At 69.9% G+C, this 56,742-nt stretch carries 54 protein-coding genes and 1 tRNA gene (1 of these 55 only partly in view); 15 read left to right on the top strand and 40 right to left on the bottom strand.

What is annotated here, in order from left to right; translation table 11 throughout:
* Positions 1-732, top strand: partial view of an RNA polymerase sigma factor SigJ gene (gene sigJ / locus AB0F17_RS61490; protein ID WP_358045272.1) — the 3' portion only. 162 nt of this gene lie to the left of the window's left edge; only the last 732 of its 894 coding nucleotides appear in the window; its start codon lies off the left edge, out of view; the stop codon is at positions 730-732.
* Positions 733-749: 17 nt separating this feature from the next.
* Here sigJ and AB0F17_RS61485 read toward each other — a convergent pair whose 3' ends face one another.
* Genes AB0F17_RS61485 through AB0F17_RS61475 form a run of 3 tightly spaced genes read right to left on the bottom strand, consistent with a single transcriptional unit; the run spans position 750 to position 1,972 of the window.
* Positions 750-1,280, bottom strand: a complete 531-nt coding sequence (locus tag AB0F17_RS61485; protein WP_358045269.1) for a Clp protease N-terminal domain-containing protein — start codon at positions 1,278-1,280, stop codon at positions 750-752.
* A gap of 4 nt (positions 1,281-1,284) precedes the next feature.
* On the bottom strand, positions 1,285-1,500 hold the full coding sequence (locus AB0F17_RS61480; protein WP_358045266.1) for a helix-turn-helix domain-containing protein: 216 nt from the start codon (positions 1,498-1,500) through the stop codon (positions 1,285-1,287).
* Positions 1,501-1,552: 52 nt separating this feature from the next.
* Positions 1,553-1,972, bottom strand: a complete 420-nt coding sequence (locus AB0F17_RS61475; RefSeq protein ID WP_358045263.1) for a MarR family transcriptional regulator — start codon at positions 1,970-1,972, stop codon at positions 1,553-1,555.
* A gap of 49 nt (positions 1,973-2,021) precedes the next feature.
* Here AB0F17_RS61475 and AB0F17_RS61470 point away from each other — a divergent pair, with 49 nt between their 5' ends.
* Positions 2,022-2,768, top strand: coding sequence for a dienelactone hydrolase family protein (locus AB0F17_RS61470; RefSeq protein WP_358045260.1), 747 nt, complete (start codon positions 2,022-2,024; stop codon positions 2,766-2,768).
* Here AB0F17_RS61470 and AB0F17_RS61465 read toward each other — a convergent pair.
* The 5 genes from AB0F17_RS61465 to AB0F17_RS61445 form a co-directional block, all read right to left on the bottom strand.
* Entirely contained in the window at positions 2,755-3,579 is an 825-nt protein-coding gene (locus tag AB0F17_RS61465; protein ID WP_358045258.1) for a metal-dependent hydrolase, read from the bottom strand. The genes AB0F17_RS61470 and AB0F17_RS61465 overlap by 14 nt on opposite strands.
* Positions 3,576-4,829: an MFS transporter gene (locus AB0F17_RS61460; protein WP_358045255.1), complete on the bottom strand. Its 1,254-nt coding sequence runs from the start codon at positions 4,827-4,829 to the stop codon at positions 3,576-3,578. Before AB0F17_RS61460 ends, AB0F17_RS61465 begins: the two co-directional genes overlap by 4 nt.
* Positions 4,830-5,032: 203 nt before the next feature.
* Positions 5,033-5,413 (bottom strand): hypothetical protein, encoded by a 381-nt coding sequence (locus AB0F17_RS61455; RefSeq protein WP_214642887.1) that lies wholly within the window; start codon positions 5,411-5,413, stop codon positions 5,033-5,035.
* Positions 5,410-5,772 carry a hypothetical protein gene (locus AB0F17_RS61450; RefSeq protein WP_358045252.1) on the bottom strand — a complete coding sequence of 121 codons (363 nt, stop codon included), beginning with the start codon at positions 5,770-5,772 and terminating at the stop codon, positions 5,410-5,412. The genes AB0F17_RS61455 and AB0F17_RS61450 overlap by 4 nt, the downstream gene beginning before the upstream one ends.
* Before the next feature lie 10 nt (positions 5,773-5,782).
* Complete coding sequence (locus tag AB0F17_RS61445) at positions 5,783-6,472, bottom strand: TetR/AcrR family transcriptional regulator C-terminal domain-containing protein (RefSeq protein WP_214642889.1); 690 nt, start codon at positions 6,470-6,472, stop codon at positions 5,783-5,785.
* Between the two features lie 54 nt (positions 6,473-6,526).
* Between AB0F17_RS61445 and AB0F17_RS61440 the strand changes: the two genes are divergently transcribed.
* On the top strand, positions 6,527-7,882 hold the full coding sequence (locus AB0F17_RS61440; protein ID WP_358045249.1) for a DHA2 family efflux MFS transporter permease subunit: 1,356 nt from the start codon (positions 6,527-6,529) through the stop codon (positions 7,880-7,882).
* Positions 7,852-8,346, top strand: coding sequence for a DUF523 domain-containing protein (locus tag AB0F17_RS61435; RefSeq protein WP_358045246.1), 495 nt, complete (start codon positions 7,852-7,854; stop codon positions 8,344-8,346). Before AB0F17_RS61440 ends, AB0F17_RS61435 begins: the two co-directional genes overlap by 31 nt.
* Here AB0F17_RS61435 and AB0F17_RS61430 read toward each other — a convergent pair.
* The gene (locus AB0F17_RS61430) at positions 8,322-8,702 is read right to left on the bottom strand and encodes a hypothetical protein (RefSeq protein WP_358045243.1); all 381 of its coding nucleotides are present in this window, start codon (positions 8,700-8,702) and stop codon (positions 8,322-8,324) included. The genes AB0F17_RS61435 and AB0F17_RS61430 overlap by 25 nt on opposite strands.
* Positions 8,703-8,783: 81 nt before the next feature.
* Entirely contained in the window at positions 8,784-9,272 is a 489-nt protein-coding gene (locus AB0F17_RS61425; RefSeq protein ID WP_358045240.1) for a hypothetical protein, read from the bottom strand.
* Positions 9,273-9,343: 71 nt separating this feature from the next.
* Here AB0F17_RS61425 and AB0F17_RS61420 point away from each other — a divergent pair, with 71 nt between their 5' ends.
* From AB0F17_RS61420 to AB0F17_RS61405, 4 genes are all read left to right on the top strand, one after another.
* The gene (locus AB0F17_RS61420) at positions 9,344-10,021 is read left to right on the top strand and encodes a response regulator transcription factor (protein WP_358045238.1); all 678 of its coding nucleotides are present in this window, start codon (positions 9,344-9,346) and stop codon (positions 10,019-10,021) included.
* Positions 10,018-11,319 (top strand): HAMP domain-containing sensor histidine kinase, encoded by a 1,302-nt coding sequence (locus tag AB0F17_RS61415; protein ID WP_358045235.1) that lies wholly within the window; start codon positions 10,018-10,020, stop codon positions 11,317-11,319. Before AB0F17_RS61420 ends, AB0F17_RS61415 begins: the two co-directional genes overlap by 4 nt.
* 41 nt (positions 11,320-11,360) lie before the next feature.
* Positions 11,361-12,380: a lytic polysaccharide monooxygenase gene (locus tag AB0F17_RS61410; RefSeq protein WP_358045232.1), complete on the top strand. Its 1,020-nt coding sequence runs from the start codon at positions 11,361-11,363 to the stop codon at positions 12,378-12,380.
* 179 nt (positions 12,381-12,559) lie between these two features.
* Positions 12,560-14,062, top strand: a complete 1,503-nt coding sequence (locus AB0F17_RS61405) for a M28 family metallopeptidase (protein WP_358045229.1) — start codon at positions 12,560-12,562, stop codon at positions 14,060-14,062.
* A gap of 45 nt (positions 14,063-14,107) precedes the next feature.
* Here AB0F17_RS61405 and AB0F17_RS61400 read toward each other — a convergent pair whose 3' ends face one another.
* Positions 14,108-14,770, bottom strand: a complete 663-nt coding sequence (locus AB0F17_RS61400; RefSeq protein WP_358045226.1) for a TetR/AcrR family transcriptional regulator C-terminal domain-containing protein — start codon at positions 14,768-14,770, stop codon at positions 14,108-14,110.
* 70 nt (positions 14,771-14,840) lie between these two features.
* Between AB0F17_RS61400 and AB0F17_RS61395 the strand changes: the two genes are divergently transcribed.
* From AB0F17_RS61395 to AB0F17_RS61375, 5 genes are all read left to right on the top strand, one after another.
* Positions 14,841-15,572, top strand: coding sequence for a DUF998 domain-containing protein (locus AB0F17_RS61395; RefSeq protein WP_358045224.1), 732 nt, complete (start codon positions 14,841-14,843; stop codon positions 15,570-15,572).
* Between the two features lie 109 nt (positions 15,573-15,681).
* Positions 15,682-16,461: a hypothetical protein gene (locus AB0F17_RS61390; RefSeq protein ID WP_358045221.1), complete on the top strand. Its 780-nt coding sequence runs from the start codon at positions 15,682-15,684 to the stop codon at positions 16,459-16,461.
* A 187-nt stretch (positions 16,462-16,648) separates the two neighbouring features.
* The gene (gene nhaA, locus AB0F17_RS61385; protein ID WP_358045218.1) at positions 16,649-18,445 is read left to right on the top strand and encodes a Na+/H+ antiporter NhaA; all 1,797 of its coding nucleotides are present in this window, start codon (positions 16,649-16,651) and stop codon (positions 18,443-18,445) included.
* 64 nt (positions 18,446-18,509) lie between these two features.
* Positions 18,510-19,001: a hypothetical protein gene (locus AB0F17_RS61380; RefSeq protein ID WP_358045215.1), complete on the top strand. Its 492-nt coding sequence runs from the start codon at positions 18,510-18,512 to the stop codon at positions 18,999-19,001.
* A gap of 2 nt (positions 19,002-19,003) precedes the next feature.
* Complete coding sequence (locus AB0F17_RS61375; RefSeq protein WP_358045213.1) at positions 19,004-19,777, top strand: hypothetical protein; 774 nt, start codon at positions 19,004-19,006, stop codon at positions 19,775-19,777.
* On the opposite strand, the gene AB0F17_RS61370 is transcribed toward AB0F17_RS61375, so the two are convergent.
* Positions 19,764-20,216, bottom strand: a complete 453-nt coding sequence (locus AB0F17_RS61370) for a hypothetical protein (RefSeq protein WP_358045210.1) — start codon at positions 20,214-20,216, stop codon at positions 19,764-19,766. The two genes, AB0F17_RS61375 and AB0F17_RS61370, sit on opposite strands and share 14 nt — an antisense overlap.
* A 45-nt stretch (positions 20,217-20,261) precedes the next feature.
* On the opposite strand from AB0F17_RS61370, the gene AB0F17_RS61365 reads away from it, so the two are divergent.
* Positions 20,262-21,233 carry a YafY family protein gene (locus AB0F17_RS61365; RefSeq protein ID WP_358045207.1) on the top strand — a complete coding sequence of 324 codons (972 nt, stop codon included), beginning with the start codon at positions 20,262-20,264 and terminating at the stop codon, positions 21,231-21,233.
* A gap of 54 nt (positions 21,234-21,287) precedes the next feature.
* Here the strand turns inward: AB0F17_RS61365 and AB0F17_RS61360 are convergent, their stop codons facing one another.
* The 8 genes from AB0F17_RS61360 to nadD all read right to left on the bottom strand — a co-directional run bounded on the left by AB0F17_RS61360 (position 21,288) and on the right by nadD (position 31,913).
* The gene (locus AB0F17_RS61360; RefSeq protein WP_358045204.1) at positions 21,288-22,223 is read right to left on the bottom strand and encodes a GNAT family N-acetyltransferase; all 936 of its coding nucleotides are present in this window, start codon (positions 22,221-22,223) and stop codon (positions 21,288-21,290) included.
* Positions 22,224-22,359: 136 nt separating this feature from the next.
* The gene (locus AB0F17_RS61355) at positions 22,360-25,182 is read right to left on the bottom strand and encodes a beta-galactosidase (RefSeq protein ID WP_358045201.1); all 2,823 of its coding nucleotides are present in this window, start codon (positions 25,180-25,182) and stop codon (positions 22,360-22,362) included.
* 71 nt (positions 25,183-25,253) lie between these two features.
* Positions 25,254-27,926 (bottom strand): DUF4082 domain-containing protein, encoded by a 2,673-nt coding sequence (locus tag AB0F17_RS61350; RefSeq protein ID WP_358045198.1) that lies wholly within the window; start codon positions 27,924-27,926, stop codon positions 25,254-25,256.
* Between the two features lie 963 nt (positions 27,927-28,889).
* Positions 28,890-28,962, bottom strand: a tRNA-Ala gene (locus AB0F17_RS61345).
* 65 nt (positions 28,963-29,027) lie between these two features.
* The gene (locus tag AB0F17_RS61340; RefSeq protein WP_358045196.1) at positions 29,028-30,011 is read right to left on the bottom strand and encodes a TetR/AcrR family transcriptional regulator C-terminal domain-containing protein; all 984 of its coding nucleotides are present in this window, start codon (positions 30,009-30,011) and stop codon (positions 29,028-29,030) included.
* 177 nt (positions 30,012-30,188) lie between these two features.
* Entirely contained in the window at positions 30,189-30,812 is a 624-nt protein-coding gene (locus AB0F17_RS61335) for a histidine phosphatase family protein (RefSeq protein ID WP_358045193.1), read from the bottom strand.
* Positions 30,809-31,204 carry a ribosome silencing factor gene (gene rsfS, locus AB0F17_RS61330; RefSeq protein ID WP_358045190.1) on the bottom strand — a complete coding sequence of 132 codons (396 nt, stop codon included), beginning with the start codon at positions 31,202-31,204 and terminating at the stop codon, positions 30,809-30,811. Before rsfS ends, AB0F17_RS61335 begins: the two co-directional genes overlap by 4 nt.
* Before the next feature lie 91 nt (positions 31,205-31,295).
* Complete coding sequence (nadD, locus tag AB0F17_RS61325) at positions 31,296-31,913, bottom strand: nicotinate-nucleotide adenylyltransferase (protein WP_358045187.1); 618 nt, start codon at positions 31,911-31,913, stop codon at positions 31,296-31,298.
* A 108-nt stretch (positions 31,914-32,021) separates the two neighbouring features.
* On the opposite strand from nadD, the gene AB0F17_RS61320 reads away from it, so the two are divergent.
* Complete coding sequence (locus tag AB0F17_RS61320; RefSeq protein WP_358045298.1) at positions 32,022-33,053, top strand: M48 family metallopeptidase; 1,032 nt, start codon at positions 32,022-32,024, stop codon at positions 33,051-33,053.
* A gap of 46 nt (positions 33,054-33,099) precedes the next feature.
* On the opposite strand, the gene AB0F17_RS61315 is transcribed toward AB0F17_RS61320, so the two are convergent.
* The 20 genes from AB0F17_RS61315 to AB0F17_RS61220 all read right to left on the bottom strand — a co-directional run bounded on the left by AB0F17_RS61315 (position 33,100) and on the right by AB0F17_RS61220 (position 56,509).
* The gene (locus tag AB0F17_RS61315) at positions 33,100-34,872 is read right to left on the bottom strand and encodes a protein kinase (protein WP_358045184.1); all 1,773 of its coding nucleotides are present in this window, start codon (positions 34,870-34,872) and stop codon (positions 33,100-33,102) included.
* An 82-nt stretch (positions 34,873-34,954) separates the two neighbouring features.
* Positions 34,955-35,131: a hypothetical protein gene (locus AB0F17_RS61310; protein ID WP_358045181.1), complete on the bottom strand. Its 177-nt coding sequence runs from the start codon at positions 35,129-35,131 to the stop codon at positions 34,955-34,957.
* Positions 35,132-35,197: 66 nt separating this feature from the next.
* Positions 35,198-36,478, bottom strand: coding sequence for a glutamate-5-semialdehyde dehydrogenase (locus tag AB0F17_RS61305; RefSeq protein WP_358045178.1), 1,281 nt, complete (start codon positions 36,476-36,478; stop codon positions 35,198-35,200).
* Positions 36,479-36,519: 41 nt separating this feature from the next.
* On the bottom strand, positions 36,520-37,638 hold the full coding sequence (gene proB, locus AB0F17_RS61300) for a glutamate 5-kinase (protein ID WP_358045175.1): 1,119 nt from the start codon (positions 37,636-37,638) through the stop codon (positions 36,520-36,522).
* An 87-nt stretch (positions 37,639-37,725) separates the two neighbouring features.
* Positions 37,726-39,078, bottom strand: a complete 1,353-nt coding sequence (gene obgE, locus AB0F17_RS61295) for a GTPase ObgE (RefSeq protein WP_358045172.1) — start codon at positions 39,076-39,078, stop codon at positions 37,726-37,728.
* 181 nt (positions 39,079-39,259) lie between these two features.
* Complete coding sequence (gene rpmA / locus AB0F17_RS61290; RefSeq protein WP_358045169.1) at positions 39,260-39,517, bottom strand: 50S ribosomal protein L27; 258 nt, start codon at positions 39,515-39,517, stop codon at positions 39,260-39,262.
* A 15-nt stretch (positions 39,518-39,532) separates the two neighbouring features.
* Positions 39,533-39,835 carry a 50S ribosomal protein L21 gene (rplU, locus tag AB0F17_RS61285; protein WP_103963887.1) on the bottom strand — a complete coding sequence of 101 codons (303 nt, stop codon included), beginning with the start codon at positions 39,833-39,835 and terminating at the stop codon, positions 39,533-39,535.
* Positions 39,836-40,036: 201 nt separating this feature from the next.
* Positions 40,037-42,853 carry an Rne/Rng family ribonuclease gene (locus tag AB0F17_RS61280; RefSeq protein WP_358045165.1) on the bottom strand — a complete coding sequence of 939 codons (2,817 nt, stop codon included), beginning with the start codon at positions 42,851-42,853 and terminating at the stop codon, positions 40,037-40,039.
* 143 nt (positions 42,854-42,996) lie between these two features.
* On the bottom strand, positions 42,997-43,764 hold the full coding sequence (locus AB0F17_RS61275; RefSeq protein ID WP_358045162.1) for a TIGR03936 family radical SAM-associated protein: 768 nt from the start codon (positions 43,762-43,764) through the stop codon (positions 42,997-42,999).
* A 149-nt stretch (positions 43,765-43,913) separates the two neighbouring features.
* On the bottom strand, positions 43,914-45,824 hold the full coding sequence (locus AB0F17_RS61270; RefSeq protein ID WP_358045159.1) for a TIGR03960 family B12-binding radical SAM protein: 1,911 nt from the start codon (positions 45,822-45,824) through the stop codon (positions 43,914-43,916).
* A 20-nt stretch (positions 45,825-45,844) separates the two neighbouring features.
* Positions 45,845-46,024: a hypothetical protein gene (locus AB0F17_RS61265; RefSeq protein WP_358045156.1), complete on the bottom strand. Its 180-nt coding sequence runs from the start codon at positions 46,022-46,024 to the stop codon at positions 45,845-45,847.
* A gap of 4 nt (positions 46,025-46,028) precedes the next feature.
* On the bottom strand, positions 46,029-47,195 hold the full coding sequence (gene rodA, locus AB0F17_RS61260) for a rod shape-determining protein RodA (protein WP_358045153.1): 1,167 nt from the start codon (positions 47,193-47,195) through the stop codon (positions 46,029-46,031).
* Positions 47,192-49,351, bottom strand: a complete 2,160-nt coding sequence (gene mrdA, locus AB0F17_RS61255; RefSeq protein WP_358045150.1) for a penicillin-binding protein 2 — start codon at positions 49,349-49,351, stop codon at positions 47,192-47,194. Before mrdA ends, rodA begins: the two co-directional genes overlap by 4 nt.
* Positions 49,348-49,815: a rod shape-determining protein MreD gene (gene mreD / locus AB0F17_RS61250; RefSeq protein ID WP_358045147.1), complete on the bottom strand. Its 468-nt coding sequence runs from the start codon at positions 49,813-49,815 to the stop codon at positions 49,348-49,350. The genes mrdA and mreD overlap by 4 nt, the downstream gene beginning before the upstream one ends.
* Entirely contained in the window at positions 49,812-50,690 is an 879-nt protein-coding gene (mreC, locus tag AB0F17_RS61245; RefSeq protein WP_358045144.1) for a rod shape-determining protein MreC, read from the bottom strand. Before mreC ends, mreD begins: the two co-directional genes overlap by 4 nt.
* Positions 50,690-51,721 (bottom strand): rod shape-determining protein, encoded by a 1,032-nt coding sequence (locus AB0F17_RS61240; RefSeq protein ID WP_358045141.1) that lies wholly within the window; start codon positions 51,719-51,721, stop codon positions 50,690-50,692. Before AB0F17_RS61240 ends, mreC begins: the two co-directional genes overlap by 1 nt.
* A 458-nt stretch (positions 51,722-52,179) precedes the next feature.
* Positions 52,180-52,590 carry a nucleoside-diphosphate kinase gene (gene ndk, locus AB0F17_RS61235; protein WP_214642928.1) on the bottom strand — a complete coding sequence of 137 codons (411 nt, stop codon included), beginning with the start codon at positions 52,588-52,590 and terminating at the stop codon, positions 52,180-52,182.
* 429 nt (positions 52,591-53,019) lie between these two features.
* The gene (locus tag AB0F17_RS61230) at positions 53,020-54,870 is read right to left on the bottom strand and encodes a hypothetical protein (RefSeq protein WP_358045138.1); all 1,851 of its coding nucleotides are present in this window, start codon (positions 54,868-54,870) and stop codon (positions 53,020-53,022) included.
* A gap of 11 nt (positions 54,871-54,881) precedes the next feature.
* A complete protein-coding gene (locus AB0F17_RS61225; protein WP_214642930.1) occupies positions 54,882-55,220 on the bottom strand; it encodes a DUF4233 domain-containing protein in 339 nt (112 codons plus the stop codon).
* Positions 55,220-56,509: a folylpolyglutamate synthase/dihydrofolate synthase family protein gene (locus AB0F17_RS61220; RefSeq protein ID WP_358045296.1), complete on the bottom strand. Its 1,290-nt coding sequence runs from the start codon at positions 56,507-56,509 to the stop codon at positions 55,220-55,222. Before AB0F17_RS61220 ends, AB0F17_RS61225 begins: the two co-directional genes overlap by 1 nt.
* Between the last annotated feature and the right edge of the window lie 233 nt (positions 56,510-56,742).

The raw sequence follows: 56,742 nt of genomic DNA, 5'->3' as shown, positions 1-56,742 counted from the left end.
ACGTCGCGGCTGGCCATCGACCGGCTGCGGTGGGTGAAGTCGCGGCGGGAGTCGTACGTCGGCCCGTGGCTGCCCGAGCCGATCAGCACCGCGCCCGACGTCGCCGAACACGCGGAGCTGGCCGACTCCGTCGAGCTGGCGCTGCTTGTGGTGCTCGAAACGCTCTCGCCGTTGGAGCGGGCGGTGTTCGTGTTGCGGGAGGCGTTCGACCTGCCGTTCTCCGAGATCGCCGAGGCCATCGGCCGGACCGAGCCCGCCACCCGGCAGCTGGCCAGGCGGGCCCGCGATCACGTACAGGAGAAGCGGCCCCGTTTCGACGTGGACCTCGGCGAGCGACGGCGCATCACCGAACGCTTCATCCGCGCCTCCACCAGCGGCGATCTGGACGGGCTGATCGGCCTGCTGTCCAGTGAAGTGACGCTGATCAGTGATGGCGGCGGCAAGGCCCGCTCCCCGCTGCGCGCCCTGACCGGTGCCGAGAACGTGACGCGCTTCCTGGCGTCCATCACCACCCCCGAGGGCATCGCCAAGTTCATGGCCTCGATCGGTGTGGGGGACTTCTCCACCATGTCGTACGGCCTGGCGAACGTGAACGGCGCCCCCGCGATGGTCGTCTCGGTCGCGGGCCGGGTCATCACCGTCATCTCCCTGCTCATCAAGGACGGCAAGATCGACACCATCTACCTCCTCGCCAACCCGGAGAAGATCGCCCACCTCGAGGTCCCCTCCTGACCAGCGGGTTGGTCGGTTCAAGCCGTCCGAGCCACCGGTATCCCCGCCTCCTCCACCAGCGCCCGCAGATCCACCCCACCGGCCCGCAGGATCCGCCCCGCCCCGTTCGAGTAGTCCGCCAGCAGCCCCCAAAGCAGCCGCTCCCCCGTAACCGCCCCTGGCCGCCACATCGCCACCTCCACCGCCTTCCGCGCGTGCATGGCCAGCGGAACCGCCCCCAACGGCCCGTACAGCATCACCCGCAGCGGGTTGAGGCGCGACCGCGTCAGCCGCCACCGCGAAGGGTCGGAAGTCCCCGCCCTGGTACGCCGGTGCACCGCGTCCAGGTCGATCCCCAAGGTGGCGAGCAGCTCACGGCGGTCACCGAGGTCGACATGCCGCCGAACGTCCTCAGCCGTCACGGTGAAACCGTCCAGCGAGAACGGCCGGATCTCGGCCAGGGCGAGCAGCAGGAGGTCAGGGGTGAGCGCCGGGCGTCCCGCGTCGAGGGCCAGCGTGCCGGACCTGATCAGCGCGCGGCGGGCGGGGCCGGTGAATCTCTCGAGCATGCGGCTACCTTCCGATCCTGCGGGCGTGCTTGCGGTGGGCGGACTGCCGCCTGACCCCTAGGGCCTCGGCGATCTGCTCCCAGGACCACCCCTGGTCCCGGGCGTTGGACACGTGCGTGGCCTCGAGCTCCTCCAGCAGGGCTCGCAGCGCGGCGACGGCCGCCAAGCCCACGCCGGGATCCCGATCAGTGGCCGCCTCGGCCAGCTCGTTGACCTTCATAGTGTCAGCATGCGCTGACAAGCAGCCGCTTGTCAACACATGCTGACAGAGATCAGAGGCGTTCCGCCAGGACGACCAGGATGGGCAGAGCGGCGGCCAAACGAGACCGCTCCTCCTCGGTGAGCGAGTCGACGACCACAGCCAGCCGTTCGGTGATGAGCTGTTCGCGGCTGTCCAGCGCACCCCGCCCCGCATCCGTGATGACGGTGATGACCCGCCGCCCATCGACCGGATCAGGCCCGCGCGACACCATGCCACGGCGATGCAACCCACCCAGCACCGTGCCGATCGCCTGAGCGGTCACCTTCTCCAGGTGCGCGAGCTGGGCCGAGGTGTGCGGCCCTTCCCGCTCCAGCCGCGACAGGACCGCGAGCTCAGTGAAGGAAACGTCGTCGTCTGAGGCATTTGTGTACAGCTGGCGGATACGCCGGGCCAACCGCCCGACCGCGAGCCGCAGATCTTTCGCGAGCACGAAGACAAGTCTAGCTTTATCAATCTGGCTTTGGTAATTTCACCGCACCATGTGCTACGACAATGACGCGAAACCACCTGCCCACGCCGCCCCCATCACCGGCACGACGTCCTCCGGCACCAAGCTGACCTCGGCCGACGGCACCGCGTTCGCCGCCTTCGAGGCTCGTCCCGACGACGTCCGCGGGCCGGGCGTGGTCATCCTGCCCGACGTACGCGGGCTGCACGACTTCTACCAGCAGCTCGCCGTACGGCTGGCCGAACAGGGTCATCCAGCCATCGCGATCGACTACTACGGCAGGACCGCCACCGACGACGAGCGGGGCGAGGGCTTCCCCATCATGGAGCACGTCTCCAAACTCAGCAGGGAGACGATCCAGGACGACATCATGGCCGCGGCCGACCGGCTGGGCAGGCCGGTGGTGGCGCTCGGGTTCTGCATGGGCGGGCGCAACGCGTTCTTCGCCTCGGCGCCGCGCTTCGGGTTCGCGGGCGTGATCGGCTTCTACGGCGCGCCGGGCATCGCGGGCCCGTACGGTCCAGGACCGACGCAGCACGCGGCCGAGCTGGGCGCGCCGATCCTGGGCCTGTTCGGGGGCGCCGATCACGGGATAACGGGTGAGCAGGTGAGCGAGTTCGGCGAGGCGCTGACGGCGGCGGGGGTGGAGCACGAGCTGATCACCTACCCGGGCGCTCCGCACGGCTTCTTCGACGCCACCGCCGCCGAGCACGAGGAGGCCTGCGCGGACGCGTGGCAGCGGGTGCTGGCCTTCCTTCAGAACGTCAAAGAGAAGTAGTGGTGTGCATGGTCAGCGCGGCATCCTCCAGGGACAGCGCGACCGTAACGGCCCCCAGCTCCGCCGTACGCCGGACGTGGGTGCCACCACACGGGATCGACGTCTCGCCTTCCGGCAGGGCGCAGTGCCACGTACGGCGGGCCGTCAGCCCGGGCCCCGGCACGTCGAGCCAGACCGCCGCGTCGGCCGCGACCCACTCCTTGAGCCGGTCGTTCACCTCCGCGGTGACCTGCGAGAGCTCCAGCCCGTCGGCGGCGAACCCCTTCTTGCGTAGGGACTTGCCGAGCCGGTAGACATCCTCGCTGCCGAAGGGGGAGATCCGCGACGAGGTGATCGCGCTCTGGTCGAAGTCCGGGTGGCCGAGCCCGTCCGGCGCCACCGGCTTGCGCCAGTGCCCGGCCAGGGCGGCGTTGAGCGCGAGCGCGGCCAGATGGCAGGCGGTGTGCCCGGCCGACAGCGCCGCCCGGTGGCCGGGGTCCACCTCCAGCGCCACCTCGGTCCCCACGGGCAGCGGGGTGCCGGTCACGTGGACGACCAGCCAGGCCCAGCCCTCGGTGCCCCGGCGTACCGGGATGTCGGGGCCGAGGAAGATCTCGCCGGTGCCCGACTGGGCCCCCGTGACGCAGTCGGCCACCGGCAGCCCGCCGATCGTGCCCCGGTCGGCCGGCTGGTCCGGCCAGGTGTGATCAAGCGGGTGAAAGGGGGTTTCGGCGACGACGAGGCCGTGCCGGCCCCCCGCCGGCACGACCCCGACGATCTCCGAACGGCCACTGACATGACCGTCGGGGAAGGTGACGACTGTCGAATTCATCCGCCTATTCTGGCAGGCACGGGCTGGTCGTCCCGCAGCGCGTCCAGCGGCGCGGACTCGTCCTCGAGGTACCGGTTCCGTCCCGCGTACAGGCCGGTGAAGAGCTGCACGACCAGCACCGCGAAGATCAGCGCGTACGGCAGCGTCCACCCACCGGTCATCTGGTGTAGCACCCCCACGAGCAGCGGCCCCGCACCCGCGATCAGGTAGCCGGCGCTCTGCCCGAACGCCGACAACGCGGCGGTGGACTCCGGCGTACGGGTGCGCAGGGCGAGCATCATCAGCGCCAGCGGGAACGACCCCATACCGATCGCCACGAACGTCACCCAGACCAGCGCCGTCGAGATCGGCGCGAGCCACAGCCCGGCGAAGCCGACGGCGTAGCAGGCGACGAGCCCGACGACGACGGGCCGCTGATCGGCGAAGCGCGAGGCGATGACGGGCACCAGGATCGAGACCGGGATGCTCAACGCGGTGAACACGCCGAGCACCAGCCCGGCCTGGCTGGTGGTGTAGCCGCCTTCGGTGAGGATGGTGGCGAGCCAGCCGAACATGATGTACGCGATCATGGACTGGCTGCCGAAGTAGAGCGCGACCATCCAGGCCAGCTTGCTCCGGGCAAGCCGGCGAATGCCCGCGTCCCCCCGGCCGGTGTGCCGCTCCGGCTCACTGCGCAGGAGCACAAGCCACGGAATGGCGGCCACGGCGGCCAGGGCCGCCCACACGCCGAGCGCGATGTGCCAGTCACCTGACGCGCGCTCGATCGGCACGGTGGCCGCGGCGGCGAGCATGGTGCCGACGGCGAGTGCGACGGTGTAGACGGTGGTCATGATCCCGGTTCTGGCCGGGAAGTGGCGCTTGATCAGCGTCGGGATGAGGACGTTGCCGACGGCCCCGCCCGACAGCGCGACCGCGCTGCTCAGCAGGAACACCGGCGCGGAGCCGACCAGCGACCGCACCAGCATGCCGGTGCCGAGCGTGACGAGCGCGAGCAGCAGCAGCCGGTGCTCGCCCACGCGCCGGGCCAGCGTGGGCGTGACCGCGCCGACCGTGGCGAAGGCCAGTACCGGCAGCGTGGTGAGCAGGCCGGTGCCGACGCTCGACATGCCGAGCGCGCCGGCGAGCTGATCGAGTAGGGGGCCCACGCTGGTCACGGCGGTGCGCAGGTTGAGCGCCGCGAGGACGATTCCCAGCACGAGGAGCCAGACGAGGGATCTGCCTTTGGTCTCTGGGGCGGCGAGCACGCTCATGCGGGGACGGTCCTCCACTCATCAAGTCATGGGATGAATCGTCATCTTAACAGGGCCGAAACACCCATTTATTCCTGACTATGACAAAACCCCCCAAGATACTCGGGGAGGCTTGTCATCAGACCGTCACAGGACGGGCGGCGTACCCTGCGGCGGCTCATTGCGCGGGGGCGGCGGTGGCCCCCGCCCAGACCCGTGGTCGGTTAACGCCTGCGCAACAGCCAGTAGAGGCCGACGAACGGCAGGACCAGCGGGATGAACAGGTAACCCTTCCCGTAGACCGACCAGACCGTCGCCTCGGGAAAGGCGGCCGGATCGAGGACGCTGGCCGTGCCGATGAGCAGCACGCCCGCCAGCTCGACCCCCAGCGCCGCCAGCGCGAGGGTGCGCGCCCCACGGATCAGCGCGACGGTGAGCAGGATGTAGACCAGCGCGGCGAACGCCGACAGCGTGTAGGCCAGCGGCGCCTCCCCGAACCGGGTGACGATCTGCACCGTGGCCCGCGAGCCCGCGGCGAGCGCGAAGAGCCCGTAGACGGCGACGAGCGCCCGCCCTGGCCCGCTGCCGAGGGACGGCGCGGTCACGGGAGGCCCTGCCAGATCTGCAGCAACCGGCCCGTCATCACCGCGATCGCGAACCCGGCCACGACCAGGATCGCCGGCCCCCACCGGCTCCGCTCGGCCAGCGCGAGGAAGACACCCGCGGGCGGGATGACCGCCTGGCCGCCGAGGTAGCCGTAGAGGGTGGCCTTCGCGGCCGGACCCTGACCGCCGACGACCGCGGCGATCACGATGCCCGCCTGGACCAGCACCGCCACCTCCAGCACGGCGAACCCGATGAGCAGGACCATGCCCATGGGCCGGTTGCGGATCGCGGTGACCAGGCTCGCCAGGGCGAGCAGCAGCGAGCCGACGATCACGATCGTGGCGACGGTGGTGTTCATCGGGAAAAGGCTATCGCCCGGGTAGGTCGCCCTCGATTCCGTCCAGCAGCCAGTTGAGCCCCCGCTCGTAGGTGTCGTCGGCGCCCGCAACGCCGCCCTCGATCAGCGGCGCGAGCCGGGGGAACGCGCCGCTCGCGACCAGCTCCCGCATGTACGGCTCGGCGATGGCGGCCCGTTCGGCGTCGTTGACGCCCATCGTGCGGGGTGCGGCGCGCTCCAGCGACTCGCGGATGATGTAGCCCAGCGAGTAGTCGTCGACCGTGGCCAGGATCCGCCACTTGGTCAGCTGGTCCACCTCCAGCCCGTCGAGCGCGGCCAGCGACTGCTCGACATGGCGCAGGCCGTTCGGCCCGACCGAGACGCGCTGGGCGACCAGGTCGACCCGCCACGGATGCCGGCGTACGACCTCCCGCTCGCGCCGGGCGATGGTCAGGATCGCCGCGCGCCAGTCTTCCGGCAGCGGCTCGTCGACCAGCACCTCGGCGGCGACCTCGTCGGCCATCAGGTCGAGCAGGTCTTCCTTGCGCTCGATGTAGGAGTAGAGCGTCATCGCGCGGGCGCCCAGCTCGGTGGCCACCCGCCGGATGGAGACCGCCCCCAGCCCTTCGGCGTCGGCGATCGCGATCGCGGCGGCCACGATCGCCTCCCGGGTCAGCGCGGGACGTCGCTGCGGCGCGGGCCGCGACCAGACGGAACTCACGGGCTCAGTCTAAGCGAGCCGATACACCGTACGAATTGTGTTACGTTGTACGGCATGCGATACAGCGTACGAGATCCTCTCAAGACGACCGGCCTGGTGGTCCTGCTGGGTGTGATCATGACGATCCTCGACACGACGATCATGAACGTGGCGGTCAACGCCCTGGCCCGCGACTTCCACACGACGCTGTCCACCATGCAGTGGGTGATCACCGGCTACCTGCTGGCCCTGTCCATGTCGATTCCGGTCACCGGCTGGGCGGTCGGCCGGTTCGGGACGAAGGCGGTCTGGCTGACCTCGCTGGTGCTGTTCGCCGGCGGCTCCGCCCTGAGCGCCGCGGCCTGGTCGGTGGGCGCCCTGATCGCCTTCCGCGCGGTGCAGGGGCTGGGCGGCGGCCTGCTCATGCCGGTCGGCCAGGCGATGATCGCCCAGGCCGCGGGCCAGGACCGGATGGGCCGGGGAATGGCCATGGTCTCGGTGCCCGCGATGCTGGCCCCGGTGCTCGGGCCCCTGCTCGGCGGCGTGATCGTGGAGAACCTCGACTGGCGCTGGCTGTTCCTGGTGAACCTGCCCGTCTGCGTCATCGCCCTGCTCGCCGCGATCAAGCTGCTGCCCGGCGGGCGGCCGAGCGGTGGCGGCCGCCTGGACGTGCTCGGTCTGGCGCTGCTCTCCCCCGGCCTGGCCGCGCTGGTCTTCGGCCTGTCGGAGGTGGGCAACGGCGCCTCGCTCGCCCATCCGGCGCTGTGGGGCGGGCTCGCGCTGGTGGCGGTGTTCGCGGTGCGGGCGGTGCGGACTCCGGGCGGACTGCTCGACCTGCGGCTGTTCAGGGACCGCACGTTCGCGGCCGCGGTGGCCGCGCTGATCTGCTACTCGGCCGCGCTGTTCGGCGTGACCGTGCTCGTCCCGCTCTACAGCCAGCTCGCCCAGGGCGGCGACGCGCTCGACGCGGGGCTGCTGCTGGCGCCGATGGGTGCCGGCGCCGCCCTGACCATGCCGATCGCCGGCAAGCTCACCGACCGGAGCGGGCCGCGCGGGGTCGGGGCGGCGGGTGTGGTGCTGGCGACGCTCGGCGTGCTGGGGTTCGTGCTGTTCGGCGGGCTCGTGCCGATGTTCGTGCTGGGTCTCGGGCACGGGCTGGTCGCGCCGTCCGTGGCGGCCGCCGCGTTCAAGACGGTCGAGCGGGCCGCCATGCCGGCCGCCTCGACGCTGAGCAACATCTCGGTACGGCTGGCGTCGTCGTTCGGCGTGGCGCTGCTGGCCGTACTGCTGCAGGTCTTCACCAGAGCGGGCGTCGCGGAGCCGTTCACCTACGCGTTCGGCTGCGCGATCGCGCTGGCCGCCGTCTCGCTGGTGCCGATCGCGCTCATAGGATCGGCAGTATGGAAAGAGTCCTCGTCAGCGCCTGCCTGATGGGCCGGCGGGTGCGCTATGACGGCGGCGCCAAGACCAGCGCCGACGTGCTGCTCGCCGCCTGGCGCGAGGAGGGCCGCCTGGTGCCGTTCTGCCCCGAGGTGGAGGGCGGGCTGCCGGTCCCCCGCCCGGCCGCCGAGATCGAGGGCGGGGTGAGCGGCGCGGCCGTGCTGTCGGGGGCGGCCCGCGTGCTCACCGCCGACGGGTCCGACGTCACGGCCGAGTTCCTGTCCGGCGCGCAGTCGGCACTCGCCGTCGCCCGGTCCTTCGGCGTACGGCTGGCGGTGCTGAAAGAGGGCAGCCCCTCGTGCGGCGCGCTGACCATCTATGACGGCACGTTCCAGGGCCGCCGCACACCCGGCCAGGGCGTCACCACGGCGCTGCTGGAGCTCAGCGGGATCCGCGTCTTCACCGAGGACCACATCGCCGAGGCCGACGCCTACCTGCGCAGCCTCGACGTGTAGAGCGCGCCGGCCAGGCCCGCGATGAGCAGCGTCGCCATCGTGCGGTGATACCAGGTGTTCAGCGTGGTCGTCTCGGCCGCGCCGAACGCCAGCGCGAGTACCCCCATCAGCACCCCGGCCAGCGCCCCCGCGTGCGTGTAGATCAGCCCGTCCCACGCCCACGGCCGGCCGGTCAGCGCGCCGCGGGCGCCGATGAGCAGGACCGCGCCGCAGAGCGTCTCCACTATCGCCGCCGGTACGATCACGGGCTCGTGCAGCGGGCCGAGCGTGAGCCCGGTGTGCAGCAGCGCCGCGTAGAAGAAGATCAGCGCATAGGCCACCGAGAGGGCTCCCAGCGCTTTCCGCAGTGCGTCCATGCCCTTACGCTGGCACCTCGCGCGGTGATCGGAATCGGCCCCAAGTCGATGGCTCGGCTACGCCGTCCGCAGTAGTGGGCATCAGTACTCCCAGGTGTCGGTGCGCTGCTCGCCGCTGATGCACCACACGCCCGAGCCGTGCTCGCCCTTGACCAGGTCCACCCTGATCCAGCCGGTGTTCCTGGCGACCTTGGCGGTGTAGCCGCCCCTGGGCGTGGCCGACACCAGGCGGCAGCCCTCAGGGCCCAGCGTGAACGCCACCTCCCCACCCTTCACCGACACCACTCGCAGGTTCTTCGGGGCCGTCGTGGGTGCGAGCGTCGGCGTCTTCCGCACCGCGGGCTTGGTGCGGGTGGGCGTGGCCGTGCGGGTGAGGGTGGCCTTGGGCGCGGGCTTGGGAGTGGGTTTTGGGGCGAGCGTGGGCTTTGGGGTGGGCGTGGGCGTTTTGCTGGGAGTACGGTCGCCGTCCGAGACCGCCTGCGCCACGAACGGCTCAACTTGGACATCGTCCACGAACTCGGTACGCAAGACGCCGCGCACCCCGAACCACGACACTGAGATCGCGATCACAGTGGCTCCACACCAGATCACGACGTATCTAAAGGCGCGACGCATGAACGAATTATGTATGGGTGGGGTGAATGGCGACGGTTCTTGTAGTTGAAGATGATGAATTCGTCCGATCGGCGATCATCCGCGAGCTGGCCGGACGGCAGCACGCGGTGCGCAGCGCGGGCTGCGCCCTGGACGCGCTGCGGGAGATCTCGCAGCACCCGCCGGACGCCGTCATCCTCGACCTCGGCCTGCCCGACCTCGACGGCTCGGAGGCGCTGAAGATGGTGCGCGGCATCTCCGACGTACCGGTCATCGTGGCCACGGCCCGCGACGACGAGACCGAGATCGTCCGGCTGCTGGAGGCGGGCGCCGACGACTACCTGGTCAAGCCGTTCTCCGGTGGGCTTCTGAGTGCTCGGCTGGACGCCGTGCTGCGGCGGGCGAGGTCCGCGCCGCCGCCGCAGGTGCTGCGTGTGGGCGGGCTGGTCGTCGACGCCAACCGGCGGGCGGCGGCGCTGGACGGCGGGCCGCTCACGCTGACCAGGCGCGAGTTCGACCTGCTCGCCTACCTCGCCACCCGGGCCGACCGGGTCGTCACCCGTAAGGAGCTGCTGACCGAGGTCTGGCACCAGGCGTACGGGGACGACCAGACCATCGACGTGCACCTGTCGTGGTTGCGCCGCAAGCTCGGCGAAAGCGCCTCGAAACCCCGCTATCTGCATACCGTCCGAGGTGTCGGCGTCATGCTGTCCGCACCCCGATGAGGCGGGCCCTGGCCGTGCTGATGGTCGCCGTCACCTCGATGGTGGCGCTGGCCTTCCTGGTGCCGCTCGCCCTGATCGTCAAGGAGACCGCGCGGAGCAGGGCGGTGGCCGGCGCGGAACGCCAAGCGTCGGCGCTGGTCCCCGTACTGGCCCTGACGACCAGGACGGAGGACCTCGCCCACGCGATGGCCCGCACCGACGCGGGCCGGCGCGACCTGCTCGCCATCCACGTCAAGGGCGGCCCGACCGCGGGCACGTCCCGCGCCCCGGCCGCCGACGTGGCGCGGGCGGCGGCGCAGACCAGGGCCGGCACCGTCGAACTGCCGGCGGGCCAGGTGCTGCTCCGGCCGGTCGCGCTGGACGGTGACCGGGGCGCGGTGATCGAGGTGTTCGTGCCGGCCGACGACCTGAACCGGGGGGTCGGCACATCCTGGGCGGTGCTGACCGGCGTGGCCGTGGTGCTCGTGCTCGGCTCGGTGCTGGTCGGCGACCGGCTGGGCGCCCGCGTGGTCCGCTCGGCCCGCCGGCTCGGCTCGGCGGCCACCGCGCTGGGCGCGGGCGACCTGAGGGAGCGCATCCATCCCGAGGGACCGCCGGAGCTGGTCGCGGCTGCCACGGCGTTCAACGCCATGGCCAACCAGGTCACGCACCTGCTCGCCGCCGAGCGCGAGCTGGCCGCGGACCTGTCCCACCGGTTGCGTACGCCGCTCACCGCGCTCCGGCTCAGCCTCGACCAGCTCGGCACGCAGGCCGAGCCGAGCAGGCAGGCGCTGGCCCGGCTGGAGGGCGAGGTGGACACGATCATCTCCGCGGCCAGGCGGCCGTCGCGCACCGACCGGGCCTGCGACGCGGCCGAGGTGCTGCGTGACCGGCTGACGTTCTGGTCGGCGCTGGCGGAGGACCAGCAGCGGCCGTGGCAGCTCATCGGCGCGACGCTGCCGGTACGGGTGCCGGTGCCCGCGGCCGAACTGACGGCGACGGTGGACGCGCTGCTCGGCAACGTGTTCCGGCACACGGCCGAGGGCACCGCGTTCAGCGTGTCCCTGCATGAGGGCAAGGACACGGTCGGCATCCTGATCTCCGACGCCGGTCCCGGCATCGCCGATCCGGCCGCGGCGCTGGAGCGGGGCACCAGCGGCGCGGGCTCGACCGGGCTCGGCCTGGACATCGCCCGCCGGCTGGCGGAGTCGTCCGGCGGGTCGCTCCGGCTGGACCGCTCGTCGCTGGGCGGGGCCCAGGTGCAGGTCTGGATCCGCCGTACTGAAAAGCCGCCTAAGCCAACCTTAAGAGCGGTTTAAAGAGCATTTTTCACCCTTTTCCATGCTTCAACGTGATCTACATGCAGATCAACCGCAAGGCCATCGCCGCCGCCGCTCTGACCGCGCCCACGCTGTTCGTCCTGACCGTCGCGCCCGGAGCCGCCGGCGCCCACGGCACCATGAACAACCCGCCCAGCCGGACCATGGTCTGCTTCAGCGAGAACCCGGAGAGCCCCAAGTCCGCCGCCTGCAAGAAGGCCGTGGAACTCGGCGGCACCCAGCCGCTCTACGACTGGAACGAGGTCAACCTGGCGAACGCCGCCGGCAGGCACCGCGAGATCATCCCGGACGGCAAACTGTGCAGCGCGGGCCGCGACAAGTACCGCGGCTTCGATCAGGCACGCGCCGACTGGCCCGCCACCGGCATGTCGAGCGGCGCCGCGTTCACCTTCCGCTACCGGGCCACCGCTCCGCACAAGGGCTCCTTCGACCTGTACGTCACCAAGGACGGCTACGACCCCTCGAAGCCGCTCAAGTGGTCGGACCTGGAGTCGAAGCCGTTCCTCACCCAGCGGGACCCCGCGCTGACGGACGGCGCCTACACCCTCCAGGGCAAGCTCCCCGCCAAGCAGGGCCGCCACCTGATCTACGCCATCTGGCAGCGCAGCGACAGCCCCGAGGCGTTCTACTCCTGCTCGGACGTGACCTTCGGCGGCGGCACAACACCCCCGGCCACAACACTCCCGACTGCCGCGCCCACGACCAAGCCGACCACCACCACGACGCCCACGACCGCCCCGACCGGCGCTCCTCCGGCGCAGCAGCCCGGCGGCATCGCCCTGTCCGCGATCAACGCGGGCGCCGGAGTCAGCCCCGCCTCGGTCAGGGTGGGCCGGCAGGTGACGGTCACGGCGGTGTGCGGCGAGTCCACGGTCCGCGGCGTGGCCTCCAACGCGCTCAGCCCGCGCAGAGCGGTCGCCCCGGTGTCCACCGTCGCCTGGACGCCGTCGTTCAAGGCCGTCCGAGCAGGCACGTACTCGGTGGTCGTCTACTGCCAGAACGGCGGCCAGGCCCGCGCCGTCCTCACCGTACGGGCCTGAGGCCACTCGGGCTGACTGACCGTGGCTGGACAGTTGTGACAAATGGGTCTTCTCAGGATGAGGTCCGCTGGTTACGTTCAGGCAGCGCGGCTGTTACGGGGCTGTCCGCGCCTGCCCAACGTCCCAGACCGGGATCTACCGAGCGGTCTCCCCTCTGTCCACCCCCACGGAGGCACCCGATGAAGCTCCTCGCAGCATTAGGCGCTCTCGCACTGGCCGTACCACTGGCACTCAGCGCGCCCGCGTCAACGGCCGTCGCGGCCGCCCCGCCGAACATCTCCCTCACCAACGTCAAGGCCCACCTGGCGCAGTTGCAGACGATCGCCACCAACAACGGCGGCACCCGCGCGCACGGCCGGCCCGGCTACCTGGCCTCGGCCAACTACGTCAAGGGCCAGCTCGACGCCGCCGGGTACACCACGACGCTGCAACCCTTCACCTACAACGGCGCCACCGGCTACAACGTGATCGCCGACTGGCAGGGCGGCGACCCCAACGACATCCTCATGACCGGCGCCCACCTCGACAGCGTCACCGCCGGCCCCGGCATCAACGACAACGGCTCGGGCTCGGCGTCGATCCTGGAGACCGCACTGGAGGTCTCGCGCCAGGCGCTTCAGCCCACGAAGCACCTGCGCTTCGCCTGGTGGGGCGCCGAGGAGCTGGGCCTGCGCGGCTCACAGTTCTACGTGAACAACCTGGCCGCCACCGAACGCGCCAAGATCAAGGCGTACCTGAACTTCGACATGGTCGGCTCCCCCAACCCCGGCTACTTCCTCTACGACGGCGACAACTCCGACGGCGTCGGCTCCGGGCCGGGCCCGGCCGGGTCGGCGGAGCTGGAGCAGACCCTGGCGGCGTACTTCTCCTCCATCGGCGTCCCGACCCGCGGCACCGACTTCGACGGCCGCTCCGACTACGGCCCGTTCATCGCCGTCGGCATCGCGGCGGGCGGCACGTTCACGGGCGCGGAGGGGATCAAGTCGAGCGCGCAGGCGCAGCTCTGGGGCGGTACGTCAGGCCAGGCGTTCGACGTCTGCTACCACCGTTCCTGCGACACGAGCGCCAACATCAACGACACCGCGCTCGACCGCAACGCCGACGCCATCGCGTACTCCGTCTGGACGATCGCCACCGCCGTACCGCCCGCGACCGTCTGGTCGGACACGTTCGAGACCGCCACCGGCTGGACCACCAACGCCGGCGGCACCGACACCGCGACCACCGGCCAGTGGGAGCGCGGCGACCCGGAGGCGACGACGTCCAGCGGCACCAAGCAGCTCGGCACCACGGTGAGCGGCACGAACGACCTGGTCACCGGCAGGCTGGCCGGGTCCAGCGCGGGCGCGAACGACCTGGACGGCGGCACCACCTCGATCCAGTCGCCGCCGATCACGCTGCCGTCCAGCGGGACGCTCAGGCTGTCGCTGTCGTGGTATCTCGCGCACGGCAGCAACGCCTCCACCGCCGACTTCTTCCGCGTCAAGGTGGTGGGGAGCACTACCAGCACGGTGTTCCAGCAGTTGGGGGCCGCGAGTAATCGTGACGGAGCCTGGAGTACGGCCAGTGCCGACGTCTCCGCCTTCGCCGGGCAGAGCGTCCGCGTCCTGATCGAGGCCGCCGACGCGTCAGGGGCGAGCCTGGTCGAGGCGGGCGTGGACGACGTCAAGATCACCCGGTAATGACCCAATGAGCCCGGGCCGCGCGGGGCCCGGGCTCATTGCCGTTCACTGCCTTCCGGAGGTGTGGAGGGCCGCGGCCGTGCCGTCGATGAGTGCGCGCAGGCCGTGTTCGAAGGCTTCCTCCCCGAGGGGGTTGCCGCCCTCCAGCAGGGCCGCGATCAGCGGGGCCGACATGCCGCCGTCGAGCTGACCGGTCAGGGCGGCGAGCAGGTCCTCCGGCGGAGCCGACGGCTCCCGGCGCTCGCCCTGCACCTGGAGGACGAAGCCGTTGACGTAGTGGGCGACGCTGGTGATCGTCCGCAGCGCCAGCGCCGGAGTGAATCCGCGGCCCACCATGGCGGCCAACTCCTGGTCGAACATCCGGACCGTCGCCGGGCTGAGCTGAGCCGCGGTGCAGACGATCCGGGCGCCGTCGCGGTGGGCGAGCAGCGAGTCGCGGTAGGCGCGGGCGCGGCGGCCGAGCCACTCCTGCCAGGACTCGCCGTCGCGGGGCGGACCCATCCCGGCGCCCAGGATGATCGCGTCGGCCATCCCGTCGAGTAGCTGCTGTTTGGTGCGGATATGCCAGTAGAGCGCCGGCGACTGTACGCCGAGCTCGGCGGCGAGACGGCGCACCGTCAGCCCTTCCAGCCCGACCTCGTCGAGCAGTCGCAGCGCCGTCTCGATCATCGTCTCGCGGCTCAACCGGGGCCGCTTGTCACTGTCCATCAATTGACACCTTAGCAGCGCTAAGTCATCCTTAGCATTGCTAAATTGGTCGCGTGAGAAAGGGAGGGCCATGCCATCGACCAGGGGTTTGCTGGCGTGCGGCGCCGTAGCCGGGCCGCTGTTCATCCTTGTGGTCCTGGTCCAGGACTACACCCGAGCGGGCTTCGACCCCCGCCGGCACCCGCTCAGCATGCTGGGGCTGGGGGATCTGGGATGGATCCAGATCGCCAACTTCACGATCACCGGGCTGTTGTTCATCGCCGCCGCCGTGGGCCTGTGGCGGTCGCTGCGCCCCGGTCCCGGCGGGACCTGGGGACCGATCCTGATCGGCGCCTACGGGATCGGGCTGGTCATCGCCGGGATCTTCGTGACCGAACCCGCGTGGGGCTACCCGCCCGGCGCGCCCGCCGACCCGCCCCACGTTTTCGGCCTGAGCTCCGTTCTGCACAACGTCGGGGCCATCGTGGTGTTCGGCTCGCTGACCGCCGCCTGCTTCGTCTTCACCCGCCGCTTCGCCGCGTACGGAGATCGTCGGTGGGCGTTCGCCTGCGCGGCCACCGGCGTGGCGCTCCCCGCGCTGCTGGTGGGCGGGACGCTGGCGAGCGACGGCCCCGCGGACTCGGGACCGGTGAGCCTGAGCCTGCGCGCCGCCGCGCTTCTGGGCTGGGGCTGGACCTCGCTGATCGCGGCCCGAGTACGAGCCTCGGATGCGGCAGGCGTCCGGTTTACTCCCGTTTTAGATCGACAGGGATTGAATCGGAACAACTCAGCTGGAGGACATAGTGACGCCAACGAGTTCTGACCAACCAAACGAGGAACTTTCGATCAGACCGGACGAGCCACGCAGGCGCGTCCCACGATCGCTGATCGTCACCGCGACCATCGCGCTGGCGGCGACGGGAGGGATCGGAGTGTCCGCGGCGGCGGCGTCGGGAGCGGCGACGACACCGGCGGAGTCGCCCACTCCCACGGCGACGGTCAGCGAGACCCCCACCGAGACACCCACGGAGACACCGACCGAGACGCCGTCATCCACCGCGCCCGCATTACCGCCGATCAACCCTTGGGGCTTCGTCGGCGCGATGCACGGCGAGTTCGCGGTGGCGACCGACGACGGCTGCGGCGTCATCACGCTGCTCGCCCAGACCGGGCAGGCGACCGCGGTCGCTGAGGACTCGATCACCGTGAAGAGCCAGGACGGCTTCGAGAAGGTGTACGCGATCGGCGAGTCCACTCGGACGATCGCGGGACGCCGCGGCACCAGCGCGATCAAGGAAGGCGACTGGGTATCGGTGACCGCCACAACCACCGCTGCCACCGAAACCCCCACCCCCACCCCAACCGAAACCCCCACCGAAACCGCCACCTCTACCCCAACCGAAACCGCCACCCCCACCCCCACCGTCACTGAAACCCTCACCCCCACCATCACGCCCACCGTCGGCAGCGGCGAGACGACGGCCACGGCCGCTTACGTCTTCGATCTGTCGCGGCCCACCAAGGTCTCCTGGCGCAACCGCGACTGGTGGCCGCCGAAGCAGTGGTTGACAGGCCAGCCGAAGTGGCGAACCCCGGCCGTCTGCCCCACCCCCACGGAGACCGTGACCCCGACCGAGACACCAACGGACACCCCGACCCCCGACCCGACATCATCGGTCTCGGAAACCCCCACCCCCACCCCGAATTCATGAGCATCCGGTAGCGGCGCGATCCCGTCCCGAGCAGCCCCTCTCCGGAACCGCTCGAACCAACGGCTCGCCGCTCCACCGCCTGAAGCGCGGTGGAGCGGCGGAGGCAGGGGCCATCAGCGGTCCCGTTTGTACCGGTAGCGAGCCAAGTCGGCCATGGAGCCTATGATCAGGCTTCGGGGGTCAGACCATGTTGCGGGCGTTCTTCAAGACCGAGACGGGCAGCACCAGCGTGCTGCTGGGGGCGACCCTGCTGGCCCTGCTGTGGGCCAACTCGCCCTGGGGCGACACCTACGAATCCTTCTGGCACACCACCATGGGCCTGTCGTTCGGCAGCGCCGCGTTCGACCTCGACCTGCGCCACTGGGTCAACGACGGCCTCATGACCGTCTTCTTCTTCGTCATCGGCCTGGAGATCTCGTACGAGGCCCGGCTCGGGCAGTTGCGGGACCGGCGGCTGATCGGGGTGCCGGCCGTGGCGGCGCTGGGCGGGATGATGGTGCCCGCCGGTGTCTACCTGGCCCTGAACGCGGGTGGGCCCGGAGCCGGTGGGTGGGGAGTGCCGATCGCCACCGACACCGCGTTCGTGCTGGGCATGCTCGCCATCGTGGGGGCGCGCTGCCCGGAGCCGTTGCGGGTGTTCCTGCTGACGCTGGCGATCGTCGACGACGTGCTGGCGATCATCATCATCGCGATCTTCTATACCGAGAGCCTGGACGTCGTCGCGCTGGTGGTCGCGGCGGCGCTGCTGGCGGCGATCATGACGTTGCGGTGGCTGAAGATCTGGCGGCCGCCCGCGTACATCGTGCTCGGGTTCGCGCTGTGGGTGGCCACGCTGGAGAGCGGCGTGCATCCGACGCTGATCGGCATCGCGCTGGGCATCCTGGTGTTCGTCTACGCGCCCAGCGACCACAAGTTGTTGCGCGCCGATGAGGCCGTGCACGAGTTCACCAGCGACCCGAGCGCGGCGGCGGCCAGGGAGGCGACGCGCACGCTGCGGCGGGCCGTGTCCGTGAACGAGCGGCTGCAACTCCTGCTCCACCCGTGGAGCAGCTACGTGATCGTGCCGGTGTTCGCGCTGGCCAACGCGGGGGTCCGGTTCGACAGTGAAGCGCTGCGCACGGCCGTGACGTCGCCCATCACGCTCGGGGTGGTAGCCGGGCTGCTGCTGGGGAAGTTCGTCGGCATCTCGCTGGGCACCTGGCTGCCGCTGAAGTTCGGCTGGGGGATCCTGCCCGGGAACCTCGTGTGGGGGCAGTTGCTGGGCGGGGCGGCGGTGTCGGGCATCGGGTTCACGGTGGCGCTGTTCATCGTGGACCTGGCCTTCGACGACCCGGCGGTGCAGAGCCAGGCGAAGATCGGCATCCTGGCCGGATCGCTGCTGGCGGCGCTGCTGGGCGGGGCGATCTTCCGGATGGCCTGGGACCGGGGCGGGGTGTGCGCGCCGCCCGACGCGGAGCCCGAGGAGGAGCTGCCCGTACTGCTGGCCGAGCCCGTGGGACCGGACGACCACGTACGGGGACCGGCGGACGCGCCGGTGACCATCGTGGAGTACGGCGACTTCGAATGTCCCTACTGCGGACGTCTCCATCCGATCCTGGACGAGCTGCTGGAGAAGAACAGCGACGTGCGGCTGGTCTTCAGGCACTTCCCGCTCCGCACCATCCACCCTCGGGCGTATCCCGCCGCGCTGGTCGCCGAGGCCGCGGCGAGGGCGGGCCGGTTCTGGGAGATGCACGACACCCTCTACGACAACCAGCGCTTCCTGACCGACACCGACCTGGCCCGCTACGCCGACGAACTGGACGTCGAGCCGTGGTCCGACATACCCGGGCAGGCGGCTCCGATCACGCGGGACGAGGAGTCGGGCCGCGCGAGCGGCGTCCGAGGAACGCCCACCCTGTTCCTGAACGGCGTCCGCTACCAAGGCGACATGGACCTCCGCTCGATCACCAAGGCAGTGGAAAGCGCGCGCCAATCCACGTAACGTCGCGTCTCGAACATATTGCGCGGAGCCGAAGACGTGCGTGACAGAGCGGAAAGACGGGAACATGACATTCTCGAACGTGCCGTACGTCATCCTCGCGCTGGGGATGATCGCCCTGCTGCTCGTGGGCGTCGTGCTGATGACCAAGGCGAAGGCGGAGCACGGCCGGGCGGCCACCTTGGGGATGGCCGGCTGCATCGTGCTCCTGCTCGGCGAGGTCTACGACATCGTGCGCATCTTCACGCTGGAGAGCGTGATCGAGGCGGTCGGCGTGAGTAACATCACCGCGGTGTATCTCGTGACAGCCCTGATCGGCATGCTCTTCACCGCCGTCGGGGTGGGGCTGCTGATCTGGGCCGTGATCGCCCGCCGCACCCCGGCGCAACAGCCACAGGCACCGAACTGGCAGCAGCCCCAGCAGCAGTACGGCCGGCAGCAGCCGCAACCCCAGGCACCGCCCGAGTGGCAGCCGCAGTCCCCGCCTCAGCCGTCCCCGTCCCCGCAGCCGGGCTGGCAGGACCCTGAGCGGCCCGGCTGGCAGAATCCGCAGGGCTGATCATGACTCCTGAGCAGCCGGACCCACCCGGCCCCGACCCCAACCGGACCATCAGACATCGCTGGCCACAACCCGGGCCACCACCCCAGGAACCCGGCCACGACCCCGGCCAGTCCCCCTACACCCAGCACCTGCCGTACACGCCCGACATGCTCCCCGACGTCCCCCAGTACGAGGCCAAGCCGCCGAGGTCGAGCTGGTGGTGGGTGATCGTGGTCGGCGGGATCGCGATCCTGGTGGCCGCGGTGGCCGTGGCGGCCCTCCTGTGGAGCAGGAGCACCGCCAAGCCACCCGCCAAGCCGGGCTCGCAAGCGCCCGCGCGGGTCACCGACACCAAGGCCCAGGTCTCCTACCTGATCCCGGCAGGCTGGAAGAAGGCCGACCGGCCGTCGTACACCTCGGGCATCTCGGCGGGCGGCGCGGTCGTGGTCGCCTTCCCGCAGCAGCAGGGCGGCATCGGCGGCGCCGCCACCTCCGAGCAGTTGCAGGCCAGGGCCGACGACGTGGCGCTGGACACGGCCCGGCGGCTCCTGCCCGACGTGGGCGGCCGGGACGGGCTGCGTACCCGGGCGCTGGAGGTCGGCGGCCGGCCGGCGGCCACGGCGTCGTTCCGGGTGGTGTTCAAGAGCGCCACCAAGGATCCGGCCTATGTCCGCATCGTGGCGGTGCACACCGGTGACGGCGGCCTCTCGTACGTGTACGGCAGTACGGTGCCCGACGGCGAGGCCGCCCGCCGAGCCCTCGACGACGTCCTGGACAGCGTCACGCCCGCGTGAAGTCCATGGTCCAGTTCGTCTCCCAGGTCTGCTCGCCGTCCGCCGAGAAGGCCTGCTCCCACCGGCACGCGTCCGGGCCGAGCACGGTCCAGATGAACCGGCAGCGTACCGACGTGCCGTCGTGCTGCTCTTCGCCGTAGAACTCGCCCCGGTCACCGTCGAAGCGGCCGACCATGGGCGTCGGGTCGAGCACTCCCCTTGAGGTGCTCGCCCAATAGATGGACCACTGCTCCGTCGCGGGGTTGAAGATCCGGATGGTCAGCCCGGTGAAGCCCCTGCTCGGGCACTTCATCTCGTCGAAGCTCGCCGCGCCGTCGAAGTGGCGGCTGCCCACGCTGGTGCCGGGGAACTCGTCCCACTCGTCGCTGCCCGTCAGCGGCTTGACGAGCCTGCGGTTGATGACGTTCCAGGAGCCGGACAAGAAGTCGAAGTCGTTCATGTGGACGAACGTAGACCGGGGTCACTGACAGGTAGTGTCAGTGAAATGCGCGCTTCCCGGCTGGTCTCGCTCCTCCTGCTGCTGCAGACGCGGGGGCGCATGACGGCCCAGGAGCTGGCCGACCGGCTCGAGGTCTCGGTGCGGACGATCTACCGCGACGTCGAGTCGCTGCACACCGCGGGCATCCCGCTGTACGGCGACGCCGGGCCGAAGGGCGGCTACCAGCTCCTCGACGGCTACCGCACCAGGCTCACCGGGCTGACCACGGACGAGGCCGAGTCGCTGTTCCTCGCCGGGCTGCCGGGTCCCGCGGCCGAGCTGGGGCTGGGCGCGGTGGTGACGGCCACGCAGCTCAAGCTGATGGCCGCGCTGCCGGTCGAGCTGCGCGACCGGGCCGGGCGGATCCAGGAGCGCTTCCACCTCGACGCCCCGACCTGGTACCGCGACCCGCAGCCGGTGACGCACCTGTCCGCCGTGGCCGACGCCGTGTGGAACGAGCGTGTCCTGGAGGTCAGATACCGCCGCTGGAAGACGCCCCAGGAGGTCGAGCGGCGGCTGGAGCCGTACGGGCTGGTGATCAAGGCCGGGCTCTGGTACCTGGTGGCGCGATCCGGTGACCAGGTGCGCACCTACCGGGTGTCGCAGATCCTCAGCCTGCACCCGCTGCCCGAACGCTTCACCCGGCCCGGCGGCTTCGACCTGGCCGCCTACTGGCAGGCGTATCTGGCCGAGTTCGAGGCCCGGCTGCGGTGGGGCGAGGCGGTGGTCCGGCTGTCGCCGCAGGGGATGCGGCTGCTGGCCAACCTGATGACACCCGGTGTGGTCGCGGCGGCGAAGGAGACCGCGCAGCCGCCCGACGGCGAGGGCTGGACTCGGGTGACGGTCCCGATCGAGTCGATCGAGCACGCGACGGGCGAGTTCCTCCGGCTCGGCACGGACATCGAAGTCCTCGCCCCCACCGAGCTCCGCGAGCGCATCGCCACCACGGCCGCGGAACTCACCCGCCGCTACCACTGAGCGCGCCACGACGACACAGCCTGCCCGCGTGGGCGCCGATGGCGAGCACGTGGGTCACGCCGACCGCCTCATCACGTGGAAACGCCTGGTGACCTGGTAGCCGGCCCTGGTGTAGAGGTGGCCGGCCGGGCTGGCCTCGCCGGTCCACAGGAACCAGGAGCTGTGCAGGGCTTCGGCCCGCATCATGGTCATGGTCAGATGGAGCAGGATCTTGCCGAGCCCGGTGCCCCGCTCCTCCGGATCAACCCCGAACGGCCCGAACCGCTCAGGAATCCCCCGGTAGGCCCCGTATACCGCGAACCCAGCTATCCCCTTATTTTTCGCGATAATCATGCGTTTGGTGTCGCGGTGCTGCCGGATCGCCTCGCCCCAGTCCGGGTTGAAGACGTCGGCCGCGAAACGGATGAGCTCCGGCAATTCCCCGTCGTACGGGCTGCGGAACTCGTACCCCTCGCTCTCACGCTCGGCCCGCAGCGCGCGCACCTCGTCCGGCGTCGCGTAACCGACCAGGGTGCGGTCCATCGCGACCGGCGAGTAGAGCGTCTCGAACCCCAGCCCGCCCAGCAGCCGGAACCCGTCGGGGTAGAGCTCGGCGTCGGCTCCCGGCAGCACATAGTTGGGCGTGTAGGAGGAGAAGTCGATCCTGGTCCTGCCCTGGGCCTCGAGGAAGGCGATCGCCTCGCCGAGCAACCACCGCCCGAGCCCGGTCCTCCGATGCTCGGGCGCGACGAAGAAGAACGGGATCCAGCCCGTCTCCAGCTCCAGGCCGGTGCCCGGGGCGAGCGGGGTGAGCCTGCGCACGGCGTACGCGCAGCCGGCCACCCGCCCGTCGATCACGGCGACCCGCAGTCCCTCGGGATCGAAGTTCGGGTCGAGCAGTACGCAGTCGCGGAACCATCCGGAGGTCGTCGGATCGCCTGGCATGCTGCGGTTCCAGGTGTCGATCAGGGAGGTCTCATCCCCCGAGGCGAACGCGCGGACAGTGACCATCGGGGGTCCTTTCACCCTGGGCTCTCCCGTACCAGAGTTGCCAGTGCTCACGGACCAGGTCAATATGTGCCAGGAAGAAATCTTTCCTGACACCATCCTCCTAGAAACTTTCTTTCGCTTGCGGTAAATACGAGCGTCAGCGGACGTTGCCCGCCGTGACCAGGCTCACCGGGCCCAGGGCGGTGCCGGTGGCCGTCGTGACCGCGAGCGCGAGCGTGTTGCCGCCCTGGTGATCCAGTACGCCCTCGGGAAGGGAGAAGTCCCGCTGCGGGCCGAGATCGCCGGAGTACTGGCCGAGGTTCCAGCCGTTCAGGAACACCAGCACCCGGGCGCCGACCGGAAGCTCGCCACCGAACCGCAGGGCGATGGGCGTGTCCTGGTCGCCGGGCAGGTCCAGCCCGAACGTGGTCCGATACCACCGCACACCCGGAGTCCGGGCCGACGGCGTGGACGTCTCCTGCCACGAGCCGTCCCGGTATCCGGGCAGGTGCCAGCCGGCCCGCTCGCCGTACAGGCCGCCGGTATTGAGCGGACCGCGTACGGGATCGACCAGTTCACGGCCGCCCCGGGCGCCTTGGATCTTCCAGGAGATCGCCGCCGAAGACCCGCTGATGGCCGCGCCGAACAGGCCGCGTGGCTGCTTGAACCGGTTGTCGTCGGCGGTCCAGTCGTCGTTGTGGCCCATGTTCTGCACGAGGACCGCCAGGACGGCCTGCTCGCCCGGTTTGAGGAGCCCGGCGGAAATGGCGAAGTTCCCGGGGCCCGGATCGGGGTTGCGGGTGTCGGAGTCCGCCTGGGTGCCGCCGGCGGCCGAGCCCAGGTAGCGGCCGTTCAGCCAGGCCAGGTACGTCCCGCGCCGGCCGGTGATCGCGTTGAGCGCCACCTGGCTCTCCGTGCCGGTGGCGGTGAACCTGCCCCGGTACCAGACGTTCCCGTAGTCGAACCCGTACTCCTCGGCGAACAGGACGGGCTGGGTCTTCGGCGCGTACGGGATCGCGGTGGTGGTGTGGTCGGCCACGGTCCAGGTGGAGTCGTCGAAGCCGGGCCGCACCTCGGGCGCCTCCGCCGTGGTCCGCCAGCGGGTCAGAGCGGGCAGCCGAACCGGCCGGGGGCCGGGCAGGGACCCCAGCAGGGAACCACTGGGCGTGCCGGTGGTCGCCACCTTCTCCCCGTTGACGACGAGGTCACGAGCGGCGCCGAACACCTCGACGTCACCGGCCCGCGCGCTGTCGGCCCGCAGGCTGACGGTGTCCCCACGCACATCAGCCGACCGCAGCAACGAGGTGCCGCGCACGAGGACCGAGCCGGCCTGCCAGAACGTCGCCGCCTGCGCCTCGGTGCCGAGCAGGAGCAGCAGCGGACGCCGGCCACCACCGGTGATCAGTACCCGGGCCAGACCGGTGTGCGTGTAGTCCAGGGTGAGATCACCCGAGGCGTAGGCCGAGGTGACCGCGCCGTCGAGGACCTTGACCACGGGCGCCGAGGAGTAACGCAGCACGGTCCGGCCCGCGGACCCGTCGCTCCCGTACAGCACGGCGAGGTCCCGGCCGCCCGTGGCCAGGTGGGTCATGATCTCGGAGGTGGAGTAGACGAGCCGCTGCCCGCCGAGGTCGTACCCGGCGACCAGGACCTTCGCCTCGCGGCCGCGCACCTGGACGGGCACGGAATAGCCGCCGTCGGGCGTGGTCCAGGCGAGCGTGGCCGAGTCCGTGGAGCCGGCGGCCCGGTCGGCGTGCCGGACGAGCACGAACTGGGTGCCGGTCCCGGGATTGGCGCGGGCCACCGTGGTCACCGCCGGGTTGCCGGAGACAGGGGCGGTGACGGGGTCGGTCTCGGCGATCGGGGTGACGGCCCGCAGGAAGTAGCCCTGCCGCTTGAACTCGTCGTACTTGTCCGTCAACTGCCGGGTCTCGGTGATCGCCGCGCCGTAGTCGTAGGAGGTGTAGGCGTCGTTGGGCTGGGCGAGCCAGCCCCAGTTGGTGCCGCCATAGCCCATGTAGTAACTGAACATGGTCGCGCCGCTGGTGATCAGGTTGTTCTTGTGGAAGAACCGCATGTAGGCGGGCCCGGTCAGCTCCCTGCATTCCTCATACCCGGCGTTGAGCGTGTCGATGGCGCCGGCCTGGTACTCGGCGGCGAACACCGGGCTCCCCTGACTCGCCCGCTCGGTGACGCCCTCACCCCACGGACCCCAGGTGGTGGCCGGGTTGGCGCAGTCGAAGGACTGCGGGTAGTCGTCCACGCCGGGAAGCTGGACGGCCCCCAGGCCCGTGGACCAGTCGGTGGTCCAGGACGCGTTGTCACAGCACTGGTTGTGGCTGATCGGCACGTCGATCCCGTCCGCGCGGGCCTTCGACTGGATGTCCGCCATGTACTGCCGGTCGGTGTTGACGGCGTACTCGTTCTCCGCCTGGTAGACGATCACCGAGCCGCCGCGGGTGATCTGGTGCCGGGCGATGATCGGGTCGATGTGGCCGAGCCAGTCCTGGTACGCGGCGGTGTAGCCGGGATCGCTGGACCGGCCCCGGCCCTCGACCGTCTTCAGCCAGGCGGGGAAGCCACCGCCCGTGGTCTCGGCGTTGATGTACGGTCCTGGGCGCGCGATGACGTACAGACCGGCCCGTTCGGCCTCCCGAAGCAGCCGGTCGACGTCGCGTACGCCGGTGAAGTCGTACACGCCCGGCTCGGGCGAGTGGTAGGCCCAGTCGAAGTAGAGCGAGATCGCGTTGAACCCGCCCGCCTTGAACTTCTCCAGCACGTCCCGCCACAGACCCGGGCTCGGCAGCCGGAAGTAGTGGAACTCCGCCGCTTGGACCACGACCCGCCGCCCGTCGACCTTCAGCGAGTAGCGGTCGTAGGTGACCTCGTGCGACCGGCTCCGGGCGGCGCTCGCGGGCGGCCCGCCCACGGTGAGGACGGCCAGCAGGATCGCCAGGAACGCTGCGCTGAGACGACGCATTCGCACGACGATCCCCCTGCCATCGACGCTCTTTAGTTTGTTTTATCACTAAACCAACTGCCGTCAACCGCCTACCCAGCACCGGCGGCGAACACCACGTCCACCCAGTAGTTGCTGGCCTGGTAGCTCTTCGTGGGGAAGCCGTTCGCCGCGCCGTACCGGTACAGACCGTTGCCGCCGCTGCTCGCACTGTCCGGCGCGATGAGCGGGCCGTTGGTGTACTGCGTGGCGAAGTACTGCCGGTCCACCGAGTAGAACCCCGAGGTCGTGAAGTACGAGACCACATAGGTGGTGTTGGCGGTGATCGTGACCGGTGTGGCGAAGTCCGCCCGTTGCCAACCGCTCGCCGTCTCGTTGCTGAACGCCGCCGACGCCAGCAACTGACCACCGCTGGTCCACAAGTACCCGGTATGGCTCCCGGTGTTCTGCGCCCCCTTGAAGAACCGGACACCCAGGATCCGGCCGCTCGTCGTCGCCCTGAACTTCACGCCCACCGCGATGGCCGACGGATCGTCCGCCGACTGAACCGTCGGAATCGTCGTGTCATCCCACAGGCTGTTCGTCTGCGGCGGAGCGGATGTCGTGTAGACGACATCCACCCAGTAGTTGCTCGCCGAGAACGTCTTGTTGGGGAAGATACTGCTCCCCCCGTACCTGTACACGCCGTTGCCGCCGCTGCTCGCACTGTCCGGAGCCGTGAGCGGACCGTTCACGAACGGGCTCGTGAAGTACGAGAGGTTCCGCGCGTATCCACCGTTGGGCGCGAAGTACGAGGCCACGTAGGTGGTGTTGGCGCTCACGTCGACCGGGGTGGAGAAGTTCACCTGCTGCCAGCCGCTCGCCGTCTCACCGGTGAACGTGGCTCTCGCCAGCAACTGGCCGCTGCTGTCCCACAGACTCCCGACGTGCGTGCCGGTGTTGCCCCCCCCCTTGTAGAACCTGATCCCCGCGATGGCTCCCGCGGACGAGGCCCGGAACTTCACCCCGACCTCGACCGAGCTCAGGTCGTCGGTCGAGGTCACGGCGGGCACGGTGGACGGCGTCCAGATGCTGCACGGGCAGCCCGTGGTGACGGTGATGGTCCTCGAGGTAGGAGGCGCCTGAAGGTTGCCGCTGTCGTCGACCGCCCTGACCATGATGGTCTTGGAGCCGCCGGTCTGGAAGGACGCTCCGTACTGCCAGTTGGCGCGGCCCGTCGCCTGACGCCACTGGGTACCGCCGTCGATCGACACCTCCACGGCGGCCACCACTCCTCCCCCGGTGTCGGCCGCCGTTCCCTGGATCAGGATGTTTCCGGACGGCACGGACGCCCCGGCGGCCGGACTGGTGATCACCGTGGTGGGGGGAATGGTGTCGGTCGACGCGGTCGCCGCGACGAGACCCGGCTGGAGGCTGACCGGCTGGGCTCTCATGTCGGCCAGGAGATTGACCGTCGCCTGCTGCATCCTGACGTCTGTGGGGGTGCCCGCCCGGTCATGGACGGCGTCCAGGCCCCACGCCCACTGGATCGTGCCGGCGCCGAAGACGAGCGCGCCGCTGGAGACCTTGTAGAGCGTCAGATTGTGCGTCGCGGTCCCGGCGCCGTAGGTGCTCCCGTAGTCGAGCAGGTATTTGGTGGACGTGGTCAGCGTCGTCCGGGAGAGCCGCACCAGCCCCGGCGGCGAGAAGTCATCGTCGGGAGCCTGATCCCATTCGAACCCGAGCGTTCCCGCAGGGAACGTCGCGGTCTGCCCGGGCTGCAGGCTGGCCACGGAGGTGTTGCGCCAGAGCCGCATCGGGCCGTACTCCGCCGGAACGGTCATCGCGTCGTTGACGGTGCCGTTGATGACGAAGGAGGTCCCGCTCACGCGGTTCTCCGGCCTGCCCCCGTCCGACGGCGGCGAGAATCGCGGGTCGCGCCACGTCCCGGTCCATAGGGGGCTGGGGTCGATCTTGGCGTTGGCGTGCGTCTCCTTGTAGCAGACGAGCGTCCGGAACGGCGTGGCCGTGCCGTCGATGCTCGGCTCCCACCTGGTCTTCCAGAAGATCTCGTTACCGGAGAAGAACGCCACGCTCACGCCACCGGCGCGGGCGCTCTCGACGGCGTTGCGCTGCTCGTTCGACCAGTACTCGTCATGCCCGACGGAGAGGAACGCCCGATGCTCCAGCAGTTCCGCACCGTGCGCGGCGGTTTCCACCTCGCTGGAATAGCTCACGTCGTAGCCGTTGGCCTCAAGCCAGCGAATCATGGGGTATTCGGCGTTGAAGAAGAAACCCTCGGGCGCGTCCATGCTGCTGGTGCCGCGCGTGATGAACGGACGGTTGTAACTGACCTTGAAGGCGCGGCCCGCCGGGCTGCCGAAGTACAGGCTGTTCCCGCCGTACCTGTTGTACGCCTGCCAGGTGGTGTCCGAGGTCTGCACCAGGATCTCCGCGCCCCTGGTGTCATCCCGGATCACAAAAATGATGTGGCTGGCACCGGTCCCGTCCTCCCGCACCAGCTTGGCGATGTAGACACCGGAGACGACGTCGTTGGGCACCAGCCAGGAGGCCGACACCGCCCAGTTCCCGCAGTCGATGAGCCCGGTCGCCGAATCGCTCAAGCAATTGGGCTGCTGCTGGGGCAGGGAGACGGACGGCTGGACCGTCGTGATGAACCGCGCCCCCATGCCGCCGTAATAACCGATGCGGTAGATGTCGAGGCGATAATCGGACGAGACGGTGTCGACCTTGAACCGTACGGTCTCCCCTTTGACGGCACTCATCTGCGTCGCATAGCCCCGGATGGTGCCGCTGCCCGCCCCCACGACGTCCCATTCGCTGGCAGGGTTACCGGGCTTGTTGTTCTCATTACAGATGACGGAGGTCGGCGGACAGACCGCTCTCCTGCCACCACCCGGCCTCCCCAAGCGAGCCGCACGCACCTGCCTGCGAACCCCTTCCGCGACCCGCGCGGCGAACCCCGACGCACTCCGCCCCGGCCCCTTGGCGACCGCGCCACCGACCGGGCCGGCGGGGGCCACGCGATCGACCGGGCCAGCAGGGGCAACGCCACCGGCCGGACCAGCGGGAGCCACGCCACCCACCGGATCGACCGCGACGACCGGTGACGGCGCTTGGGCACCTGAGCCGACCCCCGCACCTGGCCCGCACACAAAGCCGGCGGTCATGGCAAGACCCAGCCCGATCCTGGACAGCCGCCGCCCGAACCCAGCTCTCTTCTCATGCTCAGACACGTGCACCCCAGGTCAAGACGGCGAAATCCGCAGTGATCATCTACTCGTGACGCATGCTACGGGCCGAACCGGGGGCTCCTAATGCGAGCCCTAATATGACAGCAGCTCTTATGAAATGGGCGTGTCGTCACCGATAACGAGAAAAATCCCCAAAAAACCAAAGAGCCCGATTAACGATGCCCCGGACCTCCGGCGAATTCGAGGTCGCTCCAGTCAACATCGAAATGACGAGCAACCTTAAACCAGCCCAAATCGGCCAACAGGGAACACGCGGGCGAAGCCCGCACCCAAAAGAAAAACGCCCGAGCGAAGCGAGGCCCTACAGGGGGTCGGGCCATTGGCCCGACTGGCAAAAAACAGCCCTCGCGAAGCGAGGCCCATTGGCCCGACGCTGGGGGTTCGGGGGTTATCCCCCGATGTAAACAAACGAGTCGGCCCGGGGGAGCATGCCCCCGAAGGGGAACATGCGACCAAGAAAACCCCGCCGACTCGTGGAGCTATGGGGATTCGAACCCCAGACCCCCTCCATGCCATGGAGGTGCGCTACCAGCTGCGCTATAGCCCCTGGTCACCGCTACGAGTTCGCTCGTTGCGGCGCTCCGAGAGCATATAGCCATCCTTTGGATTCGCCTAATCGCGTCGTCCGTGCGCCACCCCGGCCACCAGAACGGCCAGCCCGTCCAGTTGGCGCCGCAGCCCGAACTCGAAGAGCGAGTCCAGGTCGAGGTCGAGTCCGGGCTGCACGATGACCCTGGCCATGGTCGGGAAGCCGCCGGAGGAGAGCACCTCGGCCAGTTGCCCCTCCCTGGCCCGCATCCACTCGTCGTCGGCCTCCGCCTGCGCCTGGACCTCGGCCTCCAGGCTCGCCGCGACCCCGCGTACGAACCCGGCCAGGGACACGCTGGCGTGCAGCATGGCGTTCGGGGTGAGGCCGAGGCCGTCGATGGCACGCAGGACCCATTCGGTGTGCGCCATCCCGTTACGCACGAACTCGGGCCTGGTGAGCGGGATGGCCTGGGACAGCCAGGGGTGGCGGCAGTAGAGGCGCCATTGCAGCCGCAGCGACACCTCCAGCTGGGCGCGCCAGCCGGACGGCGGCTGCGCGGGCAGCGGGACCTCGCCGTAGGCGGCGTCGGCCATCAGGTGGACGAGCTCGACCTTGTTCCGTACGTGCCGGTGAAGGGACATGGCCGAAGCGCCGAGTTCGATGGCGATGCGGCGCATGGTGACGGCGGCGAGCCCCTCGCTGTCAGCGATCTTGATGGCCGTGCGGAGGATGCGCTGCTTGCTCAGGTCCGGTACGGGCCGGCGGGCGAATTCCAGCGTCCCGCCGCGGCCGCCGTCGGCTAGACGGTCAATCCCGGTCAATCCATCCGGATCTGGCAAGCGGTCGGCCTGGTCGACCACGACGGTGCCGATCCCCGGCACCGGACGTACCAGCCCTTCGTCCCGGAGCGCTCCAATGACTTTGGTGGCCGTGGCCATAGCCACACCCCAGTCCCGCATGATCTGCCGCGTGGACGGGATCCGGTCCCCCGCTACCAGCTCCCCTGCGGCGATTCGCCGCCGCAGCTCGCGGACGATCCGGAGGTAGGGCACCTCACCTCGATCCACCGCGAAATCTCCTCATCGCTCTAGTGCACCGAACGACATAACACCACATCGTCTCCGTCGCCCGCACTAGAGCGATAATTCCTGGCATTCCACAAACCAAGGGCATGCGTACGCCGTACACACCACCGAACCAGCCCGGAACCCGCCGCACCACGTTCTACGCGCAGCGGGCAGAGGCTAGGCGTCAGGCCGGTCGTCGCTGTTGACGGGCTCAGGCAGGGTGCCCGCGTTGTGTTCGAGCAGCCGCCACCCCTTACGCCCCTCCTGCAACACCGACCAGGAACAGTTGCCGAGCCCGCCCAGCGCGGGCCAGAGCTCCTCGGGCAGCCCCAGCAGCTCGCAGATGCCCAGCCGCAGCGCCGCGCCGTGCGAGGCCACCACCAGCAGGCCGTCGTGGTCGAGCCGGTCCGCCCAGCGGCGCATGGCGACGGCCACCCGGCGGGCCACCTCGCCGACCGGCTCGCCGTCGGGCGCCTCCCAGGCCACGTACTCCTCCGGCCAGCGCGCGGCGATCTCGTCGCGGGTCAGGCCCTCCCACAGACCGCCGCCGCGCTCCCGGAAGTCCTTGTCGACGGACACCTCGAGGCCGACGATCCGGCCGAGCGCGAGCGCGGTGTCGTTGGCCCGCTGGAGGTCGGAGGAGACGATGGCCGTGGGCCGCAGCGACGCCAGCAGCGACGCGGCCCTGGCCGCCTGGGCGAAGCCGGTCTCGTCGAGCGGGATGTCGGAGTGGCCTTGAAAGCGGTGCTCGACGTTCCAGAGCGTTTGGCCGTGCCTGAGGCAGACGATCCTCTTGCTCAAGTGCGAGCCCGCTGGATGTTGGCGTGCGCCACGCTCTCCGGCAGGGGGATGGCCGGGCAGTCCTTCCAGAGGCGCTCGAGCGCGTAGAAGGTGCGGTCCTCCTCATGCTGCACGTGTACGACGATGTCGAGGTAGTCGAGGAGGATCCAGCGGCCCTCGCGCTCACCCTCACGGCGTACCGGCTTGGCGTCGGCCTCGATGCGCAGCCTGTCTTCGATCTCGTCGACGATGGCGCGGACCTGGCGATCATTCGTGGCGGAGCAGAGCAGGAACGCGTCGGTGATGACGAGCTGCTCGCTCACGTCGTAGGCGAGAATGTCATCGGCCAGCTTGTCGGCCGCGGCCTCGGCGGCGATCTGGACCAGCTGAACGGCTCTTTCGGATGCGGTCACGATGCGGGTCGGTCCTCCTGTGTCGGCAACATGCCCCTATGTCGAGGGTACCCGTTAGCGCTCCGGAGCCCCACGTACGGCACGAGTACCTTCAGCCCTCCGCATGATAAAGGCCGCGTTTGTTGATGTACTGCACAATTCCATCCGGCACCAGGTACCAGATCGGCTCACCCTTCTCCACCCGCTGCCGGCACTCCGACGAGGAGATGGCCAGGGCGGGGATCTCGAGCAGAGTCACCTTTCCCGGCGGCAGGCCCGGATCGTGCAGTGTGTGACCAGGCCGCGTACATCCCACGAAATGGGCGAGCTCGAACAGCTCCTCGGCGTCCTGCCAGGTGAGGATCGCCCCGAGGGCGTCGGCTCCGGTGATGAAGTAGAGCTGGGCCTGCGGTCCATATATTTCGGAAATATCACGCAAAGTATCGATGGTAAAAGTGGGTCCGGGACGGTCGACATCCACCCGGCTCACCGAGAAACGGGGGTTCGAGGCGGTCGCGATCACGGTCATCAGATAGCGGTCCTCGGGCGCGGACACCTCGCGCTCCGTCTTCTGGTACGGCCGCCCCGTAGGCACGAAGACAACCTCGTCAAGATCGAAGTGGTGGGCAACTTCGCTGGCGGCGACCAGGTGACCGTGGTGTATCGGGTCGAACGTCCCACCCATCACACCCACGCGTCGCAATCCCTGGACACTCGGCGCGTTCATCATGAAAGGACCCTACGCGGAAGCTATCCGGCACCATCATGGCACCCCCCGCGGACCTACGCGGTGACGAACGTGAGGATGAACGCGCACCGTCCCGGCTGCCGACGTAGCATGCCGGGCATGACGACCACCCCGGACCGAAACCGCGTCCAACTGCCCGGCATCTCGTCTCGTGCCTACGAACACCCCGCAGACCGGTCCGCGCTGGTCGCTCTGCGTAAGTTGAGTGGGTTCGACACGGTTCTCAAGCAGATGTCCGGCCTCATCAGTGAGCGCCGCCTGCGCCTGATGTACCTGGCGTCGGCCGTGCGCGTGAGCGAGACCCAGTTCCGCTCCCTCTACGACATGGGGCGCGATGCCGCCTATGTCCTCGACCTGCACCGGATCCCCGAGATCTACGTTCAGCAGGACCCGCAGGTCCAGGCCAAGGCCATCGGCTTCGACGACCCGTTCATCGTCGTGACCACCGGCCTGCTCAACCTCATGAACGAGGAGGAGCAGCGCTTCGTCATCGGACACGAGACCTCGCACATCCTGTCGGGTCACGCCGTCTACCGGACGATGCTCGACATCCTCACCCGCCTGGCCACCCGCGTCGCCTGGATCCCGCTCGGCTACATCGGCCTGCGCGCGATCGTCGCCGGCCTGGAGGAGTGGTACCGCAAGTCGGAGCTGTCCTCCGACCGCGGCGGCCTGCTCACCGGCCAGGACCCCGACGCGGCCAAGCGCGCGCTGATGAAGCTGGCCGGCGGCGCCTACACCCACGAGATGAACATCGAGGCGTTCCTGGAGCAGTACCAGGAATACGACACCGCGGGCGACCTTCGCGACGGCTTCCTCAAGGTGCTCAACCTGCTCGGCACCACCCACCCGTTCGCCGTGGTGCGCGTGGCCGAGCTCGACAAGTGGCACCGCGGCGGCGAGTACGAGCGCATCATCGGCGGCGACTACCCGCGCAGGGAGGACGACCCCAACGCCCGCGTCACCGACGAGATCAAGGCCGCGGCCGAGTCCTACCGCGCGTCGTGGTCCCAGTCGCAGGATCCGTTCATCGGCGTGCTGCGCGACGTGGCAGAGGGCGCGGTCAACGCGGGCGAGCGCATCTTCAACCGCTTCTCCCGCCGCGACGGCGGCGAAGGCTAGCTCAACAGTCACAGAAGCGTTCAGCGATCAAAGCAGCGTTCAGTGGTCAAAGCAGCAACGCGATAGCGCGCACCGCCGCCGCGCACAGGGCGACGAACCCGCCCAGCACGGCCAGTGCGCGCAGCCCTTCCCTGCGCAGGTCCGGCAGACGAGCGCCGACCCGCTCGATCTCGCGTCCGGTGATGCCGCCGCACAGCATCCCGAACACGACACCCGCGGCGGTGACCGGCGCGGGCTGCTGCCACCAGTCGGAGTCGATCTGACCGCCACCGATCAGCCAGAGCGCGCCACCCGCCGCCATCGCGACGGGCACGCCCGGCCACGCCACGGCGGTCGCGGTCGCCCCGGCGAACGCGAACGGGAAGAGCACCACACGCAGGGTCACCCTTACCCGGCGTGACACGCGCTTCCTGACCATCCAGTGGCTCATCCAGAGCGTTCTGGTCAGCAACACGAACACGGCGGTGATCCCGATCGTGGCGATCGGCCAGATCACCGACGCCACCACACACGGCACTGCCAGCACAGCGAGCAGCAGCAGCGCCGCGTTGCCCGCGGGCAACGCGGTGGCGCCCGACTCCGACCTGAGCCCGGTGTTGCGGGTGCCCGCCATCCGGGGCTTCCCGGTCACGACCCTCGCGCGGCTCCGTACGGGCGTCGCCTTCACGCCCTCGCCCGTACGGCTCCGCAGCACCGCGCTCTTCCCGTCCGTGGCCATGCGGCCCCGGGGTGCGGGCACCTTTCCGTCCGTACTCGTACGGCCTCGAGGCGCCGGGACCTTCCCGTCCGCGTTCGACCGTGTACGTGGAGCGGGAACCTTCCCGTCGTCGGCCGTACGCGTGCGGGGCTTGGCCTCCTCACCGGTCCGGCTCCGCGGCTTGGCCTCTTCACCGGTGCGGCTACGCGGCTTGACGTCCTCCGCCGCCGTACGCGTGCGCGGCTTGGCCTCCTCGCCGGTACGGCCGCGTACCGCGGCGCCCTCCTCGGCCGGGGACACCGCGCGGGCGGGATCGGGCTCGGGCGGGCTGGTCACCTTGGCCAGCCGTGACAGGCGGTCGGCGAGCAGCGCGGCCGTCGGGCGCTTGCCCGGCTCGCGGTTCAGTGCGGCCCGCACCAGCGACAGCAGCGCCACCGGCACGCCCTTGAGGTCGGCCTGCCCGTTGAGCACCGCGTACATCTGCGCCTCGGCCGTCCCCCGCCCGAACGTCGGCCGCCCGGTCGCCGCGAAGGACACCGTCGCCGCCCACGCGTGGATGTCGGCGGGCGAGTCGACCTGCTCGTCGGCGAAGATCTCGGGCGCCGTGTAGCCGGGCGTGCCGAGGAAGGTGCCGGTCATGGTGAGCCGGGTGGCGTCGTGCACCTGCGCGATGCCGAAGTCGATGAGGACCGGGCCCTCGGCGCCCATGAGGATGTTCGCGGGCTTGAGGTCGCGGTGCACCACCCCGGCCGCGTGGATGATCGCGAGCGCGGTGGCGATGCCCTGCGCCAGCTCGACCAGCTGCGCCATGTTGAGCGGGCCGCTGTGGCGTACCCGATCGAGCAGCGTGGAGCCCTCGATGTGCTCCATGACGAGGTACGGCCGGTCGCACGACAGGTCGGCGTCGAGCACCTTGGCCACGTACGGGCTCTCGACCCGGCGCAGGGCCCGGACCTCGCGTTCGAGCCTGACCCGCATGGAGTGGTCTTCGGCCAGGTCGTGCAGGACCTTGAGGGCGACGCGCTCGCCACGGCGGGAGCTGGCGAGGTAGACCTCGCCCATGCCGCCCCGGCCGAGCCTCTCGAGCAGGGTGTACGGCCCGACCTTGCCGAGCTTGGTCACCGTCCCTCCCCGCCCGGCGCGCCCATAAGGGACACAACCCTAGCGCTGGGAACGCTGACAGCGCTTGCGGCGCGCCGAAGCTTTATTGGCGGGGTTGCTCGGACAGCATGCTGTCGAGCTCGGCCGTGGGTTCCGTCGACAGGTCCTTCCGGCCCTTCCTTCGCCAGTGGATGTGGCCGCGGCTCTCCAGCCACAGCAGCAGCCGGTCCGCGCCGAACAGCACCGCGGCCGAGCAGGCCAGGGCGATGACCATCTCCATGATGTCCAGTCAACCGAGCTCCTCCGCTGACCGGTCACACCGACACGCCGCCGCTGCCCAATCCCGTCAGGCGCCTGACCTGGGAATGACCGTACCGGCTGACGTGCGTAGATGCCCTTCGCCGGTATAGACCCATTTGGTGGACGTCAGCTCGGGCAGGCCCATCGGGCCACGCGCGTGCAGCTTCTGGGTGGAGATGCCGATCTCCGCGCCGAACCCGAACTCGGCGCCGTCGGTGAACCGGGTGGAGGCGTTGACCGCGACGGCCGCCGAGTCGACCAGCGACACGAACCTGCGCGCCGCCCGCTGCGACCGGGTGACGATGGCATCGGTGTGGCCCGAGCCGTAGCGCCGGATGTGGGCGACGGCCTCCTCCAGCGAGCCGACGACGGCGGCGGCGATGTCGAGCGAGAGGTATTCGGCGAGGAAGTCTTCTTCGGTGGCCGGCTCGACCTCGCCGTAAGCGGCGATCCGGTCGTCGCCGTGCACGGTCACGCCCGCGTCCTTGAGCGCCTGGAGCGCCCTGGGCACGAACGCGTCGGCGACCTCGGCGTGGACCAGGAACGTCTCGGCCGCGTTGCACACCGACGGCCGCTGCGCCTTGGCGTTGATCAGGATGTCGACGGCCAGGTCCAGGTCGGCGTCGGCGTCGATGTACACGTGGCAGTTGCCGACGCCGGTCTCGATCACCGGAACCGTCGACTCCTCGACCACCGAGTTGATCAGCGACGCGCCACCGCGCGGGATCAGCACGTCGACCAGGCCGCGGGCCCGCATCAGCTCCTTGACGGAGTCGCGCGTGAGACCTGGCACGAGCTGCACCGCCCCCGAGGGCACCTCGGTGCGCTCCAGCGCCTCCTGCATGACCCGCACCAGCACGGTGTTGGACGAATAGGCACTGGACGAGCCCCTGAGCAGCGCCGCGTTGCCGCTCTTGAGACAGAGCGCGGCGGCGTCGACGGTGACGTTGGGGCGGCCCTCGTAGATGATGCCGATCACACCCAGCGGCACCCTGAGCTGGCGCAGCTCCAGGCCGTTGGGCAGCGTGCTGCCGCGGATCACCTCTCCGACGGGGTCGGGCAGGTCGGCCACCTGGTGCACGGCCTCGGCGATGGCCTGGATCCTGCGCCCGTCGAGACGCAGCCGGTCGATCATGGTCTCCGGCGTGCCCTGCTCCCGCGCCTGCGCCACATCCTTGGCATTGGCCTCGACGATCTCGGCGGTGTGGGCGACGAGCGCGTCGGCGATGGCGCGCAACGCCCGGTCCTTGGGCGCCCGCGGCAGCGGGGCCAGCTCGGCGGCGGCCTCTCGCGCCGCGCGGGCGACCTTCAGGAACTCCTCGGACATCACACGCTCCTCTGCCGGGGTACTGTCAGCGCCCCGGCTGCTTAGTTGTGGGCTTCCAGTATGACGATGTCGTCGCGGTGGATCAGCTCGCGTTCGTATTCTGGACCGAGCTCGTTGCCCAGGTCTCGGGTCGAGCGCCCGAGCAGCCCGGGGATCTCTCCCGCGTCGAAGTTGACCAGCCCCCGCGCCACCACTGCGCCGCGCGGCCCGCACAGGTCCACCGGGTCTCCGGCCGCGAAGTCGCCCTCCACCGAGGTGACCCCGGCGGGCAGCAACGACTTGCGCCTGGCGACGATGGCCTCCACCGCGCCAGCGTCGAGCAGCAGCCGCCCGCGTCCCGTGGTCGCGTGGGCGAGCCAGAGCAACCGGGTGCCGGGGTGCCGGCCGCCCGGGTGGAAATATGTCCCGATATCGGCCCCGGCCAGCGCCTGGGCGGCGTGCGCGGCGGCGGTCAGCACGACGGGCACCCCGGCGCCGGTGGCGATCCTGGCGGCCTGCACCTTGGTGACCATGCCGCCGGTGCCGACGGCCGCGCCGTTCTTGCCCAGTTCGACGCCGACCAGGTCTTCGGGACCGCGGATCTCGGCCAGCCGCCGCGACCCGCTGCGGCTCGGCGGGCCGTTGTAGAGGGCGTCGACGTCGGAGAGCAGGACCAGCGCGTCGGCGTGGATGAGGTGGGCGACCAGGGCCGCCAGGCGGTCGTTGTCGCCGAAGCGGATCTCGTCGGTGGCGACGGTGTCGTTCTCGTTGACGATCGGCACGATGCCGAGCTCCAGCAGCCGGTTGAGGGTGCGCTGGGCGTTCGCGTGGTGCGCGCGGCGCATCATGTCGTCGGCGGTCAGCAGCACCTGCCCGACGCGCAGGCTGTAGCGGGCGAAGGAGGAGGTGTAGCGGGCGACCAGCACACCCTGGCCGACGGACGCGGCGGCCTGCTGGGTGGCCAGGTCGCGGGGGCGCGCGGTCAGCCCCAGCGGGCCGAGGCCCGCCGCGATCGCCCCCGAGGAGACCAGGACCAGTTGCGTCCCGGCGCGGCGGCGGGTGGCCAGCACGTCGACCAGTGCGTCGACCCGGTCGACGTCGATCATCCCCTGAGGGGTGGTGAGCGACGACGAACCGACCTTGACGACGACCTTTGACGCTGAGCTGATCTGTTCCCGCACGCTTCGAAGCCTATCTGAGCCCGGCCACCCGTCTCCGCCCGGTTTCCCCGCCCCCGGCGGGGGCCTGAGGCCGCCGCTGCGGCGGCTCTAGCCGAACCTGTTGTCGGAGCCGCGCGGTCCCTGTCGTACGGACTCGGCGTTGAGCGTGGGCTGCCAGTCGAAGACGTACCCGCCCTCCATCGACCCGATGACGACCTCGGCGCCCGCGGTGGCCCCGGCCTTGACCAGTTGCCCCTCGACACCCAGCCGCTCCAGCCGGTCGGCCAGGTAGCCGACGGCCTCGTCGTTGGTGAAGTCGGTCTGCCTGATCCAGCGTTCGGGCTTCTCACCGGTGATCTGGAAGAGGTTGTCGTTGACCCGGCGGACGCTGAACCCGGCCTCGCCGAGCTGCTTGGGCCTGAGCACCAGGCGCGTGGGCTCCTCGACGGGCTTGGCGGCCCTGGCGGCGGCCACCCATTCGCCCATCGCGAACGTCAGCTCCCGCAGCCCGTCGTGGGTGGCGGCCGAGACGGTGAACACCCGCAGCCCCCGCTCCTCGAACTCGCCCCTGACCAGATCGGCCAGCTCACGGGCGTCGGGCACGTCGGCCTTGTTCAGGACGACCATGCGGGGGCGGTCTTCGAGCTTGCCGTACGCCTCGAGCTCGGCCTCGATCACCTGATAGTCGGTGATCGGGTCGCGTCCCGGCTCCATGGTGGCGCAGTCGATGACATGAATCAGCATGTCGCACCGCTCGACGTGGCGCAGGAACTCGTGCCCGAGCCCCTTGCCCTGCGACGCCCCCGGGATCAGCCCCGGCACGTCGGCGACAGTGAAAATGGTCTCACCCGCGGTGACCACGCCCAGGTTCGGGATCAGGGTGGTGAACGGGTAGTCGGCGATCTTCGGCCGGGCCGCGGACAGGGCCGCGATCAGCGAGGACTTCCCCGCGCTGGGGAACCCGACGAGCGCCACGTCGGCCACGCTCTTGAGCTCCAGCATGACGTCGAGCGCGTCCCCCGGCTCCCCGAGCAACGCGAACCCGGGCGCCTTGCGCTTCGTGGAGGCCAGCGCCGCGTTACCGAGCCCTCCGTAGCCGCCTTCGGCGATGACGTATCGGGTCCCGACGCCCACCAGGTCGACGATCACCTCACCGGAGTCGGCGTCCTTGACGACCGTCCCGTTGGGCACCGGAATGATGACATCCCCGCCGTTGGCCCCGTCCCGGTTGGACCCATGGCCCTGCTTCCCGTTGTCGGCCTTGCGATGTGGCCTGTGGTGGTATTCGAGCAGTGTGGAGGTGCTGGGATCCACCTCAAGGATCACCGCGCCGCCGCGCCCGCCGTTACCGCCGTCGGGCCCGCCCAGTGGCTTGAACTTCTCCCGGTGAACGGACGCACACCCGTTGCCCCCGTCACCCGCCTTGATGTGCAACACCACTTGGTCCACAAAGTCAGCCATCCCGGCCCCTCCTCCTAGGCCGATCAAGGCCCATCACATAACCCAGTCCACGGACCGGGGCCAAGAACGCGCACGTCACGGCCCCCGGCCACGTCCACCGCGCTGAGCCGTACGCCATATAAACGCACTCAGGGACGGATCGAGAACCCGATCCGCCCCTGAGCAGGAAACTCTAAAAAATCTACTCCGCCACCGGAACGATGCTCACGGCGCGGCGTCCGCGCTTGAGACCGAACTGCACGTGGCCGGGGGCCAGCGCGAACAACGTGTCGTCGCCACCGCGCCCGACATTGTCGCCGGGGTGGAAGTGCGTGCCACGCTGCCGGACGATGATCTCGCCCGCGTTGACCAGCTGGCCGCCGAAGCGCTTGACGCCCAGGCGCTGGGCGTTGGAGTCACGGCCGTTCCGGGTGGACGACGCGCCCTTCTTGTGTGCCATCTCTCTAGCTCCCGATCAGGCCTGGTCGATACCGGTGATCTTCACCTGGGTGTACCGCTGACGGTGACCCTGGCGCTTCTTGTAACCGGTCTTGTTCTTGTACTTGAGGATGCGGATCTTCGGGCCCTTGGTCTCACCGAGAATCTCGGCGCTCACCATGAACTTGCCCGCCTCCGTGGTCACATCGCCGTCGTTGACGACGAGCACCGTGGGCAGCGAAACCGAAGAGCCGACCTCGCCGGCGACCTTGTCCACCTCGAGGACGTCACCGACGGAGACCTTCTGCTGCCTGCCGCCGCAACGAACGATCGCGTACACCGCGGAACCCTTCTACTGACTTCTGAATGCTGCGCCCGGCATTCGGTGCTGTCTGGAACCGACGAACCGAGTAGGCGCGCGAACAGGGCACGCCGCTGGACGCACCGATTCTCAAGAGTACCGGATTAACGGTGCCCTGGTCGAACCGGACGGATCGTCGGGGTAGTCCGCCGAGGAGCGCTCCCTTGCGGGAGCGCCTGGCTACTCGGCTGACTTTGCTCGGCGGGAGCGTCGCCGCCCCCTGCCGGAAGTCTGACCCGCCTGGTCGTCCTCAGCCGGGACGTCTTCAAGCGCATCGGTCACGGTATCACGGCTACCGGAGTCCTTGGCCGCGGAGACCTTGTCGGTGACCGCCTTCTCGATGGCCATCTTGCCCTGGGTGCCGCGTGGCTCGGGCTTGGACTCGACCGGCTCCGTGGAGACGATCAGACCCCGCCCGTTGCAGCAGTCACACGGCGTCGAGAACGCCTCCAGCAGCCCCTGGCCGACCCGCTTACGCGTCATCTGGACCAGGCCCAGCGAGGTCACCTCCGCCACCTGGTGCTTGGTCCTGTCGCGCGCCAGGCACTCCAGCAGCCGCCGCAGCACCAGGTCACGGTTGGACTCCAGCACCATGTCGATGAAGTCGATCACGATGATGCCGCCGATGTCGCGGAGCCTGAGCTGGCGGACGATCTCCTCCGCCGCCTCCAGGTTGTTGCGGGTGACGGTCTCTTCGAGGTTGCCGCCCTGCCCGGTGAACTTGCCGGTGTTGACGTCGACGACGCTCATCGCCTCAGTGCGGTCGATCACCAGCGAGCCGCCGCTGGGCAGCCAGACCTTCCGGTCCATCGCCTTGCTGAGCTGCTCGTCGATCCGGTACGACTCGAACACGTCGCCCTGCTCCGTGTCCCACCTGGACAGGCGCTCGCCGAGGTGCGGCGCGACGTACTTGACGTACTCGTCGACCGTCTCCCACGCCTCCTCACCCTGCACGACCAGCGAGGTGAAGTCCTCGTTGAAGACGTCGCGGACCACCCGGACGGTCAGGTCCGGCTCGGCCGAGAGCAGCTCGGGCGGACTGGCCGACTTGGCCTTCTTCTGGATGTTCTCCCACTGCGCCGACAGGCGGGCCACATCGCGGGCCAGCTCGTCCTCCGAAGCGCCCTCCGCGGCCGTACGCACGATGACGCCGGCGTTCTCGGGCATGACCTTCTTCAGGATGCTCTTGAGCCGGGTGCGCTCCTTGTCGGGCAGCTTGCGGCTGATGCCGGTCATCGAGCCGTCGGGCACGTACACCAGGTAGCGGCCCGGCAGGCTGATCTGCGACGTCAGGCGGGCGCCCTTGTGGCCGATCGGGTCCTTGGTGACCTGCACCAGCACCGACTGGCCGGACTTCAGCGCCGCCTCGATGCGCTTGGGCTGGCCTTCCAGTCCCGCGGTGTCGAAGTTCACCTCGCCGGCGTACAGGACGGCGTTGCGGCCCTTGCCGATGTCGACGAAGGCGGCCTCCATCGACGGCAGGACGTTCTGCACCTTGCCGAGGTAGACGTTGCCGACGTAGGACTGGCTGGCCTCGCGGTTGACGTAGTGCTCGACGAGCACGCCGTCCTCCAGCACCGCCATCTGGGTGCGGTCGCCCTGGCGGCGCACCACCATCATCCGGTCGACCGACTCACGCCTGGCCAGGAACTCCGACTCGGTGATGATCGGCGGACGCCGGCGGCCGAGCTCGCGGCCCTCACGACGGCGCTGCTTCTTGGCCTCGAGCCTGGTGGAGCCGCGCACGCTCTGCACGCCGTCGGCGGAGACGTCGTGCGCGGCGGCGCGGCCCGTGCGGGGCGCGCGGATGCGCACGACGGTGTTGGGCGGGTCGTCGACGGCGGGCTCGGCGCCGTCGTCGGCACCGCGACGCCTGCGCCGGCGCCGCCGGCGCGAGCTGGACGCCTCTTCTTCCTGAGGCTCGTCGCCCTGGTCCTCGTCGGACTCGTCCGACTCGTCGTCGGAGTCGTCACGCTCGCGCGCCTTGCCACGGCCCCGTCCGCCACGGCGGCGGCGACGGCGGCGGCTGCCGCCCTCCTCCTCCTGCTCGTCGTCGGCGGTGTCGGCCTCCTCGTCCGTGACCGCCTCCGCGGCCTCCTCGGGCTCGGGGGCCGGCGGCTCGGGCTGCGGCTGCGGCTCGGGACGCCGGGTCGCGGCGGGCTTGGCCTGGGTCGGGTCCGGGGCCTGGAACAGCGGCGCGAAGATGGCGGCTGGGCGCTGGAACGCGGTGCCCTGCTGGCGCTGCGTGTGCGCGGACAAGCCGAACGGGTCGGCGAACAGGCTCGGCCGGTCGTCCTCGTCGAGGTCCTCGCCGGCGGGCTCGTCGTCCAGCGGCTCGTCCTCGGGCAGGAGCTCGACGACGTCTTCTTCGGCATCAGCGCTGCCGGACCGCTCGGCGGCCACCTCACCGACGCCTGCCGCGACCTCGGCGGACCGTCCCGAATCCGCCTCGACGCTCTGAGCGGCCTCCTCAGGCTCTGTCTTCTTACGGGTGCGGCGACGCTTGGCGGGAGCGGCCTCGACGGCCTGCTCACCCCCCTCAGCCGCTTCTGGGGCGCTCACGACCGCATCGCCGGTGGCGGTTACGCTCTCAGGGACCCCACCGCTGGTGTCCTGCGCGCTCTCCGCGACCTCGCCGTCGGCCTCCGCGGCCTTCTTGCTGGTACGGCGGCGCGTCGTCGTCGCCGTCGACCGAGTCCTCGTCGCCCTCTTGGGCTTCTCCTCGGTAGCGGTATCAGTGGCTTGTGCCACAGCGCCATCGGTGGCCTGGGCCACGACGTCATGCGCGGCCTGCGCCACAGCGGTCTCGACCGGGCTCACGGGCTCGGCCGGGACCGTGGCCGTGGTCACGCTCGGGGCCGTCACGGACGACTCGTCGGGCAGCTCGGGCGGCGGTCCCGCCGGCCGGCTTGCGGAACGGCGACGCCTGGTCACCGCGGGCTCTTCAGTTGTCTCCCCGCCGGGGCCATTGGCCCCATTGGGCTCGTTCTCGAGCATGCGGGCGCTCTCCCGTCAGCCCCCGGGCGCGTCGCCGCGCCGCGCAGGAGCTCTCGTGTCTCGTTGTCCGCCCGCACCCCTCGGAAGGGGCACAGGCGCCAAGTCCTGTCAGCGGTCGTACCCCGCTCACGCAAGGCACTTCCTTAACCGTCGACGTGCTCACCCGCCGAACCCCTCTCGCCGCCGCGCGTAATGTCGCGGTCCAGGTCGAGCGGGTCGGCAAGCGCACCGGTGCTGGCGTCAAGCGGCCCCTGCGCCAGCCTGGTCACCTCGGGGGGAACCGGCGGCGCGAAGTCGGCCACAAGGCGTAGCCCTGTGAGCACATCGTCGGGTCGTACGGCAGGAATCACGTGCCGAACAACCATGCGCAGTATGACACACGACTGTCCGGGCACCTGAGCTGCGGTTCTGTCTGTCCCCTCGGGCACCTCGAGCCTCAGCACCGCCTCCCGGGCGTCGAAGCGTCGGGGCCCCTTCTTGGTCAGGCGTTCGACCTCCACGGCCTCGGCGGCGAGGAATTTCGCCACCGCCGTCTCCGCGAGCTCCCAGTCGGCGCCGGGCAACCGCACATCCCACTCAGATGCCTCCAAGCGGTCGGCCAGCCCACCAACAGTGGCCTCTACGACGTCGAGCACGTCAAGACCGGGCGGCAGCGAGCCGTCCAAGGCATCACGGATCTGTGCGGGTTCGCACGGTTTCGTGACGCCGATCTCGAGATATTCGGCTTCGCTGGCGACGCCGGTCGGCACCGCACCCGCGTAGGAGATCTTCGGATGGGGTGAGAAGCCCGCGCTGAAAGCCACCGGAATGCCGGAACGGCGGACCGCCCTCTCGACGGCCCGTGAGATGTCACGGCTGCTGGTGAAGCGCAGGCGTCCGCGCTTGGCGTAGCGCACACGCAGGCGCTGCACCGTAGGCGCGGGCGGAGGCCCATCGGGAACAGGTTTCAGAGCTGGTCGTCCTTCCCGTGTAAGAGTTCCTTCGTCTCAGGATATGCCGCTCCGGAGCCGCAACGTCCCGGATCATGTACGGCGAGGCACTGACCGCGCACTCAGCGCGGCTAGACCACCGTGAGAGGAAGGAGTTTCTTACCTGTCGGGCCGATCTGAATGTCGGTGCCCATGGTCGGGCAGACCCCGCAGTCGTAGCACGGAGTCCAGCGGCAGTCCTCGACCTCGGTCCCGGACACGGCCTCCTGCCAGTCCTGCCAGAGCCATTCGCGGTCGAGCCCGGCGTCGAGGTGATCCCATGGCAGGACCTCGTTCTCCTCGCGCTCTCGCACGGTGTACCAGTCGACGTCGATGCCGGCCTTCTCGGCCGCGGTCATCCAGCGCTCGTAGGAGAAGTGCTCGCTCCAGCCGTCGAAGCGCCCGCCGTCCTCCCAGACGGCCCGGATCACCGCGCCGACCCGGCGGTCGCCGCGCGACAGCAGGCCCTCCACGATCGACGGCTTGCCGTCGTGGTAGCGGAAGCCGATGGCCCTGCCGTAGTTCTTGTCGCCGCGCAGTGAGTCACGCAGCGCCTTGAGCCGCCGGTCGACGGTCTCGTGGTCGGCCTGGCTCGCCCACTGGAACGGCGTGTGCGGCTTGGGCACGAATCCGCCGATGGAGACGGTGCACCGGATGTCGCGCGAACCGGTGATCTCGCGGCCCGCCTTGATGACCTTCTTGGCCAGGTCGGCGATGCCGAGCACGTCCTCGTCGGTCTCGGTGGGCAGCCCGCACATGAAGTACAGCTTGACCTGCCGCCAGCCCTGCGAGTAGGCGGTGGTGACGGTGCGGATCAGGTCTTCCTCGGTGACCATCTTGTTGATCACCCTGCGCATGCGCTCGGACCCGCCCTCGGGGGCGAAGGTGAGGCCGGAGCGCCGGCCGTTCCTGGAGAACTCGTTGGCCAGGTCGATGTTGAACGCGTCGACCCGGGTCGAGGGCAGGGACAGTGAGGTGTTGGTGCCCTCGTAGCGGTCGGCCAGGCCCTTGGCCACCTCGCCGATCTCGGAGTGGTCGGCGGACGACAGCGACAGCAGGCCGACCTCGTTGAAGCCGGACTCCTTGATGCCGTTCTCGACCATGGCGCCGATCGTGGTGATCGACCGCTCGCGGACCGGGCGGGTGATCATGCCCGCCTGGCAGAAGCGGCAGCCGCGCGTACAGCCGCGGAAGATCTCCACGCTGAACCGCTCGTGCACGGTCTCGGCCAGCGGGACCAGCGGCTTCTTCGGGTAGGGCCACTCGTCGAGGTCCATGACCGTGTGCTTGTGCACCCGCCACGGGACGTCGGACCTGTTGGGCGCGACCCTCTTGATGCGGCCGTCGGGGTGGTAGTCGACGTCGTAGAACTTCGGCACGTAGACGCCGCCGGACTCGGCCAGCCGCATGAGCAGCTCGTCGCGCCCGCCGGGGCTGCCCTCGCCCTTCCACTCGCGGATGACCTCGGAGATGGCGATCGCGATCTGCTCGCCGTCGCCGAGCACGGCCGCGTCGAGGAAGTCGGCGACCGGCTCGGGGTTGAAGGCCGCGTGGCCGCCCGCCAGCACGATCGGATCGTCGTCGCCCCGCTCGACGGCCAGCAGCGGGATGCCCGCCAGGTCGAGCGCGTTCAGCATGTTGGTGTAGCCGAGCTCCGTGGAGAACGACAGACCGAACACGTCGAAGGCGCGCACCGGCCGATGGGCGTCCACGGTGAACTGCGGAATGCCCTCGGCGCGCATGAGCGCCTCGAGGTCGGGCCAGACGGCGTAGGTCCGCTCGGCCAGCGTGGCGGGCAACTCGTTGAGGATCTCGTAGAGGATCGCGACGCCCTGGTTGGGCAGTCCGACCTCGTACGCGTCCGGATACATGAGCGCCCACCGCACATCGGCGGAATCCCAGTCCTTCACGGTCGAGTTAAGCTCACCCCCGACATACTGGATGGGCTTCTGCACCTTGGGCAGCAGCGCTTCCAGGCGGGGGAAAATCGACTCGACAGTCATAGCACCCAGCGTAGCGGCGCTCAGACCGTGGCAGATCCCGGGATGTCGATGTCGTTCCCGCTGAGGACGATGATCTTGTGTCCCTCGTAACAGGTCAGCTCGACGGCGATGACGCCGCTGGCGAGGTTGTGCACGGCTGTGACATGGCTGGCGGGCAGGAGGAAGCGCTCCTCGCACTCGTCGCAGTAGGCCAGAAACATACTTCTAATTAAACGTCTGTTCGCGGATTCTGATCGACTGAAGCAGCCCGATCGAGATGAGATTCGCGAACGTGGCCGTCCCGCCGTACGAGACGAACGGCAGCGGCAGCCCGGTGATCGGCATGATGCCGATGGTCATGCCGATGTTGACGAACGTCTGGAAGGCCAGCCAGCACACGATCGTCCCGGCCACCAGCGAGCCGAACCTGTCGTCGCACAGCCTCGCGATCCTCAGCCCGCGCACCAGCACCACGCCGAGCAGCAGCACCACGGTGAGCGAGCCGAGGAACCCGAACTCCTCCCCCGCGACCGTGAAGATGAAGTCGGTGTGCTGCTCGGGCACGAACCGGCCGGTCGTCTGCCCGCCGTCGAACAGCCCCTTGCCGAACAGTTGCCCCGAGCCGATGGCGATCAGCGACTGCGTGCTGTTGTAACCGACACCCCGCGGATCGACACGCGGGTCGAGAAAGGCGGTGAAACGCGCGATCTGGTACGGCTCCAGCATCTGGAACGCGAACACGCAGAACACCCCGGCCCCGGCGATCAGCGTCAGCAGGATGATCCACCTCTTGCGCACTCCCGCGATCACCAGCCCGGCGGCCGTGATCACGGCCAGCACGAGCGTGGTGCCGAGGTCGGGCTGCAACATCACCAGCCCCATCGTCAGCACCGCGGCGAACAACGCGAACCCGACGTCCAGCCCGCGCGGCCGATCGGTGCCCTCGCCGGGCTGGGCCAGCAGCATCGCGATGATGAGCAGCAGGCCGAGCTTGGCGAACTCCGACGGCTGCACGGCGAAGCCGCCACCCAGCAGGATCCACGAGTGCGAGCCGTTGATCGTCGCACCCAGCGGCGTGATCACCAGTCCCAGCCCGGCCAGGGAGAGCAGGAACGCCAGCGGCGCGTACGCCCGTATCGCGCGATGGTCGACAACGGTCACCGCCGAGCACAACAGCGTCCCGATGACGACGTTGAGCAGGTGCTTCTTGACCAGCCCCGTCGAGCCGGGCGCCCAGGTGCGGGTCGAGGACCAGACCAGCAGCGTGCCGATCACGCAGAGCGCGGCGACCGCGACCAGCATCACCCCGTCGAGCCGCCACATGGCCGACTGCGCGCCCACCGCCCGCCGGGCGAACGAGCGCCGCCCGCCCATCAGCGTGCGGTCCATCATCCCCCTGCCTCCGTGACGCCCTCCCCCATGGTGTCCTTGCCCGTGCCGCCCTCCCCTGTGCTGTCCGCCACCGTGGTGCGCGTGCCCACCGTGCCCTCGGTGACCGTGCCGTCCGCCACTGTGCCGTCGGCCGCGATCTTCGGCAGCTTGGACACCGGCCGGCCGGCGGGCAGCGCGGGTTTGCCGTGTTTACCGAAGCCGAAGATGCCCTCGTAGATCTCGCGTGCGGCGGGCGCGGCGGTGGAGGCGCCCATCCCGCCCTGCGAGACCATCACGACCACGACGAAGTGCGGATCGTTCGTCGGCGCGAATGAGGCGAACCAGGAGGTGTCCTCCTTGCCCCACACTTCCGCGGTGCCGGTCTTACCGCCGATCCGCACCTTGTTCATCGGGAACCCGGCGAACGCCCCCGCCGCGGTGCCGTCGGAGGGCACATCGCTGAGCGCGTCCTTGATGTAGAGGCGTTCCTTCTTCGACAGCGGCAGCTCACCGACCACCGGCACGTCGATGCGCCTGACCAGCGCGCCGTCGGGCCGGACCGTCGCCCAGCCGATGCGCGGGCTGCGCAGCTTCCCGTCGCTGACCAGCGCCGCGTACGCCCTGGCCAGTTGGAGCGGCGTCACCAGCACGTCGCCCTGGCCGATCGAGAAGTTGGCCGAGTCGCCCGCCCGCAGCAGGAAGCCTTCGAGGCAGTTCTCGTTGGCCAGCCGCTTGAGGAAGTCCGCCCGCGACTTGTCGGCCACCTCCGGGTAGCCGGTCTTGGCGCGCCGGCAACTGTTGCCGCTGGTCTGGGCCCACATGTTCTTCTTCCAGGCGCGGTCGGGGATGCGCCCGGACGACTCGCCCGGCAGGTCGATGCCCGTCGGCTTGCCGAACCCGAACCCCTTGGCCGTGTTGGCGAACACCTCCTTCGGCGTCCTCTTGGGATTGAGCCCGCCGTCCTTGAGCCACTGGGCGTAGCCCGCGCTGTAGAAGATCGTGTCGCACGACTTGACCAGTGCGGTGTGCAGGTTCATGGAGCCGAGGCCGATGCCGTGGAAGTTGTGGAAGGCCCGGTCGCCCACCATGACCGCCCCCGGGCAGTCGTAGGTGCCGTTCAGCGGGTATCCGGCCCGCAGCATCGAGGTCACCGACGACACCTTGAACGTCGAGCCGGGCGCGAACATCCCGTTGAGCGCCCGCGACACCAGCGGCTTGCCCGTGGAGTCCGACAGCAGCCGCTGATAGCCGCGGTCCGAGATGCCGCCCGCCCAGACGGCCGGGTCGTAGCCGGGCGCGCTGGCCAGCGCGAGCACCCGCCCGGTCTTGGGTTCGAGCACGACCGCGGCGGCGCCGTCCGCCTTGGGGGCGTTCTTCATCGCGTGCTGCAGCGCCTCCTCGGCCAGGGCCTGCACGCGGGCGTCGATGCTGGTGACCAGCGTGTCGCCGCTGATGGGCGCCACCTGCTCCTCCACCCCGATGGCCTTGCCCATCCTGTCGACCTGCACCCGGCGCAGCCCGGCCTTGCCGCGCAGCTCGTCGTCGTAGATGTACTCGAGGCCGTCGCGCCCGACCAGATCGACGCCGGAGAAAGCGGCCTTCAACCCTTCGCGCTTCTCCAACTCGGCCGCGGTGACCGGCTGCAGGTAGCCGAGCATCTGCGCGCCGGCCTTGCCGCCGGGGTACTGCCTGACGGACTGCACCTCGGCGGAGACGCCGGGAAACTCCTCCTGCCGTTCCAAGATCTGCAGCGCCTCGCGGGTGTCCGCCCGCTCCTCCACCGGGATCGGCTGGTACGGCGAGCCGGTCCAGCAGGGCTTGCTCACCCCGGGCCCGCACGGCGTGATGCGCTTCTGCAGCTGCTTGACCGGCTCGCCCAGCACCTCACCGAGCTTGCGCAGGACCGGAACGCCCTGCTCGGGCATCCTGATCAGCCCGGTCCTGTCGATCGAGACGACCAGCGAGGTCTGGTTGCGCACCAGCGGCCGCCCGGAGGAGTCGAGTATCTGCCCGCGCACGGCCGGCACGATCACCGAACGCGTCCTGGTCTCCGTGGCCCTGGTGACCAGCTCCTGCCCCCGCACCACCTGCACCTGCCACAGGCGCAGGCTGAGCACCGCCAGCACCCCCATCACGATCACCTGGAGCATGACCAGCCGGGTCCGCATCCTGATCATTGCGGGAACCTCGGCTGCGGCCTGTCGCGGGTGACCAGCCAGATGACCAGCGGCGAGACGATCAGCGTGTAGACGACCGTCACCGGAACCTGGTCGGTCAGAGTCGAGAGCGTCACCCGCGGATCCGCGATCAGGCCGCCGAGCGCGGCGGCCACCAGCGGCGCCATCAGCACGCACAGGACGACGGTGGTGGCCGCGCCGCCGACCCCCCGCCCGGCGACATAGCCGACCAGCGCGAACACGAACGCGTACTGCCCCACCAGATGCGCCGTCGGCGGCACGACGTCGACCAGCAATCCGGCGCAGAACCCGATCACCGTCCCCGCCACGGGCCCGCGCAGCAGCGCCATCGCCACCACGGCCAGCAGCACCAGGTCGGGCGCTCCCCCACCCGGCAACCCCAGCCGGTTGACCAGCATGACCTGCAGCAACACCGCCGCCAGCACGCACAGCCCGACTATCATCCCGGCCCCTCCTTGGGTGGTAGCACGGCGTCCCTCGGGTCCTTGGCGGGCGCCCCCACCACCACGCCGACCACGTCGAGCGCGGTCAGGTCCGCGTACGGCCTGGCGTACGCGATACGGGTCAGCTCGCCCGGCGTCGCCTCCACCCGCTCGATCACCCCGATCGGCACCCCGGGCACGTACGGCGCGCCGCGCTGGGAGCCGAAGCTGACGATGCGGCCGCCGCGGTTGATCGCCGCCGTCGAGTCCAGCAGCCGGAACCGTACGAGCCGTCCGTACTCCCCCACCCCGTGCACGACGCCGATCTCCTGGCCCCCTTCGAGCCTGGCGCCGGCGGCCGAGCCCGGGTCGCTGATCAGCACCACGGTCGAGGAGTCGGCGGACGCCTGGATGACCCGGCCGACCAGCCCGTCGCTGTTGAGCACGGTCATCTCGGGGCGTACGCCGTCACCGGTGCCGACGTCGATCTGGACGGCGTCCTCGAAGCCGGGCTGGCCGCGCCTGGCGACCACGTTCGCCGTCACGATCTTGTAGCCGCCGAGCCCCGCCATCCCGAGCAGGCGCTTCAACTCCGCGGACCGGGCGGCGTCGAGCCGGCCCGCGGCCAGGCCGGCCCGCAGCCTGGCGTTCTCGGCCTTGACCCGGTCGAGCTCGTTCTGGGCGCCGGGGGCGTTGACGATGGCGTGGAAGAAGCTCCCGACCGGCCGGACCACGGAGCCGCCGGCCTCCTCGACCGTACCGAAGAACCAGGAACCCATCGCGCGCAGTGGCCACAGCGGCGAGGCCGCGCCGGCCCGGTGGTCGACGGTCAGGATGACCAGCGCCACCGTGAGCAGCGTTCCTAGGATCAGCCGGGCGCGGCGCGACTCTCTCATCAGCGACGTGACTCCGGCACGAGTACCTGGTGCAGCGCTTCGAACTCCTCGACGCACTTGCCCGAGCCGAGCGCCACCGAGTCGAGGGGGTTCTCGACGAGGTGGACGGGCATCCCCGTCTCGGCCCTGACGCGCTCTTCCATGCCCTTGAGCAGCGCGCCGCCGCCGGTGAGCGCGATGCCGCGGTCCATCAGGTCGCCGGACAGCTCCGGCGGGCACTTGTCGAGCGTGGTCTTGACGGCGTCGACGATGGTGTTGACCGGCTCCTCCGTGGCCCTGCGGATCTCCTCACCGGACACCACGATCGTCTTCGGCAGGCCGCTGACCAGGTCACGACCGCGGATCTCGGCATGCGAGTCCTCACCGATGGGGCAGGCCGAGCCGATGGCCATCTTGATCTCCTCGGCGGTGCGCTCGCCGAGCATGAGGGAGTATTCCTTCTTCGCGAAGGTGATCACCGCCTGGTCGAGCTCGTCGCCGCCGACCCTGATCGACTGGCTGGTCACCACGCCGCCCATGGAGATGATGGCCACCTCGGTGGTGCCGCCGCCGATGTCGACGACCATGTTGCCGGTCGGCTCGTGCACCGGCAGCCCCGCGCCGATCGCCGCGGCCATCGGCTCCTCGACGATGTAGACCTTGCGCGCCCCGGCCTGGTAGCCGGCCTCCTTCACCGCCCGCTGCTCAACCCCCGTGATGCCGCTGGGCACGGCGATGATGATGCGCGGCTTGGCAAAGTGCCGCCTCTTGTGGACCCTTTGGATGAAATATCGAAGCATCCGCTCGGTGACATCGAAATCGGCGATCACGCCGTCTTTGAGCGGCCGGACGGCCACGATGTTGCCCGGCGTCCGCCCGATCATGCGCTTGGCCTCGATGCCGACCGCGACGATCTTCCCCGTGACCGTGTTGATCGCGACGACCGACGGCTCATTGAGCACGATGCCCCGGCCGCGCACGTAGACCAGCGTGTTGGCGGTGCCGAGGTCGACCGCCATATCACGGCCGAGAAACGCGAGCTTGCTGCCCATGGGGAACGGAGCCTTCCGTAACGTCGTTCGCGAATGACTACGGATCGAATTCGAATCGTAACGTGACGTTACCCACCAGGGCACGCAATGAGCCCCCTGTGCCCCACAAATTCTTCAGCCCATCCGGGAGCCCCGATGCCACCGCAGACGACGGACAACATTCGTCCTCCGTTTTGCACCGTTTTGACGCACCCCCCGTCCGGCTCAGCGCTCTCCACGGAACACGGCTGACGACGCGCACGTCACGGTGCCCGGCCACCTCCACCGGAGGAGCGTGCCCCTGGACAGACCCCTTGCCCGTGCGCCGGGTGGGGCTCACCGGGCCGGCCGTACAAGATCGTAAAAGAACCCGGCCACCTCGACGACGCGTGCGGTCCCGTACGGCGGGTCCTGGCGGCGCGAAACGGCACAAAAAAGCGCCCGCCATCGTGGCGGGCGCTCGGGAGGAACAGGAAGAGCTAGAACCGGTCCGGGAAGAAGATCTTGATCTCCCGCGCGGCCGACTCGGGCGAGTCGGAGCCGTGGACGATGTTCTCGCCGATCTCCAGCGCGTGGTCGCCGCGGATCGTGCCGGGCGCCGACTTGACCGGGTCCGTGAGCCCCGCCAGCGCGCGGAACGCCTCGACGGCGCGCGGCCCCTCCAGCACCAGCGCGACCAGCGGCCCCGAGGTGATGAACTCGACCAGCTCACCGAAGAACGGCCGCTCGGAGTGCTCGGCGTAGTGGGCCTTGGCGGTGTCGACGTCGAGAGTGCGCAGGTCCATCGCCGCGACCTTCAGGCCCTTGCGCTCCACACGGGCGATCACGTCACCGATGAGGCCACGCTTCACCCCGTCGGGCTTGATCAGGACAAGAGTGCGCTCGGACACTTGAGGTTCTCCTTCGAACAGGGTGTGGGTCGGAGTGGCGGCCACATGCACCGGCCTGGCTCCCACAGGGGAATCGGCCCCGGGACGCAGACCACTCGCGTCAAGGTGGCTGCCGCTCAGCTTACCGCCCCACGACGGCTCCCCCGTTTCCCGCCATCAAGCCGCATCGACGCCCACGTACGAGCGCACCAACGCGACCCGCTCTCCTCGCGCCACCTTGTACGACCCACCCACTGGCGCGCCACCTATCCGCGCCGGGCAACCCGCGCCGACCACCCGTATCCATGCGACCCCGAACACCGGAGCACCATCCACCCAACCGCGCCTGTACGGCCCCTCACCGGCGCCTCAGCCACCAGCAGCGGTTTCGGGCACTCACCGTCCAGGAACACTCGGCCCACAGGCAGGCGGCATCCCTGGGAAGCGGCCCTACGGGGAGGTGGTGTCCTCGGGCGACTGGGCCTGGGGCGGGACGGGCGGGACCGGACCGGTCTCCTCGGCCGCCCCCTCCGTACCCGCGGCATCCCCTCCGGCCGCGCCGTCGGCGGCGCTGGAGGCCGCCTTCCCGGCGTCGCCAGAGCCGGACGCCCGCTCTCTCCTGGCAGCCACCGCCCCACGACCGGAGAAGTCGTTCGCCGGATCGGACACGGAGACGCGCGGTATCGCCCCGGTAGGCCAATCCTCATCCCCGGCCCCCGGCTGGGCAGGCACCTCAATGGCATCCACCCCCGACGGCGGTCGGCGACGCTCAGACCCGTCACCCCTCAGCGCACGGGACTCCGCCGCAGCCTCCGTGACTTCCCCAGCGACCTCCGCACCCGGCGAAGAAACCAGATCATCGGCCGAAGAAGCCGGCTCACCGTCCACCGACGACGCCTCGACCACCGGAGCCGCCCGCCGCGTGAACAACTCGGACAGGACGATGACCGCCACCACAAGGAACCCGCCGATCAGCGACCACAGATGCAACGTGCCCACGAACCGGTCCACCAGTTGCTGCGCCACCGTGACCCCACGCAGCATCTTCAACTGCACCCCGGTGGCCAGCAGATAACCAGCCAGAACACCGGGAAAACACAGCGCCAACCCGAACAGCGCCGCCCCGATGCCCGCCTGGTTGAGCGCGGACGTGAGCGCCACCGCCGCGCCCGCCGCCAGCAGCGTGAACGGGATCACCAGCACGAGCCCGTCGGCCGCCGGCACCACGACCCGCACCGAACACAGGCCGACCACCATCGCCAGCAGCCCCAGCGGCACGAGCCACCGCGCTCCCGCGAACAGCCGCACCGCGACGGCAGCGGCCAGCGCCAGCAGGCCCGCCACCAGGAACGGGATCCACAGCCCGGTCACGCCCGGCCCACCGAGCAGGCCCGGCCCGCCCAGGCCGCGCATCTCCACATATGTGACCTGAGCCAGGCTCGGCAGCAACACGATGCCGACCGCGACCATGACGTACGCCAGCGTGCGTCCCTCGCGGCTGCCGAGGTAGGCCATCACGAGCAGCGCCACGATCGCCAGCACGGCCAGCAGGATGACCAGGCCGGCCCCCCACTCCTCACTCGCGGTGCTGATGGCGACCACGGCGATGCCCACCGCGGGCACGCTCGCGAGCAGCAGGCGGCTGGATTCGCTTGCCCGCGGCGTGGGCATCTGCGGCTGGCCCTGCAGCAGCCAGACGACGAAGTAGACGGCCGCCAGCGCGAGGGCGATGCCCGTCAGCAGGGGGTACGGCTGGAGCGTGACCCTCCAGTCGTCCACGTCGTCGAGCGGCCACAGCGCGAGCGCCTGGGCGGTGAGCAGGCTGAACGCCAGCATGCCGGTCCAGATGGCGCGCAACGCCATGGGACGCTCCCAGGCCGCCACCAGCGTGGCGGGAATGAGCAGGCCCGCGCCGACCCCGTGCAGCACCCGCAGCACCGCCACCAGGAACGTCGAGCCCGCGAACCCGCCCGCGGCATCGGCCAGGGCGAGCACGGCGAGCCCGCCGAGCAGCATGTGCGGGACCTTGACGTGGCGCAGCGCCACCGCGGCGAGCGGCACCGTGAGAATCATCGCCGGGAGCGCCAGCCCGTGCGCGCGCATCAGCGCCAGCTTGTCGAAGCCGTCGGGCAGCAGACCCGAGACCACGGACACGGTGTTGGGGATCGCGATGATCGCCAGTGGCAACGCGACGAGGATGAGCAGCCCGAGCACCGAGTCGAGCAACCACGGGAACCTGACGCCTGCGCTGGGTCCCGCGCTTGACGCGTTCAGGGACCGCTGGATCGGGGGGACGGCCATGTTCGCCGACTTTAGCGGGAAGTCACGCCCTCGACACGGCGAGCGACGAATATCGCGGTAATCCATAGCGCCGCGAAGATCACTCCCAGGAAGAACATCGTCGGCACGAGGAACCCCGTGCCGATGGCCAGGACCTGCAGAATGCTGCCCGCGACGTACGCGAAGGGCCGCTTGAGCAGCCCGGCGACGACCACGCACAGCACCGCGAGCCCGATACCGACAGTGACCGCCACCGCCGTCTCGACGCCGCTGTTGATCGCCACCGGCGTAATCAATCCGGCGACGATGGCCTCCATGCCGAGCACGCTGGCGCCGAGCCGGCGCATGCCTGGAGTGACCTGAAAGTTCATCACACACCGTCCGCCTTGAGCAGATGACGGGCATCTCCCGCCGTCACGACCGACCCGGTGATGAGCACGCCCGTGCCACTGAACTCGCCCTGAGCGTCGGCGATGCCGATGCCCATGTCGATGGCCTCGTCGATACGTTCGACGATCCGCACCCTGTCTTCGCCGAACAGGGGTACGGCCACTGCCGCCAGCTCGGCGGGCGACATCGACCGGGGAGAGGAGTTACGCGTGACGACGATCTCGTCGAGAATCGGCTCCAGCAGGTCGAGCAGGGTGTGCACGTCCTTGTCACGCATCACCGCGACGACGCCGACGACCTTGGCGAAGTCGAACGCCTCCTGCATGGCCTCGATCGACGCCTGCATGCCGCCCGGGTTGTGCGCCGCGTCGACGACGACCGTGGGATCGCGGCGCAGGATCTCCATCCGCCCCGGTGACGACGCCTGCGCGAACGCCGCCCGTACGAGCTCGACGTCGAGCGGGTCGTCGCCCCCCGTCAGAGCCTCCACAGCGGCCAGCGCGCAGACCGCGTTGCTCGCCTGGTGCTCGCCGTAAAGCGGCAGGTAGACCTCCTCGTAGACGCCCTTGAGGCCGCGCAGAGTGAGCAACTGTCCGCCCATCGCCACCTCACGCGCCAGCACACCGAACTCAAGCCCCTCACGCGCGACCACCGCGCCGACGTCGGCGACCCGCCGCATCAGCACCTGGGCGGCTTCGACCTCCTGCTGGGCGAATATGGCCGTGGCACCGGGCTTGATGATGCCCGCCTTCTCCCCGGCGATGCTCGGGATGTCGGGCCCGAGCCTGTCGGTGTGGTCGAGCGAGATCGGCGTGATGACCGCCACGGTGCCGTCCGCGACATTCGTGGCGTCCCAGGAGCCGCCCATGCCCGCCTCAACGACCGCCACGTCCACCGGAGTGTCGGCGAACGCGGCGAAGGCCATGGCCGTGAGCAACTCGAAGAACTGGATCCGCCGGCCCTGCGTGTCGGCCAGCTCAACGTAAGGGGCGATCTCCTCGTACGCCTCGGCGAAACGCTCCTCGCTCAGCGGCTCCCCGTCGACGGTGATGCGCTCGCGAACCGAGACGAGATGCGGGCTCGTGAATCGACCCACGCGCAGGTTGCGCTCCTTGAGCAGCGCCTCGGTCAAGCGCGCCGTGCTCGTCTTACCGTTTGTGCCCGCTATGTGTATGACGGGGTACGCCTGCTGGGGCGAGCCGAGCAGGTCCATGAGAGCCGCGATCCGGTCCAGCGTCGGCTCGAAGTCCCACTCGACGCCTCGCTCCATGATCGCGCGTTCAACCGCACGATAGTCCACTCCTCAACCCTACTGACCATATGGAGCGCTCCCCCACGCCGGCCACCCGATGATCAGCGGTTTCGGTACCTGGGGCCACCGGCGTGCTTGCCACAAACCGCCCCTATAAACGCAGAAAGGGCCCCACGCGTATGCGTGGAGCCCTTTCTGAATCAAAGATTGTCCGGCGGTGACCTACTCTCCCACACCCTCCCGAGTGCAGT

Origin of the sequence: Nonomuraea sp. NPDC026600, assembly GCF_040638335.1 — a bacterium.
In the GTDB taxonomy this organism is placed as follows: Bacteria; Actinomycetota; Actinomycetes; order Streptosporangiales; family Streptosporangiaceae; genus Nonomuraea.
Note: the sequence above shows the minus strand (reverse complement) of the source record. Positions and strands in the feature narration are given on the sequence as shown.

Coding starts and splice junctions, on each gene's coding strand:
- AB0F17_RS61310 (WP_358045181.1), bottom strand. CDS start 35,131: ATGGAGATGGTCATCGCCCTGGCCTGCTCGGCCGCGGTGCTGTTCGGC.
- AB0F17_RS61485 (WP_358045269.1), bottom strand. CDS start 1,280: ATGCTCGAGAGATTCACCGGCCCCGCCCGCCGCGCGCTGATCAGGTCC.
- AB0F17_RS61400 (WP_358045226.1), bottom strand. CDS start 14,770: ATGGACAGTGACAAGCGGCCCCGGTTGAGCCGCGAGACGATGATCGAG.
- rpmA (WP_358045169.1), bottom strand. CDS start 39,517: ATGGCACACAAGAAGGGCGCGTCGTCCACCCGGAACGGCCGTGACTCC.
- nadD (WP_358045187.1), bottom strand. CDS start 31,913: ATGATGAACGCGCCGAGTGTCCAGGGATTGCGACGCGTGGGTGTGATG.
- AB0F17_RS61360 (WP_358045204.1), bottom strand. CDS start 22,223: ATGGTCACTGTCCGCGCGTTCGCCTCGGGGGATGAGACCTCCCTGATC.
- AB0F17_RS61230 (WP_358045138.1), bottom strand. CDS start 54,870: ATGGCCGTCCCCCCGATCCAGCGGTCCCTGAACGCGTCAAGCGCGGGA.
- mreD (WP_358045147.1), bottom strand. CDS start 49,815: ATGATAGTCGGGCTGTGCGTGCTGGCGGCGGTGTTGCTGCAGGTCATG.
- AB0F17_RS61220 (WP_358045296.1), bottom strand. CDS start 56,509: ATGGAGCGAGGCGTCGAGTGGGACTTCGAGCCGACGCTGGACCGGATC.
- AB0F17_RS61450 (WP_358045252.1), bottom strand. CDS start 5,772: ATGAACACCACCGTCGCCACGATCGTGATCGTCGGCTCGCTGCTGCTC.
- AB0F17_RS61370 (WP_358045210.1), bottom strand. CDS start 20,216: ATGAACGACTTCGACTTCTTGTCCGGCTCCTGGAACGTCATCAACCGC.
- AB0F17_RS61480 (WP_358045266.1), bottom strand. CDS start 1,500: ATGAAGGTCAACGAGCTGGCCGAGGCGGCCACTGATCGGGATCCCGGC.
- AB0F17_RS61420 (WP_358045238.1), top strand. CDS start 9,344: ATGGCGACGGTTCTTGTAGTTGAAGATGATGAATTCGTCCGATCGGCG.
- AB0F17_RS61355 (WP_358045201.1), bottom strand. CDS start 25,182: ATGCGTCGTCTCAGCGCAGCGTTCCTGGCGATCCTGCTGGCCGTCCTC.
- mreC (WP_358045144.1), bottom strand. CDS start 50,690: ATGAGAGAGTCGCGCCGCGCCCGGCTGATCCTAGGAACGCTGCTCACG.
- rodA (WP_358045153.1), bottom strand. CDS start 47,195: ATGATGGACCGCACGCTGATGGGCGGGCGGCGCTCGTTCGCCCGGCGG.
- mrdA (WP_358045150.1), bottom strand. CDS start 49,351: ATGATCAGGATGCGGACCCGGCTGGTCATGCTCCAGGTGATCGTGATG.
- AB0F17_RS61380 (WP_358045215.1), top strand. CDS start 18,510: ATGACATTCTCGAACGTGCCGTACGTCATCCTCGCGCTGGGGATGATC.
- AB0F17_RS61225 (WP_214642930.1), bottom strand. CDS start 55,220: ATGAACTTTCAGGTCACTCCAGGCATGCGCCGGCTCGGCGCCAGCGTG.
- AB0F17_RS61460 (WP_358045255.1), bottom strand. CDS start 4,829: ATGAGCGTGCTCGCCGCCCCAGAGACCAAAGGCAGATCCCTCGTCTGG.
- AB0F17_RS61405 (WP_358045229.1), top strand. CDS start 12,560: ATGAAGCTCCTCGCAGCATTAGGCGCTCTCGCACTGGCCGTACCACTG.
- AB0F17_RS61435 (WP_358045246.1), top strand. CDS start 7,852: ATGGAAAGAGTCCTCGTCAGCGCCTGCCTGATGGGCCGGCGGGTGCGC.
- AB0F17_RS61410 (WP_358045232.1), top strand. CDS start 11,361: ATGCAGATCAACCGCAAGGCCATCGCCGCCGCCGCTCTGACCGCGCCC.
- nhaA (WP_358045218.1), top strand. CDS start 16,649: ATGTTGCGGGCGTTCTTCAAGACCGAGACGGGCAGCACCAGCGTGCTG.
- obgE (WP_358045172.1), bottom strand. CDS start 39,078: ATGGCTGACTTTGTGGACCAAGTGGTGTTGCACATCAAGGCGGGTGAC.
- AB0F17_RS61305 (WP_358045178.1), bottom strand. CDS start 36,478: ATGTCCGAGGAGTTCCTGAAGGTCGCCCGCGCGGCGCGAGAGGCCGCC.
- AB0F17_RS61415 (WP_358045235.1), top strand. CDS start 10,018: ATGAGGCGGGCCCTGGCCGTGCTGATGGTCGCCGTCACCTCGATGGTG.
- AB0F17_RS61265 (WP_358045156.1), bottom strand. CDS start 46,024: ATGTTTCTGGCCTACTGCGACGAGTGCGAGGAGCGCTTCCTCCTGCCC.
- AB0F17_RS61320 (WP_358045298.1), top strand. CDS start 32,022: ATGCCGGGCATGACGACCACCCCGGACCGAAACCGCGTCCAACTGCCC.
- AB0F17_RS61470 (WP_358045260.1), top strand. CDS start 2,022: ATGTGCTACGACAATGACGCGAAACCACCTGCCCACGCCGCCCCCATC.
- AB0F17_RS61375 (WP_358045213.1), top strand. CDS start 19,004: ATGACTCCTGAGCAGCCGGACCCACCCGGCCCCGACCCCAACCGGACC.
- AB0F17_RS61430 (WP_358045243.1), bottom strand. CDS start 8,702: ATGGACGCACTGCGGAAAGCGCTGGGAGCCCTCTCGGTGGCCTATGCG.
- AB0F17_RS61465 (WP_358045258.1), bottom strand. CDS start 3,579: ATGAATTCGACAGTCGTCACCTTCCCCGACGGTCATGTCAGTGGCCGT.
- AB0F17_RS61240 (WP_358045141.1), bottom strand. CDS start 51,721: ATGGGCAGCAAGCTCGCGTTTCTCGGCCGTGATATGGCGGTCGACCTC.
- AB0F17_RS61280 (WP_358045165.1), bottom strand. CDS start 42,853: ATGCTCGAGAACGAGCCCAATGGGGCCAATGGCCCCGGCGGGGAGACA.
- AB0F17_RS61365 (WP_358045207.1), top strand. CDS start 20,262: ATGCGCGCTTCCCGGCTGGTCTCGCTCCTCCTGCTGCTGCAGACGCGG.
- AB0F17_RS61270 (WP_358045159.1), bottom strand. CDS start 45,824: ATGACTGTCGAGTCGATTTTCCCCCGCCTGGAAGCGCTGCTGCCCAAG.
- AB0F17_RS61395 (WP_358045224.1), top strand. CDS start 14,841: ATGCCATCGACCAGGGGTTTGCTGGCGTGCGGCGCCGTAGCCGGGCCG.
- AB0F17_RS61440 (WP_358045249.1), top strand. CDS start 6,527: ATGCGATACAGCGTACGAGATCCTCTCAAGACGACCGGCCTGGTGGTC.
- AB0F17_RS61350 (WP_358045198.1), bottom strand. CDS start 27,926: ATGAGTGCCGTCAAAGGGGAGACCGTACGGTTCAAGGTCGACACCGTC.